This is a genomic window from Pseudomonas allii, from assembly GCF_055380095.1.
Genome location: NZ_AP039450.1, coordinates 5353586 through 5410379, shown reverse-complemented (window position 1 = coordinate 5410379; position 56794 = coordinate 5353586). Strand labels below are relative to the sequence as shown.

At 60.2% G+C, this 56794-nt stretch carries 51 protein-coding genes, 2 tRNA genes and 1 pseudogene (2 of these 54 cut by a window edge); 30 read left to right on the top strand and 24 right to left on the bottom strand.

The genetic code is table 11. From position 1 onward, the window contains the following. Together ptsP (ACZ445_RS24770) and ACZ445_RS24765 are read left to right on the top strand one after the other, a co-directional pair. Window positions 1–494 carry the end of a phosphoenolpyruvate--protein phosphotransferase gene (ptsP, locus tag ACZ445_RS24770; RefSeq protein WP_464707683.1) on the top strand. It extends 2023 nt beyond the left edge of the window, so only the last 494 of its 2517 coding nucleotides appear in the window; the start codon falls outside the window, past its left edge; the stop codon is at window positions 492–494. A 2-nt stretch (window positions 495–496) separates the two neighbouring features. Then, complete coding sequence (locus ACZ445_RS24765; protein ID WP_464704414.1) at window positions 497–775, top strand: PTS transporter subunit EIIB; 279 nt, start codon at window positions 497–499, stop codon at window positions 773–775. Between the two features lie 123 nt (window positions 776–898). Here ACZ445_RS24765 and mltF read toward each other — a convergent pair whose 3' ends face one another. Beyond that, the gene (gene mltF, locus ACZ445_RS24760; RefSeq protein ID WP_058423339.1) at window positions 899–2359 is read right to left on the bottom strand and encodes a membrane-bound lytic murein transglycosylase MltF; all 1461 of its coding nucleotides are present in this window, start codon (window positions 2357–2359) and stop codon (window positions 899–901) included. Window positions 2360–2646: 287 nt separating this feature from the next. Between mltF and purL the strand changes: the two genes are divergently transcribed. Together purL and ACZ445_RS24750 are read left to right on the top strand one after the other, a co-directional pair. Next, entirely contained in the window at window positions 2647–6543 is a 3897-nt protein-coding gene (purL, locus tag ACZ445_RS24755) for a phosphoribosylformylglycinamidine synthase (protein ID WP_464707682.1), read from the top strand. 4 nt (window positions 6544–6547) lie between these two features. Then, the gene (locus ACZ445_RS24750) at window positions 6548–6859 is read left to right on the top strand and encodes a YqfO family protein (protein WP_065874547.1); all 312 of its coding nucleotides are present in this window, start codon (window positions 6548–6550) and stop codon (window positions 6857–6859) included. 89 nt (window positions 6860–6948) lie between these two features. On the opposite strand, the gene ACZ445_RS24745 is transcribed toward ACZ445_RS24750, so the two are convergent. Continuing rightward, window positions 6949–9459 carry a S8 family peptidase gene (locus tag ACZ445_RS24745; RefSeq protein ID WP_083207109.1) on the bottom strand — a complete coding sequence of 837 codons (2511 nt, stop codon included), beginning with the start codon at window positions 9457–9459 and terminating at the stop codon, window positions 6949–6951. Window positions 9460–9502: 43 nt separating this feature from the next. After that, window positions 9503–10525, bottom strand: coding sequence for an AAA family ATPase (locus tag ACZ445_RS24740; RefSeq protein WP_464707681.1), 1023 nt, complete (start codon window positions 10523–10525; stop codon window positions 9503–9505). Between the two features lie 188 nt (window positions 10526–10713). Here ACZ445_RS24740 and ACZ445_RS24735 point away from each other — a divergent pair, with 188 nt between their 5' ends. Further along, window positions 10714–11163, top strand: coding sequence for a hypothetical protein (locus tag ACZ445_RS24735; RefSeq protein WP_464707679.1), 450 nt, complete (start codon window positions 10714–10716; stop codon window positions 11161–11163). A gap of 363 nt (window positions 11164–11526) precedes the next feature. Further along, window positions 11527–11790 (top strand): DUF6124 family protein, encoded by a 264-nt coding sequence (locus ACZ445_RS24730; protein ID WP_464707678.1) that lies wholly within the window; start codon window positions 11527–11529, stop codon window positions 11788–11790. Between the two features lie 151 nt (window positions 11791–11941). Here the strand turns inward: ACZ445_RS24730 and nagE are convergent, their stop codons facing one another. The 7 genes from nagE to ACZ445_RS24695 all read right to left on the bottom strand — a co-directional run bounded on the left by nagE (window position 11942) and on the right by ACZ445_RS24695 (window position 20418). Next, window positions 11942–13639: an N-acetylglucosamine-specific PTS transporter subunit IIBC gene (nagE, locus tag ACZ445_RS24725; RefSeq protein WP_464707677.1), complete on the bottom strand. Its 1698-nt coding sequence runs from the start codon at window positions 13637–13639 to the stop codon at window positions 11942–11944. 27 nt (window positions 13640–13666) lie between these two features. Beyond that, complete coding sequence (gene ptsP / locus ACZ445_RS24720; protein WP_464707676.1) at window positions 13667–16177, bottom strand: phosphoenolpyruvate--protein phosphotransferase; 2511 nt, start codon at window positions 16175–16177, stop codon at window positions 13667–13669. 29 nt (window positions 16178–16206) lie between these two features. Continuing rightward, on the bottom strand, window positions 16207–17229 hold the full coding sequence (locus ACZ445_RS24715; protein ID WP_179028729.1) for an SIS domain-containing protein: 1023 nt from the start codon (window positions 17227–17229) through the stop codon (window positions 16207–16209). Then, window positions 17210–18316, bottom strand: coding sequence for an N-acetylglucosamine-6-phosphate deacetylase (gene nagA, locus ACZ445_RS24710; RefSeq protein WP_058423333.1), 1107 nt, complete (start codon window positions 18314–18316; stop codon window positions 17210–17212). The genes ACZ445_RS24715 and nagA overlap by 20 nt, the downstream gene beginning before the upstream one ends. A gap of 10 nt (window positions 18317–18326) precedes the next feature. Continuing rightward, window positions 18327–19085 (bottom strand): GntR family transcriptional regulator, encoded by a 759-nt coding sequence (locus ACZ445_RS24705; RefSeq protein WP_310863633.1) that lies wholly within the window; start codon window positions 19083–19085, stop codon window positions 18327–18329. Between the two features lie 263 nt (window positions 19086–19348). After that, entirely contained in the window at window positions 19349–19852 is a 504-nt protein-coding gene (locus ACZ445_RS24700; protein ID WP_179028730.1) for a L,D-transpeptidase family protein, read from the bottom strand. 17 nt (window positions 19853–19869) lie between these two features. Further along, a complete protein-coding gene (locus tag ACZ445_RS24695) occupies window positions 19870–20418 on the bottom strand; it encodes an NUDIX hydrolase (RefSeq protein ID WP_058423330.1) in 549 nt (182 codons plus the stop codon). 146 nt (window positions 20419–20564) lie between these two features. Here ACZ445_RS24695 and ACZ445_RS24690 point away from each other — a divergent pair, with 146 nt between their 5' ends. The 5 genes from ACZ445_RS24690 to purT all read left to right on the top strand — a co-directional run bounded on the left by ACZ445_RS24690 (window position 20565) and on the right by purT (window position 23820). Continuing rightward, the gene (locus ACZ445_RS24690; RefSeq protein ID WP_058423329.1) at window positions 20565–21167 is read left to right on the top strand and encodes a CoA pyrophosphatase; all 603 of its coding nucleotides are present in this window, start codon (window positions 20565–20567) and stop codon (window positions 21165–21167) included. 35 nt (window positions 21168–21202) lie between these two features. Further along, on the top strand, window positions 21203–21727 hold the full coding sequence (locus tag ACZ445_RS24685; protein WP_010207972.1) for a gamma carbonic anhydrase family protein: 525 nt from the start codon (window positions 21203–21205) through the stop codon (window positions 21725–21727). Next, window positions 21724–21939 (top strand): DUF1289 domain-containing protein, encoded by a 216-nt coding sequence (locus ACZ445_RS24680; RefSeq protein WP_179028731.1) that lies wholly within the window; start codon window positions 21724–21726, stop codon window positions 21937–21939. Before ACZ445_RS24685 ends, ACZ445_RS24680 begins: the two co-directional genes overlap by 4 nt. 162 nt (window positions 21940–22101) lie before the next feature. Then, complete coding sequence (locus tag ACZ445_RS24675; protein WP_015885703.1) at window positions 22102–22569, top strand: VUT family protein; 468 nt, start codon at window positions 22102–22104, stop codon at window positions 22567–22569. A 69-nt stretch (window positions 22570–22638) separates the two neighbouring features. Continuing rightward, window positions 22639–23820, top strand: coding sequence for a formate-dependent phosphoribosylglycinamide formyltransferase (gene purT / locus ACZ445_RS24670; RefSeq protein WP_019817237.1), 1182 nt, complete (start codon window positions 22639–22641; stop codon window positions 23818–23820). Between the two features lie 104 nt (window positions 23821–23924). On the opposite strand, the gene ACZ445_RS24665 is transcribed toward purT, so the two are convergent. The 3 genes from ACZ445_RS24665 to ACZ445_RS24655 all read right to left on the bottom strand — a co-directional run bounded on the left by ACZ445_RS24665 (window position 23925) and on the right by ACZ445_RS24655 (window position 27631). Further along, complete coding sequence (locus ACZ445_RS24665) at window positions 23925–25238, bottom strand: MFS transporter (protein ID WP_179030436.1); 1314 nt, start codon at window positions 25236–25238, stop codon at window positions 23925–23927. A 329-nt stretch (window positions 25239–25567) separates the two neighbouring features. Further along, a complete protein-coding gene (locus tag ACZ445_RS24660) occupies window positions 25568–26806 on the bottom strand; it encodes a transporter associated domain-containing protein (protein WP_179040731.1) in 1239 nt (412 codons plus the stop codon). A 12-nt stretch (window positions 26807–26818) separates the two neighbouring features. Then, complete coding sequence (locus ACZ445_RS24655) at window positions 26819–27631, bottom strand: cytochrome C assembly family protein (RefSeq protein WP_071489286.1); 813 nt, start codon at window positions 27629–27631, stop codon at window positions 26819–26821. Between the two features lie 220 nt (window positions 27632–27851). Here ACZ445_RS24655 and ffh point away from each other — a divergent pair, with 220 nt between their 5' ends. The 10 genes from ffh (at window position 27852) to thrC (ending at window position 36723) form a co-directional block, all read left to right on the top strand. Further along, window positions 27852–29228: a signal recognition particle protein gene (gene ffh, locus ACZ445_RS24650; RefSeq protein WP_003193965.1), complete on the top strand. Its 1377-nt coding sequence runs from the start codon at window positions 27852–27854 to the stop codon at window positions 29226–29228. 251 nt (window positions 29229–29479) lie between these two features. Continuing rightward, window positions 29480–29731 (top strand): 30S ribosomal protein S16, encoded by a 252-nt coding sequence (rpsP, locus tag ACZ445_RS24645; protein ID WP_003175899.1) that lies wholly within the window; start codon window positions 29480–29482, stop codon window positions 29729–29731. A 5-nt stretch (window positions 29732–29736) separates the two neighbouring features. Continuing rightward, on the top strand, window positions 29737–30273 hold the full coding sequence (gene rimM / locus ACZ445_RS24640; RefSeq protein WP_053135622.1) for a ribosome maturation factor RimM: 537 nt from the start codon (window positions 29737–29739) through the stop codon (window positions 30271–30273). Continuing rightward, a complete protein-coding gene (gene trmD / locus ACZ445_RS24635) occupies window positions 30255–31028 on the top strand; it encodes a tRNA (guanosine(37)-N1)-methyltransferase TrmD (RefSeq protein ID WP_016977714.1) in 774 nt (257 codons plus the stop codon). Before rimM ends, trmD begins: the two co-directional genes overlap by 19 nt. A gap of 45 nt (window positions 31029–31073) precedes the next feature. Beyond that, window positions 31074–31424, top strand: coding sequence for a 50S ribosomal protein L19 (gene rplS, locus ACZ445_RS24630; RefSeq protein ID WP_003175895.1), 351 nt, complete (start codon window positions 31074–31076; stop codon window positions 31422–31424). A gap of 82 nt (window positions 31425–31506) precedes the next feature. Next, window positions 31507–31920 (top strand): acyl-CoA thioesterase, encoded by a 414-nt coding sequence (locus tag ACZ445_RS24625; protein WP_058423324.1) that lies wholly within the window; start codon window positions 31507–31509, stop codon window positions 31918–31920. A 124-nt stretch (window positions 31921–32044) separates the two neighbouring features. After that, window positions 32045–32941 carry a site-specific tyrosine recombinase XerD gene (gene xerD / locus ACZ445_RS24620; protein WP_058423323.1) on the top strand — a complete coding sequence of 299 codons (897 nt, stop codon included), beginning with the start codon at window positions 32045–32047 and terminating at the stop codon, window positions 32939–32941. Window positions 32942–33080: 139 nt separating this feature from the next. After that, window positions 33081–33812, top strand: a complete 732-nt coding sequence (locus ACZ445_RS24615; protein WP_010207987.1) for a thioredoxin fold domain-containing protein — start codon at window positions 33081–33083, stop codon at window positions 33810–33812. Between the two features lie 129 nt (window positions 33813–33941). Then, window positions 33942–35246: a homoserine dehydrogenase gene (locus ACZ445_RS24610; protein ID WP_010207988.1), complete on the top strand. Its 1305-nt coding sequence runs from the start codon at window positions 33942–33944 to the stop codon at window positions 35244–35246. A gap of 67 nt (window positions 35247–35313) precedes the next feature. Next, complete coding sequence (gene thrC, locus ACZ445_RS24605; protein ID WP_058423322.1) at window positions 35314–36723, top strand: threonine synthase; 1410 nt, start codon at window positions 35314–35316, stop codon at window positions 36721–36723. A gap of 87 nt (window positions 36724–36810) precedes the next feature. Here the strand turns inward: thrC and ACZ445_RS24600 are convergent, their stop codons facing one another. Continuing rightward, window positions 36811–37011, bottom strand: coding sequence for a hypothetical protein (locus ACZ445_RS24600; RefSeq protein ID WP_043205840.1), 201 nt, complete (start codon window positions 37009–37011; stop codon window positions 36811–36813). A 313-nt stretch (window positions 37012–37324) separates the two neighbouring features. Here ACZ445_RS24600 and ACZ445_RS24595 point away from each other — a divergent pair, with 313 nt between their 5' ends. Continuing rightward, on the top strand, window positions 37325–37609 hold the full coding sequence (locus ACZ445_RS24595; RefSeq protein WP_058423321.1) for a DUF3509 domain-containing protein: 285 nt from the start codon (window positions 37325–37327) through the stop codon (window positions 37607–37609). A gap of 170 nt (window positions 37610–37779) precedes the next feature. On the opposite strand, the gene ACZ445_RS24590 is transcribed toward ACZ445_RS24595, so the two are convergent. Both ACZ445_RS24590 and ACZ445_RS24585 read right to left on the bottom strand, forming a co-directional pair. After that, entirely contained in the window at window positions 37780–38652 is an 873-nt protein-coding gene (locus ACZ445_RS24590; protein WP_464707675.1) for a TIGR02285 family protein, read from the bottom strand. Then, a complete protein-coding gene (locus tag ACZ445_RS24585) occupies window positions 38652–39851 on the bottom strand; it encodes a CaiB/BaiF CoA transferase family protein (protein ID WP_464707674.1) in 1200 nt (399 codons plus the stop codon). Before ACZ445_RS24585 ends, ACZ445_RS24590 begins: the two co-directional genes overlap by 1 nt. 136 nt (window positions 39852–39987) lie before the next feature. Here ACZ445_RS24585 and ACZ445_RS24580 point away from each other — a divergent pair, with 136 nt between their 5' ends. Next, window positions 39988–40530, top strand: coding sequence for a YaeQ family protein (locus ACZ445_RS24580; RefSeq protein ID WP_032858231.1), 543 nt, complete (start codon window positions 39988–39990; stop codon window positions 40528–40530). Between the two features lie 157 nt (window positions 40531–40687). After that, the gene (gene recJ, locus ACZ445_RS24575) at window positions 40688–42397 is read left to right on the top strand and encodes a single-stranded-DNA-specific exonuclease RecJ (RefSeq protein WP_058423318.1); all 1710 of its coding nucleotides are present in this window, start codon (window positions 40688–40690) and stop codon (window positions 42395–42397) included. Window positions 42398–42534: 137 nt separating this feature from the next. Here the strand turns inward: recJ and ACZ445_RS24570 are convergent, their stop codons facing one another. The 4 genes and pseudogenes from ACZ445_RS24570 to ACZ445_RS24555 all read right to left on the bottom strand — a co-directional run bounded on the left by ACZ445_RS24570 (window position 42535) and on the right by ACZ445_RS24555 (window position 47094). Next, on the bottom strand, window positions 42535–43815 hold the full coding sequence (locus tag ACZ445_RS24570; protein WP_058423317.1) for a virulence factor family protein: 1281 nt from the start codon (window positions 43813–43815) through the stop codon (window positions 42535–42537). Further along, a pseudogene (gene mprF, locus ACZ445_RS24565) lies at window positions 43815–46455 on the bottom strand (bifunctional lysylphosphatidylglycerol flippase/synthetase MprF). The gene ACZ445_RS24570 and the pseudogene mprF overlap by 1 nt, the downstream one beginning before the upstream one ends. Window positions 46456–46734: 279 nt before the next feature. Next, window positions 46735–46811 (bottom strand) — tRNA-Met (locus ACZ445_RS24560). 206 nt (window positions 46812–47017) lie between these two features. Further along, a tRNA-Met gene (locus ACZ445_RS24555) sits at window positions 47018–47094 on the bottom strand. Window positions 47095–47372: 278 nt separating this feature from the next. On the opposite strand from ACZ445_RS24555, the gene dinB reads away from it, so the two are divergent. After that, window positions 47373–48431 (top strand): DNA polymerase IV, encoded by a 1059-nt coding sequence (gene dinB / locus ACZ445_RS24550; protein WP_058423315.1) that lies wholly within the window; start codon window positions 47373–47375, stop codon window positions 48429–48431. Between the two features lie 129 nt (window positions 48432–48560). Here dinB and ACZ445_RS24545 read toward each other — a convergent pair whose 3' ends face one another. The 4 genes from ACZ445_RS24545 to ACZ445_RS24530 all read right to left on the bottom strand — a co-directional run bounded on the left by ACZ445_RS24545 (window position 48561) and on the right by ACZ445_RS24530 (window position 53361). Beyond that, window positions 48561–49514: a hypothetical protein gene (locus ACZ445_RS24545; protein ID WP_058423314.1), complete on the bottom strand. Its 954-nt coding sequence runs from the start codon at window positions 49512–49514 to the stop codon at window positions 48561–48563. A 20-nt stretch (window positions 49515–49534) separates the two neighbouring features. Beyond that, entirely contained in the window at window positions 49535–51250 is a 1716-nt protein-coding gene (locus ACZ445_RS24540) for a proline--tRNA ligase (RefSeq protein ID WP_058423313.1), read from the bottom strand. Window positions 51251–51431: 181 nt separating this feature from the next. Further along, window positions 51432–52964 carry an AmpG family muropeptide MFS transporter gene (locus ACZ445_RS24535; protein WP_058423312.1) on the bottom strand — a complete coding sequence of 511 codons (1533 nt, stop codon included), beginning with the start codon at window positions 52962–52964 and terminating at the stop codon, window positions 51432–51434. A 43-nt stretch (window positions 52965–53007) separates the two neighbouring features. Beyond that, entirely contained in the window at window positions 53008–53361 is a 354-nt protein-coding gene (locus ACZ445_RS24530; RefSeq protein ID WP_058423311.1) for an MGMT family protein, read from the bottom strand. 154 nt (window positions 53362–53515) lie between these two features. Here ACZ445_RS24530 and ACZ445_RS24525 point away from each other — a divergent pair, with 154 nt between their 5' ends. The 5 genes from ACZ445_RS24525 to groL form a co-directional block, all read left to right on the top strand. Continuing rightward, window positions 53516–54523 (top strand): DUF481 domain-containing protein, encoded by a 1008-nt coding sequence (locus ACZ445_RS24525; RefSeq protein WP_464707673.1) that lies wholly within the window; start codon window positions 53516–53518, stop codon window positions 54521–54523. Between the two features lie 105 nt (window positions 54524–54628). Then, window positions 54629–55360, top strand: coding sequence for a HugZ family pyridoxamine 5'-phosphate oxidase (locus ACZ445_RS24520; protein WP_464707672.1), 732 nt, complete (start codon window positions 54629–54631; stop codon window positions 55358–55360). 66 nt (window positions 55361–55426) lie between these two features. Beyond that, window positions 55427–55903, top strand: a complete 477-nt coding sequence (locus ACZ445_RS24515) for an FxsA family protein (RefSeq protein WP_179028693.1) — start codon at window positions 55427–55429, stop codon at window positions 55901–55903. A 247-nt stretch (window positions 55904–56150) separates the two neighbouring features. After that, window positions 56151–56444 carry a co-chaperone GroES gene (locus ACZ445_RS24510; RefSeq protein ID WP_003193940.1) on the top strand — a complete coding sequence of 98 codons (294 nt, stop codon included), beginning with the start codon at window positions 56151–56153 and terminating at the stop codon, window positions 56442–56444. A gap of 50 nt (window positions 56445–56494) precedes the next feature. Further along, on the top strand, window positions 56495–56794 hold the 5' end (the start) of the coding sequence (groL, locus tag ACZ445_RS24505; RefSeq protein ID WP_179028694.1) for a chaperonin GroEL. 1347 nt of this gene lie beyond the right edge of the window; the window shows 300 of its 1647 coding nt (coding positions 1–300); the start codon lies at window positions 56495–56497; its stop codon lies off the right edge, out of view.

Below are 56794 nucleotides of genomic sequence, written 5' to 3'. Positions count from 1 at the left end.
TGGGGCTTACCGAGCTGCCGAAGCTGGGCATCATGATTGAAGTACCGTCCGCCGCGCTGATGGCGGATGTGTTCGCGCCCCACGTGGACTTTTTCTCCATCGGCACCAACGACCTGACTCAATACACCCTGGCCATGGACCGCGACCACCCGCGCCTGGCCAGCCAGGCCGACAGCTTCCACCCGGCGGTGCTGCGCCTGATTGCCACCACCGTCAAGGCCGCCCATGCCCATGGCAAGTGGGTAGGGGTGTGCGGTGCGCTGGCCTCCGAAGCGCTGGCCGTGCCGGTACTGATCGGGCTGGGCGTGGACGAGTTGTCAGTCAGCGTGCCGTTGATCCCCACCATCAAGGCCACCGTGCGCGAACTGGACCTGGCCGACTGCCAGATCATCGCCCGCCAAGTGTTGGGCCTGGAAGAAGCCGCCCAAGTGCGTGAGGCCCTGCACCAATATCACGCAGCTACCGTTGAAACCTCACCTGTCATGGAGCTTTGAGCATGTTCGAGAAATTGCAGCGGGCGTTCTGGAAGGCCCTGACGCCGGATTTGATTGCCGAGACCGTAGCAACACCGACGCAGAGTCTATTGCCGGCCGAAGTAATCAGCGCGTTGGGCGGCGCGGACAACCTCAAGTCGCAGCAGCGTGTGGCGCTGACGCGGGTGCGGGTGCAGTTGCAGGATGTGGCGAAGGTGGATGCTACGGCCTTAAAGGCAGCGGGGGTGCCAGGTGTGATGGTGCTGACGGGCGCAGTGGTGCATCTACTCACCGGCCTTTGAGCCAGCTCGAGATCCAAATGTGGGAGGGGGCTTGCCCCCGATTGCAATGTATCTGTCAGCTTAGTTGTAACTGACACACCGCTATCGGGGGCAAGCCCCCTCCCACAGGGTTTTGCTGTGTTCTTACAACTGTGGGTTATCTTCCGGCGGCTTGGTCTTGTCGATACCCGGCACATGCAAGTTGCCTTCGACCACCTGGTTGCCCTCCAACTGCGGCTGGGTCACCCAGGTGAGGATGTCGTAGTAACGCCGGATGTTCGCCACAAAGTGCACCGGCTCACCGCCTCGCGCATAGCCGTAGCGGGTCTTGCTGTACCACTGCTTCTGCGACAGGCGCGGCAGCATCTTCTTCACATCCAGCCACTTGTTCGGGTTCAAACCTTCGCGCTTGGCCAGCGTACGCGCATCTTCCAGGTGACCGGTGCCGACGTTGTAGGCGGCGAGCGCGAACCAGGTGCGATCCGGTTCGGCGATGCTGTCGTCCAGTTCATCCTTGATCTTGGCCAGGTATTTGGCGCCGCCCATGATGCTTTGCTTGGGGTCCAGTCGGTTGGACACGCCCATGGCCTGGGCAGTGTTCTGGGTCAGCATCATCAGGCCGCGCACGCCGGTCTTGGAGGTGACGGCTGGCTGCCACAGCGATTCCTGATAGCCGATGGCCGCCAGCAGGCGCCAATCGACCTTTTCTTCCTTGGCATAGGCGCGGAAGTGTTTCTCGTACTTGGGTAAACGCTGCTGCAGATGCTGGGCAAAGGTGTAGGCGCCCACATAGCCGAGCACGTCGACGTGCCCGTAGTAGCGGTCTTTCAGGCGCTGCAACGTGCCGTTCTTCTCGACTTTATCCAGGTAACTGTTGATCTCGTTGAGCAAGCTGTTGTCGTCGCCCGGCGCCACGGCCCAGCTCTGGTTGCTGGCATCGCCGAGGTCGAACGCCACGCGCACGTTGGGGAAGTACACCTGGTTCATCGCCACTTCGTTGGAGTCCACCAGAGTCAGGTCGATTTGCCCCTCGTCCACCATGCGCAGCAGGTCGACCACCTCAACGGCGTCGGATTCTTCGTATTCAATCGCAGGATTCTGCTTTTTAAGCGCCGCCAATTGTTCGGCGTGGGTGCTGCCCTTGAGCACCATGATCTTCTTGCCCACCAGGTCCGCCGCGTTCGTGGGGCGGGACTGACCATTGCGGTAGATGATTTGTGGGGTGACTTCCAGGTAAGGGTGGGAGAAACGCACCTGCGCCTGGCGCTGTTCGCTGCTGACCAGGCCGGCGGCGGCAAGGACCGGGCCGTTGGGTTTGCCCAACTGGCCGAACAGGTCGTCGAGGTTGTCGGCGGTCTCGATCTCCAGCTTCACGCCCAGGTCGTCGGCGAAGCGCTTGACCAGTTCGTACTCGAAACCGGTTTCACCGTTGCGGTCCTGGAAATAAGTCGCGGGACTGTTCCGGGTGATCACCCGCAATACGCCATCCTCCTTGATTCGCTCGAGCGTGCTGGGTTTATCAACACAGGCGCTGAGCATCAGGAAGAGTCCGGTGGCGATGAGCCATTTGGCGCATCGCGGTCGCAAAGCCGTTGGGGAGAACATCTGCGCAGTATACGCAAACGGCCCACGGCGCCATATCTCGACAGCGTGGGCGTTGTCTGCTAGCGCCGGAAAAACTGTGCTGCAACCCGCAGAAACGCGGCTTGGCGAGGGATTGTGACGGTTAAAATAACTGCGCCGAATGCCCCCTATGACCCCGCGAAAGGGGTGTAATCCGGCCAACTGACGTTCGGCGGCAGCCACCGGTAGCGTTTCGGGTGCCGTTGGCGGCGGTTTACGCTAGAATGCACGGCCTCAAAGCACACCCCCTTCCCGAGGCTGTCCCGAAGATGTTGATCCTGCGCGGCGCTCCTGCCCTTTCTGCCTTTCGCCACAGCAAACTCCTTGAGCAACTGAGCCAGAAGGTTCCAGCTGTTACAGGCCTGTACGCTGAATTTGCTCACTTCGCCGACGTTACCGGCGTATTGACCGCCGACGAACAGCAAGTGCTCGCACGCCTTCTGAAGTACGGCCCAAGCGTTCCGGTCCAAGAGCCTGATGGCCGCTTGTTCCTGGTGCTGCCACGGTTCGGCACCATCTCGCCCTGGTCGAGCAAGGCCAGCGATATCGCCCGCAACTGCGGCCTGGAGAAAATCCAGCGCCTGGAGCGTGGTATCGCTTTCTATGTCGCCGGCCAGTTCAGCGATGCCGAGGCCGAGCTGATCGCCAGCAGCCTGCACGACCGCATGACCCAGATCATCGTCAGCCAGCTGGAACAGGCTGCCGGCCTGTTCAGCCACGCCGAGCCCAAGCCGCTGACCGCGATTGACGTGCTCGGCGGTGGCCGCGCCGCCCTCGAGAAGGCCAACACCGAGCTGGGCCTGGCCCTGGCCGAAGACGAGATCGACTACCTGGTCAACGCCTTCAATGGCCTCAAGCGCAACCCGCACGACATCGAACTGATGATGTTTGCCCAGGCCAACTCCGAGCACTGCCGTCACAAGATCTTCAACGCCAGTTGGGACATCGACGGCGAAAGCCAGGAAAAAAGCCTGTTCGGCATGATCAAGAACACCTACGTGATGCACAGCGAAGGGGTTCTTTCTGCTTATAAGGACAACGCCTCGGTGATCGCCGGCTCCGTCGCCGGCCGTTTCTTCCCGGACCCTGAGACCCGCCAGTACGGCGCGGTGCAGGAGCCGGTGCACATCCTGATGAAGGTCGAGACCCACAACCACCCGACTGCAATTGCCCCGTTCCCGGGCGCAGCCACCGGTTCCGGCGGCGAAATCCGCGACGAAGGTGCCACCGGCCGTGGCGCCAAGCCCAAGGCGGGCCTCACCGGTTTCACCGTGTCCAACCTGCAGATCCCGGGCTTCGAACAGCCGTGGGAAGTGCCGTACGGCAAGCCTGAGCGCATCGTCACCGCGCTGGACATCATGATCGAAGGCCCGCTGGGCGGCGCTGCGTTCAACAACGAATTCGGGCGTCCGGCCCTGACCGGTTACTTCCGTACGTTCGAGCAGTCCATCACCACCCCGCGTGGCGATGAAGTGCGCGGTTACCACAAGCCGATCATGTTGGCCGGCGGCATGGGTAACATCCGTGAAGAACACGTCAAGAAGGGCGAGATCCTGGTCGGCTCCAAGCTGATCGTGCTCGGCGGCCCGGCGATGCTGATCGGCCTGGGCGGCGGCGCAGCTTCCTCCATGGCCACCGGCACCAGCTCGGCAGACCTGGACTTCGCGTCCGTACAGCGCGAAAACCCAGAGATGGAACGCCGCTGCCAGGAAGTCATCGACCGTTGCTGGCAGTTGGGTGACAAGAACCCGATCAGCTTCATCCATGACGTCGGCGCGGGCGGCTTGTCCAACGCCTTCCCGGAACTGGTCAACGATGGCGACCGGGGTGGCCGCTTCGAATTGCGCAATATTCCAAACGACGAGCCGGGCATGGCCCCGCACGAAATCTGGAGCAACGAATCCCAGGAACGCTACGTACTGGCGGTTGGCGCAGAAGACTTCGCACGCTTCCAAGCCATCTGCGAGCGTGAGCGCTGCCCGTTCGCCGTAGTCGGCGAAGCCACTGCCGAGCCGCAACTGACGGTCACCGACAGCCACTTCGGCAACAGCCCGGTGGACATGCCGCTGGAAGTGCTGCTGGGCAAAGCCCCGCGCATGCACCGTTCGGCTGTGCGTGAAGCCGAGCTGGGCGATGGTTTCGACCCAAGCCAACTGGAACTGGCCGACAGCATCGAACGTGTGCTGCACCACCCGGCCGTGGCGAGCAAAAGCTTCCTGATTACCATCGGCGACCGCACCATCACCGGCCTGGTGGCCCGTGACCAAATGGTCGGCCCGTGGCAGGTTCCGGTGGCCGACGTTGCCGTCACCGCCACCAGCTTCGACGTCTACACCGGTGAAGCCATGGCCATGGGCGAACGTACGCCGCTGGCCCTGCTCGACGCACCGGCGTCAGGCCGCATGGCCATTGGTGAAACCCTCACCAACATCGCTGCGTCGCGCATCGGCAAGCTGTCCGACATCAAGCTGTCGGCCAACTGGATGTCCGCTGCCGGCCACCCGGGTGAAGATGCGCGCCTGTACGACACCGTCAAGGCGGTCGGCATGGAGCTGTGCCCTGAGCTGGGCATCACCATTCCGGTGGGCAAGGACTCCATGTCCATGGCCACCCGCTGGAACGAAGACGGCACTGACAAGAGCGTCACCTCGCCGCTGTCGCTGATCGTCACCGGTTTCGCGCCGGTCACCGACATCCGCCAGACCCTGACCCCACAACTGCGCATGGACAAGGGCACCACCGACCTGATCCTGATCGACCTGGGCCGTGGCCAGAACCGCATGGGCGCCTCGATCCTGGCGCAGACCCATGGCAAGCTCGGCAAGCAGGCACCGGACGTCGACGACGCCGAAGACCTCAAAGCGTTCTTCGCCGTGATCCAGGGTCTCAATGCCGACGGCCACCTGCTGGCTTACCACGACCGTTCCGATGGTGGTCTGCTGACCAGCGTCGTCGAAATGGCCTTCGCCGGTCACTGCGGCCTGAACATTGTGCTCGACAGCGTTGCCGAGGATGCGGCCGAGATCAACGGCATCCTGTTCAACGAAGAGCTGGGTGCGGTGATCCAGGTGCGCCAGGACGCTACCCCGGACGTACTTGCACAGTTCAGCGCCGCCGGCCTGGACGACTGCGTGGCGGTGATCGGCCAGCCGATCAACAACGGCGAGATCAATATCTCGTTCAACGGCGACACCGTGTTTGCCGGTCAGCGCCGTTTGCTGCAACGCCAGTGGGCCGAGACCAGCTACCAGATCCAACGCCTGCGTGACAACGCCGACTGCGCCGAGCAGGAATTCGACGTGATCCTGGAAGAAGACAATCCGGGCCTGAGCACCAAGCTCAGCTTCGACGTCAACCAGGACATCGCCGCGCCTTACATCAAGAAAGGCATTCGCCCACAGGTTGCCGTGCTGCGTGAGCAGGGCGTCAACGGCCAGGTGGAAATGGCGGCCGCGTTCGACCGTGCCGGTTTCAATGCGATCGACGTGCACATGAGCGACATCCTCGCCGGTCGCGTTGACCTCAACGAGTTCAAGGGCCTGGTGGCCTGCGGCGGTTTCTCCTACGGCGACGTGCTGGGTGCCGGTGAAGGCTGGGCCAAGTCGGCCCTGTTCAACAGCCGTGCGCGTGATGCGTTCCAGGGCTTCTTTGAGCGCAACGACAGCTTCACCCTGGGCGTGTGCAACGGTTGCCAGATGATGTCCAACCTCAGCGAGCTGATCCCGGGCAGCGAGTTCTGGCCGCACTTTGTGCGCAACCGTTCCGAGCAGTTCGAAGCCCGCGTTGCCATGGTGCAGGTGCAGGAGTCCAACTCGATCTTCCTGCAAGGCATGGCCGGTTCGCGCATGCCAATCGCCATCGCCCACGGTGAAGGCCATGCAGAGTTCGCCAGCGAAGAAGCCTTGCTGGAAGCCGACTTGTCCGGTTGCGTGGCCATGCGTTTCGTCGACAACCACGGCAAGGTCACCGAGACCTACCCGGCCAACCCGAACGGCTCGCCGCGCGGGATCACCGGCCTCACCAGCCGCGACGGTCGCGTGACCATCATGATGCCGCACCCGGAGCGTGTATTCCGCGCCGTGCAGAACTCGTGGCGTCCGGAAGAGTGGAACGAAGACGGCGCCTGGATGCGCATGTTCCGCAACGCGCGCGTGTGGGTGAACTAAGACGGTGTACAAGCTCGCCTTCTTCGTGCCCGACAGCCATGTGGAGACGGTGAAAACCGCCGTCTTCGCCGCCGGCGGCGGACGCATCGGCAGCTACGATAGCTGCGCCTGGCAAGTGCTGGGCCAGGGCCAATTCCGCGCGATGGACGGCAGCCAGCCGTTTATTGGGCAGGTGGGCCAGGTTGAAGTGGTTGAGGAATGGAAGGTTGAGTTGGTGGTGGCGGATGAGTTGATTGTGGCTGTTGTGGCTGCACTCAAGCTTAGCCATCCGTATGAGACACCGGCGTATGAGGTGTGGCAGTTGGCGGATTTTTAACTCGCACGCTGCAAAAACAAGAAACCCGCTGGGCCAGTTTGGTCAGCGGGTTTTTTTTTGCTTCTAAATGCCTCATTTTGGGAGGATTTTTAATGGTCCGTACTAATAGATACTTCTGGTTCGACGGAGAGGGATATTAGATTGGCAATCTCTGTATATAGTTGTACGTCTTCTTCAGTTGATGAAATCGAAACTACAAGGCTATAGCGACTACGACTGTTACACCTCCCTAAATGAGGTCTATAACGCCACCAGCCAGCCACGGGATATATAGCAATTTTGTCTCGTGCGGCTAAATCAATAGCTGGGCCAGTCCAAACGTCGCTATGTATCGATCCAGCAGCGACATGTTTTGAACCAAAGGTCCAATTATTGTCTGATTCGGCAGGCGGAGGATTTTTCTCTAGGCGCTCCAGCTTATTTATACGGTGCCTGAAGGCTGCCTCAGTCTCAGATTTTCTTTTTAGGTCGAATCGTAGACCGAATGATTGATATCTGGCGGGAACAACTTGCGCCATCTCTCCTGGGCTCGGCTCTACAAAGTAAGATAACGTGATTTTAAGCTGAACTTCACTATTCTCTAAACGCTCCAGTTCAGCCTTTGGCCAAGGAAGATCGTAATAATGGACTTCGTTGAAATGTGGCTCACCCTTTTCTCGACCGTTATCATCACAATCCCTGATAAAAGGTTGTATATATGTTTCGGAAATTAGTGCTAGATCATTTTGCGCAGAGGCAAGGGCGCGTTGCAATTGTGGAACGCCGTATCCAAAGTGCCTGGCGAGTAACACACGATCCTTTTTGCTCTTTCCCTTCAGTCGGCTAAGCATTACAGGAGTCCATTGAGCACTATGAATAATTAGCGCTCGTATAGTCTCCGGCCAGAGTTTTGGATGATGGGCCATTATAGCAGCAGCCAGACCCGCTGCTTGGGCAGTAGCTGAGCTAGTCGCCCAAAACTCTTCCACAGGATTATTAGTAAAATCCTTTCCTGTAGTAAGGATAGATAGGGAAGGTATGCCTGAAATTATTTGTCGTCCATCAGGACTTATAGCTTTGTTCCCCGCTTCAAAAACTACTTCCGGTTTGATTGGCGTTTTGGAGTGCTCCCAGTCAATTGAGGCACGGCTATATGGGCTGTGATCGCCAACGTTAGCTACTGGGTGCCAATCTTCATATCCGGGTTGGCTTTGCAAATCTACTTTGTCTGTGAATCCGCCTACAGCTAAAGCATTCCAGGCTTGCGCGGGATCTTCAATTGGAAATTCGTATAGATCTGATACATCCTCAGGATTTGAAGAGTCAGGAATGTTTCCTGCCGAGAGAATGAACAGGCGCCTAGGTCCCAATTCTCCATCATCATCAAAATCGCCAACCATAGAACCGGAGCAAATTTGGTCGATTGAAGAGCTCCACGTCGTAGGTCTTATACCTGAAACATGCTCGTTGGATACTGCCATACAGTAAACGCGATTTCGTGTCGGTGCTCTTGTTTCAGCAAGGCTTACTGCGGACTGGGTAATCACTCCGTAGCTTGAGGGACTGTTTCGCTCCCATCCTCGTGGAGGTAGAAACTTAACAGACTCGATCTTCGCGTTTAGGTTAACGCTTCTCTGGTCCGCAAGCGAGTAAGTCAGATCCCCAAATAGCACCGCTCCTGCCATGTTGGTCCCATGACCATGGTGATCATCGCTGCCCCAGTCAAGATTAACAGACTGACAATCCTCAAGTGAGATCGCTGGTTGTAAAAGAGGATGTGCGTGATTTACTCCGTTATCGAGAATGCAGACCGAAGGGCTGTCAGCTGCTGGAGGTTTAATGCGTCCTGAGAGATCGGAGGTCCAATGAAATTTATCTTTGGGAGGTAACCGAGTAAAAAAATATGGGTTGTCAGTAGCTCCTCTAAGCTCCTCAACTCCATCAGAGTTATTTGTAAGAAGTGATATTTCCAATGTATTTGCGTAAATAAGTAGTACTTCTGTGTCTGGAAAGCTGAGATGGTTTTCACTTACTCGTAATTTGAGAGTTTGACAGATGCGACGTAGCTGGTCGACTCTTGTAGGAATGCACCAGCACTCCCACCACAATTGTTTAGAAAGCCCGGCTGGAAAGGGGCGCGAGTCTGTCCATAAAGTTTCAAGATTTCCAAGGGTAAATTCGTTTACTGATGAGAATTTGCTATCGTTTTTTGCGTTTCCTTTAGGTGTCTTTTCCTCCGCATATTCTCTTAGTTTTTCACCTAGGAAATCAACTGCATCTATTGGGACGTATAAGGCACCTATGGCGCCGCCATCCTCGGAAACTCTTAGCGCGGAAAGTCTAATGTTTTGAGTTTTCCAGTTAAGGTCTGAAGGTACGCTACCCGACTCAAAGATAACTTCAAGGTACAACCCAGGCGAGCCCTCACAAATATCGGAACTGAAATACCCGTTCTGCCCAGAAAACGCAGTTATTGCTAATTCGAATTTTTCCCTGAGACGGCTCCCATGACCCTCTCCGCGCTCTGAAGATAGGCCACTCATGTCCTTCTGTGGGCGTTGATAAGGACGACCACTTTGGAATTTTTCAAATCGGAAATGCGGAAGCTCGTACGACGCCATTTGGAATTTTCCATAAATCCATGGCTCTGCTCGCTTACTTCTGCTAGCTAGAGCTCAAGCCTGACAAAGTATTCTTAAGTGTGTGGCGTTGTTGTAGTGCGTTCGATATTTGTTCGGTAGACGCATTTTTAGCGTCATGAAGAACCAAGTCTTTAATGACTTCTGCTGCCGCTTGGCTTAACTCAGCCTGACTAAGCCCCGCTGCAGCGGATGCGATTTTTGCCCATGATATTCTTTTGGGTAGAAAAGCGTGCATACGCATTTCGAGAACTGCTTTAATACCATCTGAGTTGGGTAGCGCATATTCGATAATGTCATCAAATCTACGAAATAGCGCTTTGTCGAGTAGCTCTGGGTGATTGGTTGTTGCTAGTACTAAACTATCAGTGCTATTTGACTCTTCTAGAAACTGTAGAAAAGAGTTTAGTACTCTGCGCATCTCTCCGACGTCGTTATCAGCATTTCGACGACCGCCGATGGCATCAAATTCGTCAAATAAGTAAACGGCACGCACTGTTGCAATATGATCGAAGATTAACCGAAGCTTTGACGCGGTTTCACCCATGAATCGGGTGATTACCGACTCTAATCTGATAGTGAACAATGGTAACCGTAACTCTCCCGCTAAAACGGATGCAGTAAGCGTTTTACCTGAACCCGGAGGCCCAACTAGCAGTAGTTTTGAACTGGGGACTAAGCCGTGACTTCGAAGTTTGTCCCGTTGACGCTGCTGGTGTATAAGCCGGTCGAGGCGTGCTCGTTTCGGATCATCCAGAATCAAATCCTGAATTTGTGTTTTGGGATAAGCTACTGACAGTAAGTTTTCCAGATCTCCTCTCGGTTTGGAGATAGGAATCGCTACCTTCTGGTTTTGCAATGACTGAGCAGCCTTAGCGGGGCTGCGCTTTCGAGCCGTATCAACAAGTGTTTTCAACTCGTCCGCGACGTCTTTTCGTCCACGGCGCGCCTCTGCAGCAGCAACCTGTAGAGCGATAGATAGGAATTGCTCCTCGTCACCTTGATTATGGCTGCTTAGCAGAGCAATGATTTGTTGGGCCGTAGCCATTGGAGCGCCTTCCCTGTCTGGACGATGGGCTACTGGTTCTGGTTGGCATTCTAGTCCATCAATCAAATCTGGCCTACCCACGGTCGTCCGATTGCGATCGTTCCAGAGTCTTCCGACAAAATGGCGGGATTGCGGTTAGGAAACCAGTTCAATAGTCTCTTTACCTCATCTTAAAGTCGAGAAAGGCAATGGCGAATTTTCTCAATAGCTCTCCCTGCCTTCACTCCGCCTTGAGGATTTTGGTCAAAAAGCCCCTGGACCATGCTGACGACGTTGCCCTGATCAGTGCGGCGAAAGCGGTGTGGTACTCCGACGAGGATCTTGTGGGTGAAGTGAAAATATTTCTGAAAGGGTGCTCCAGTGAATTGGAAGTGCGTCGCGCAGGCTATTTGCTTGAGCGCTTCACACGCTTTTCTTGTGCGACAGATAGTCGGGTAAAGGAAGCGTTGAAAGCGCTTGAACTGTTTTCAGCGTCCAAGCAATACGTGAAACCACAAGGTGCTGTTGCGTTGCGTAGTCGTCGTGACGAACTGGCAATGTCCTGGGGGGTGAGTGAGGGACTGGGTTTGAAGGTTCAGACCTTAATGCCGTTTCAGACCCGCCACTACGCAGCCGAACAGCGGGTGGCGTCTGCCTAGGTATCGACAGCTATCAAAGAACCCGGCTTAGCCGGTTTTTTGCTGTCTGCGATGTCTTCAGCTCTAGGAGATTTCCGACAAGCCTTTCAGGTTGTCCGTCGGAACTCGCACAACTAACCTTCGTCAGTCGCTGCCAATTCAGTGACCGGGACTGCAAGCCCGCCGAAACCTCACCAGTTAGTTACAAGCGCCTTTATAATTGCGGCGCTTTTTCATGGTCGCCATTTATGGCGGCTGTGTGCGGGAGACCTTCGGGTCTACCGAGACTTGCTGGTGACTCTCGGTCTTGCAGGCCCGCACACAGCTGCCACCCATCATCTGCAAGTGATGCTGGTAGTCCTTACTTCACACCAGAGGTTTACCATGATCAAAGACAGCCCAAACCCCCCGTCAGATTCCCAACCCACCGACCAAATTTTCACCGTCCTAACCAACCTGAACAGCGAAACCCTGCTCGCCAATGCTTCCCAAGACCTGGCATCCGTGCAGGCACTGGCGGGCAATCTGGCTTTTGACGTCGACGGCCCGCAGCGAGATGCAGTGCTGGGGATTCATCGGATGGTGGAAGGTATCCAGTTGATGGTCGATCGGGTGTTGGACCTACAGGAAGTGCCGATCGGCAACTGACCACACCCACTCTGTGGCGAGGGAGCTTGCTCCCGTTGGGGGGCGAAGCGCCCCCAAAACCTGCCACAGAGTTCTTTCGGAAAGAATGGGTGTTCTGAGCGAAGGGCTGCTGCGCAGCCCAGCGGGAGCAAGCTCCCTTGCCACAGGGTGATCAGGCGTTGATTGGGCGGGTAACCAACCGCTCCAACGCCTCACCCAATCCTGACGCCTTGTCACCAATCAACAGGTGCCAAACACCGCTTTCCAATTGGCTTACGCCCTGGCAACCGAGTGCAGTAAGTTGAGCTTCGGACAATACAGAATCATCCCCCAGCTCTACCCGCAACCGCGTCATCGCCACGGCTTCCAACTGCCGCACATTCCCCCGGCCGCCCAAGGCACTCAACCACTTCTCGGCTTCCTGCACATTCACCGCCACCGGCTTATCCACAGGCGCAACCGTCGCCGGCGCATTGGCAACAAACGAAGGCATCGCCAAGCGAATCTCATCAGCAATGCTATCCGCCATCGGCCCGACCACCACCTGCAAACTCCCGCCGTTCCCCGGCCGAACCACAGCCATGGCGCCCAGCGCTTTCAACTCCGCATCCACCGCCTTGTTGCGATCCACCATGTCCAACCGCAGGCGCGTGGTGCAGGCGCCAACGCTCAGCAAATTCTGCGCACCGCCCAAGGCCTGGATGTAGGCCGTAGCGCGCTGGTTATCCGTCATCACCTCAGCCTGCACCACCTGGATATCTTCCCGCCCCGGCGTTTTCAGGTTGAAGCGGCGAATGCAGTAGTTGAACACGCTGTAATAGATCAGCGCATAGGCCAAACCAACCGGGAATACCAACCAGCCGTTGGTGGACTTGCCCCAGCCCAGCACCATGTCGATAAACCCACCGGAGAAGGTAAAGCCCAGGTGGATATTCAGCATATTGGTGACCGCCATCGACAGGCCGGTCAGCACCGCATGGATCAGGTACAGGAACGGCGCGAGGAACATGAACGCGAACTCAATCGGCTCGGTCACCCCCGTCAGAAACGAGGTCAACGCCATGGACAGGAAAATCCCGCCCATCACTTTACGGCGCTCCGGCAGCGCATTGCGGTACATCGCCAGGCACGCGGCAGGCAGACCAAACAGCATCACCGGGAACATGCCGGTCATGAACTGGCCGCCTTTGGGGTCGCCGGCGAAGTAGCGGGTCAGGTCGCCGGTCACCACGGCACCGGTCACCGGGTCGGTAAAGGTGCCAAACACAAACCACGCCATGTTGTTGAGGATATGGTGCAGGCCGGTGACGATCAGCAGGCGGTTGAACACGCCAAACACGAAGGCGCCGAGGCTGCCGCTTTCCATCAGCAGCACGCCGAAGCTGTTGATGCCGTGCTGGATCGGCGGCCAGATCAGGCCAAAGATCACGCCCAGCGCGACCGCCGAGAAACCCGTAACAATCGGCACGAACCGTCGCCCACCAAAGAACGCCAGGTACTCCGGCAGCTTGATGTCCTTGAAGCGGTTATACAGCCCGCCCGCCATGAGGCCGCTGGCGATACCGGCGAGCATGCCCATGTTGATGGTGGTGTCCATTACCTTGAGCGTGGAAACCATCACCAGGTAACCAATCGCCCCGGCGAGACCCGCCGTGCCGTTGTTGTCGCGAGCGAAACCCACGGCGATGCCGATGGCAAAGATCAGCGCCAGGTTGGCGAAGATCGCCTGCCCGGCGTCGTGCATCACCGCGATGTTCAGCAGGTCGGTGTCACCCAGGCGCAGCAACAGGCCGGCGATCGGCAGGATCGCAATCGGCAGCATGAGTGCGCGGCCCAGGCGTTGCAGGCCTTCGATGAAATGTTGGTACATGGCGAGTCTCCTTTTTTCTTGTTGTTGTCAGCTCAGCGGCCAGTGGTGTTGACAGGCTTGGCGAACGGCCTTGGCGCTGCTCAGGTCGAGCAGGCCCTGGCTCAGTTGCCGGCATTGCGCCGCGTCCAGGTGGCGGACGCGGTCCTTGATTTCTCCGATCTGCGGCGGGCTCACCGACAGCTCGCTGACCCCCAGCCCGACCAGTACCGGCGTGGCCAGCGGGTCGGAAGCGAGGGCACCGCACACGCCGACCCAGCGCCCGTGTTTGGCTGCCCCGGCGCAGGTCTGGGCGATCAGCCGCAGCAGCGCCGGGTGCAGCGCATCGACGCGGGCGGCGAGGCCGGCGTGGTCGCGGTCCATGGCCAGGGTGTACTGGGACAGGTCATTAGTGCCGATGGACAAAAAGTCCGCGTGCCTGGCCAGTTGCTCGGCCATCAGTGCGGCGGCAGGCACTTCGATCATCACGCCCAGTTCGGGGCGCTGGGTCAGTTCCAGCTCGGCGCACAACTCGTCCAGGCGTTGGCGGATCTGCAGCAGTTCATCCACTTCGCTGACCATCGGCAGCAGGATGCGGCAGCGTTCCAGCGGGCTGACTTGCAGTAGCGCCCGCAGTTGCTGGTCGAGCAGTTCCGGGCGCACCTGGGCCATGCGGATACCGCGCAGGCCCAGCACCGGGTTGGCCTCGACCGGCAGTGGCAGGTAGTCGAGTTGCTTGTCGCCACCTACGTCGATGGTGCGGATGATCACCGACTTGTCGCCCATGGCATCCAGCACGGCCTGGTAGGCCTGGCGTTGTTCCTGTTCGTCCGGTGCGGTGCGCCGGTCGACAAAGAGAAATTCGGTGCGCAGCAGGCCGACGCCATCGGCACCGTTTTCAAATGCCACCTGGGCTTCGGCACTGGAGGCGACATTCGCCGCGACTTCGATGCCCACGCCATCGGTGGTACGCGCCGGTTGTTGGGCCTGCGCTTGTTGCTGCTGGCGTCGCAGTTTTTGCGCGTCGCGAATCTGGTGTACTTCGGCGTGGCGTGCGTCGCTGGGTGCCAGTTCCAGGCGGCCGTTGGCGGCGTCGAGGACCACCCGTTGGCCTTGGGGCACGTCGAGTACTTCGGCGCCCAGCGCGACTACACAGGGCAAGCCTTTACCGCGGGCCAAAATAGCCACATGGGAAGTGGCGCCGCCTTCGGCCATGCAAATGCCGGCGGCGTTTTGCGTGCTCAGTTGCAGCAGATCGGACGGGGTCAGTTCATGGGCGCTGACAATCGCACCTGCGGGCAATTCGAAGTGCCAGGCTTCGCCCAGCAATGCACGCAGTACCCGTTGTTGCAGGTCGCGCAGGTCGTTGGCGCGTTCGGCAAACAAAGGTTTGCCCAACGCCAGCAACACGGCACATTGCGCCTGGATCGTGTCGCGCCAGGCATGAGTGGCGGCGCTGCCGTGCTCGATGGCGCCGGTGGCGGCGTCCAGCAGGGTCGGGTCTTCCAGCAGGGCGAGGTGGGCGGCGAAGATGTCTTCTTCTTCAACGTTCTTGCGCTGGCGGGCGTGCTCCAGGGTGCTGCGGATTTCGCTGCGCACCTGCTCCAGTGCGGCGTCCAGGCGTTGCAGTTGCTCATCGGCAGCATGCTTGCCGGTGTCTACCGGCAGTTCGATACCGGTCAGGCGAAACAGCGGCCCGCAGACCAGGCCCGGTGCGGCACACACGCCTTGCAATACACCGACTTCGGTATTGAGCCGACGGGGCGCGGCGACGACTGGGGTGTGGTGCTCTTCCTTGACGACGGCTGACAAGGCCGCAACCACCGCCTGCATCGCCGCCTCGGCATCCTTGCCGCGACAGCTCACGCGCACCTCATCCCCTTCGCCAATACCCAGGCCCAGCAAACCGATCAGGCTGTCACACGAGGCGGTTTTATCGCCGAAGTGCAGCGAGGCCTGGCTGCTGAAACCCTGCGCAGCCTTGCGCACCAACGCCGCCGGGCGGGCATGCAGCCCACCGCGATGGGTGATACGTACGTTGGCGCTGGCTTCACCCGTCGAGTTATCCACAGACGCCGAAACCGACGCGGCCAAACGCGCCACGATCTGCAACAACGGCTCGCCGACCTTGACCGTTTTAGCCGCCAGCGAGCGCAACTCGAAGCGCTCGCCATTGGTCAGGATGATCAGGCTGACCAGGCTCTTGCACTGGCGCGCAATGCGGTCCAGATCAAATTGCACCAATGCCTGGCCCTTGCTTACCCGCGCGCCGTCCTTGACCAGCAAGGCAAAGCCTTCTCCGTTCAGTTCCACTGTATCGATGCCCACATGCATCAACACTTCGGCACCGTTATCGGCACGGATCGTCAGCGCATGCCCGGTGCGGGCGACGTGGATGATCACGCCGTCACATGGCGCATGCAGGCAATCATTCAGTGGGTCGATGGCAATGCCGTCGCCCATGGCGCCGCTGGCGAACACTTCGTCGGGAACGTTGCCCAGGGCCAGCACCGGTCCGCTGAGGGGGGCGCTGAGGGTCAGGTCATTATTGTTGTTGGACATGGGCACGGTACTCATCAGGAAAACGCCACTCAGTGAGTGCGGGTAACTTTGCTCAGGTGACGCGGCTGGTCCGGGTCCATGCCCCGGGCTTCAGCCAGGCCAGCGGCCATGACGTAAAAGCTTTGGATGGCCAGGATCGGGTCCAAACTCGGGTGTTCGGCGCGGGTCAGGGTCAGGTCGCGCTCGGCGATGTCGTCCGGCGCGGCCAGCAACACGCGGGCACCGCGTTGGCGCATATCGGCGGCCAGGCTCAACAGGCCCGCCTGCTCGGCGCCACGCGGGGCGAACACCAGCAGGGGGTAGTTATCGCCAATCAAGGCCATCGGGCCGTGGCGCACTTCGGCGCTGCTGAAGGCTTCGGCCTGGATCGCCGAGGTTTCCTTGAGCTTGAGCGCGGCTTCCTGAGCGATGGCAAAACCGGCGCCTCGACCAATCACCATCAGTTGATGGCAGTCGCGCAGGGCGTCGATGGCGACCGTCCAGTCCTGCTTGGCGGCGGCACGCAGTTCGTCCGGCAAGGCGCGACAGGCTTGGAGCAAATCGGCTTCCTGGTTCCAGTGGCCGATCAACTGCGCGCTGGCACTCAGGGTGGCGATAAAACTTTTGGTGGCGGCGACGCTTTGCTCCGGCCCGGCGCACAGCGGCACATGGAATTCACAGGCGGCTTCCAGCGGCGAGTCTTCGGCGTTGACCAGCGAAATGCTCAGGGCGCCGCGTTTGCGCAGCAGGCGCAGGCTGTTGACCAAGTCCGGGCTCTGGCCCGACTGAGAGAAACCGAACGCCACTTGGCCGCTGACTTTCATCGGCGCTTGCAGCAGGGTCACCACCGACATCGGCAGCGACGCCACCGGAATGCCCACGTGTTGCATGGCCAGGTAGGCGAAGTAGCTGGCCGCGTGGTCGGAGCTACCCCGGGCGATGGTCATCGCCACTTGCGGCGGCTGGCGGCGCAGGCGGCCGGCGACTTCTTCCAGCGTCGGGTCCAGGCGTTGCAGTTGGGCGGCGACGGCGTCGCAGGAGGCCAGGGCCTCTTCAAGCATTTTTGAAGTCAATGGTTTCTCCTTCGACCATTACGTCGGTGAGTGTCAGGGTGCGGTCCAGGCGTACGCAGTCGGCGAAGCTGCCGGGTTGCAGGCGGCCGCGTTCTTCCAGGCCCAGGTAGTCCGCAGGAAATTGCGACAGGCGTTGTGAGGCTTCGCTGATGGGCAGGCCGATCTTCACCAGGTTGCGCAGCGCCTGGTCCATGGTCAGCGTGCTGCCGGCCAGGGTGCCGTCGGCCAGGCGCACGCCGCCCAGGCATTTGGTCACGGTGTGGCTGCCCAGCTTGTATTCACCGTCGGGCATGCCGGCGGCGGCGGTGGAGTCGGTGACGCAGTACAGGCACGGGATCGAGCGCAAAGCCACGCGCATGGCGCCGGGGTGCACGTGCAGCAAATCCGGGATCAATTCGGCGTACTTGGCGTGGGCCAGTGCGGCGCCGACGATGCCTGGCTCGCGGTGATGCAGCGGGCTCATGGCGTTGTACAAATGGGTGAAGCTGGTGGCGCCGGCAGCAAGGGCGGCGACGCCTTCTTCATAGCTGCCCAGGGTGTGGCCGATCTGCATGCGCACGCCGCGTTCGCTGAGGGCGCGGATCAAGCCGTCATGCCCGGCGATCTCCGGAGCGATGGTGATCACGCGGATCGGTGCCAGGCGCAGGTAGGCTTCCACCTCGGCCATCAACGCGGTGTGAGCGAAGTTGGGTTGGGCGCCGAGTTTTCCCGGATTGATGTAGGGACCTTCCAGGTGTACACCCAGTACACGGGCGCTGCCCGTCGGACGCTGTTCGCAGAAGGTGCCGAGTTGGCCGAGTACGCTGGAAATTTCATCCACCGGTGCAGTCATGGTCGTGGCCAATAGCGATGTCGTGCCAAAACGCACATGGGTGCGGGTGATGGTCTCGAAGGCTTCAGCGCCTTGCATGATGTCTTTGCCACCACCGCCGTGGACGTGCAGGTCGATAAAACCTGGCAGCAGGTAGGGCCGGTCGTTGTCAGCCGGGTCGCAGGGGGCGCCTTCGATGGCGATCACTTTGCCGTGCTCGTGCACCAGGCGGCCGCGAATCCAGCCGTTGGGCGTGAGGATGTTGTCTTCGGACATGGGCAGTTCTCTAGAGTCGCAGTTCAGCGGAGTAGTCATGGCGGCGCAGTTCTGCGACGAAGTCGTAGTAGTCGTTGCGGCAGTAGGTGTCGGTGATTTCAATGGGGGTGTTGTCGGCGGTGTAGCCGACCCGAGTCATCAGCAGCATGGCGGTGCTGGGGGCAATGCCGACCAGCTTGGCGAACTCGTCGGAGGCGTTGATCGCCTGGATATGCTGCAGGGCACGCACCACCGGTTTGCCGATACCTTCCAGGTATTCGTACAGCGAATGACCGATGGCTTGGGGCTGCGGCAGCACCGAGGCGGGCAGGGTGGTCATTTCAATCGCCATCACCGTGTCATCCGCCTTACGCAAGCGCTTGAGGCGTGCCACTTTGTCGGCGGGCGACAGGCCCAGGCGGATCATCTCTTCGTGGGTCGGCTGGGTCAGTTCACGCTCGAGCCACTGGGAGCTGGGCACAAAGCCCTTGAGCCGCAGCATTTCGCTGAACCCCGACAGGCGCGACAGCGGCTGTTCCAAACGTGGCGAAATGTAGGTGCCTGAGCCCTGGTTGCGGCGGATCAGCCCTTGGGCAAACAACACTTCCAGCGCCTTGCGAGCGGTGACTCGCGAAATGCTCAGTTGTTCGCTGAGTACGCGTTCCGAGGGCAGGGCCTGTTCGGAGGTCCACTGGCCGGCATGGATCGCTGCTTCCAGTTTGCGTGCCAGTTGCAGGTACAGCGGCGTGGATTGTTTGTCGTCGGGGCGCAGGGCCAGGATGGGATTCATCTGTCAGGTTTCCGATGCGGTTATTGGAGTGTTGTCGCCCGGTATTGGCCGGAAATTAATACCACTTAAATACCATGTCAATGCAGTCAAAACAGTGCGTTCACTGGTTTAAGGGGCCTGCAATGGGGCGTGGTATCAAGTGGTATTAGAGAGGTCTTTATCGCGCGCAGAACGGCGCAGCCCGCGGGGATGAACTGGTATTCACCGGCGGGCGCAGGGTGGGGTGGGAATTTTTTTCGAATTATTTTACGAACGGTACGAGATTACGGACGAATCTCGATCAGTGTGCCGTCCTTGACCAGGTTCCAGACTTCACGCATATCCACGTTGCGCATGCCGATGCAGCCGTCGGTCCAGTCCAGGGTGTGGAACCACTGCTCCGGGTATTCCTCGGTATCGGGGGTGCCGTGGATCATGATCATGCTGCCGGGTTTCACGCCTTCGCGGCGCGCGCGTGCGGCGTCGCTGATATTCGGGTAGGAGATGTGCATGGCCAGGTTGAAGCGGTCGCTGGTCTTGCGCCAGTCGATCCAGTACAGGCCCTCTGGCGTGCGGCGGTCACCCTCGATCAGCTTGTGGCCCTTGGGGTTTTTGCCCAGGGAAATGCGGTAGGTCTTGAGCGGCTTGCCGTCGTTGATCAACTGCAACTGATGAGCGGACTTGAGCACCAGGACCTTTTCGACGGTCTTGCCGCCCAGGGTTTCCACGGTCGAGGCGGATGAAAGGGTCGCGAACGACAGGCAGATAAGCGCAAGCAACCAACGCATTAAAACGGTATCCCTGGTCATGGAGCGGGCAACACCCGCGGCTCTACAGCCTCGCTGCGCACCGGGAAGGCCTGCTGCCGACGGTCAGCGAAAAAGTATTCGAGGGTACGCCCGACCGTGCGGAACGCCAGCTCGGACCAAGGGATGTCGGCTTCGTCGAACAGCTGCACTTCCAGGCTTTCGGGGCCTGCGGCGTAGTCCAGGTCCACCAGGTCGGCACGGTAAAAGATATGCACCTGATTGATATGCGGCACGTCGATCAGCGTGTAGATGCTCAGGTTGTGCACGCGGGCGCAGGCTTCTTCCAGGGTTTCGCGCATGGCGGCCTGTTCCACGGTCTCGCCGTTTTCCATGAAGCCGGCGGGCAGGGTCCAGTAGCCCAGGCGCGGCTCGATGGCGCGGCGGCACAGCAGCACTTTATCGCCCCATACCGGCACGGTGCCGGCGACGATATTGGGGTTCTGGTAGTGGATGGTCGAGCAGTGATCACACACAAAGCGCAGGCGGCCGTCGCCTTCGGGGATGCGTTGGGTAACCGGTTTGCCGCACTGGCTGCAGAAATTCATGCTGGGGTTCCTGGAAAGTGCGTCTATCTTGGCGTGACGGGCAGGGCGCTGCAAGTTGTCGTTTAGCGACACCGGGCGGGTTTTGGGGTTGGGCACCCGCGAGCTTTGGTGCATGATGCAAGGTAGCCAACAGACCGAGATGACTCATGCTGGACGAGCTACTTCGCCGGGTAAGCAACCACACCCCCCACACGCTTGAATCCGACGGGCGTTTCCCCGAGGCCGCGGTGTTGGTGCCGATTACCCGCAGTGACGAACCTGAGCTGATCCTGACCCTGCGCGCCAGCGGCCTGTCGACCCATGGTGGCGAAGTGGCCTTTCCCGGTGGACGCCGTGACCCCGAAGACCCGGACCTGATCTTCACCGCGCTGCGCGAGGCCGAAGAAGAAATCGGCCTGCCGCCCGGGCTGGTTGAAGTGATCGGCCCATTGAGCCCCTTGATCTCCCTGCATGGCATTCGGGTTACGCCGTATGTCGGCGTCATACCCGATTACGTCGAATACCTGGCCAACGATGCCGAGATTGCTGCAGTTTTCAGCGTGCCGCTGGACTTCTTCCGACAGGACCCGCGCGAACATACCCACCGGATCGATTACCAGGGCCGCAGTTGGTACGTGCCCAGCTATCGGTTTGGCGAATACAAGATCTGGGGGCTGACGGCGATCATGATTGTCGAGCTGATCAATCTGCTCTATGACGACGCCAAGATCAGCCTGCATCAACCGCCCAAGAGCTTCATCAATATCTAGCCATCGTTTGAATGGCAACGCCGTGAGGAAAAACCATGAAATACCGCCTGGGCGACGCCCGCGTCGAGACTCATCCACAGAGCTGGGTAGCGCCGAATGCCACGCTGGTGGGCAAGGTCAAGCTGGAGGAGGGCGCCAACGTGTGGTTCAACGCGGTGTTGCGTGGCGACAACGAACTGATCCTGATCGGCAAGAACAGCAACGTGCAGGACGGCAGCGTGATGCACACCGACATGGGCTACCCGCTGACCCTCGGCACCGGCGTGACCATCGGCCATAACGCCATGTTGCACGGTTGCACGGTGGACGATTACAGCCTGATCGGCATCAACGCGGTGATCCTCAACGGCGCCAAGATCGGCAAACACTGCATCATCGGCGCCAACTCGCTGATCGGTGAAGGCAAGGAAATCCCCGATGGTTCGCTGGTGATGGGCTCGCCGGGCAAGGTGGTGCGTGAACTGACCGACGCGCAGAAACGCATGCTCGAAGCCAGCGCCGCGCACTATGTGCATAACTCGCAGCGTTATGCGCGGGATCTGGTCGAGCAGGAAGAATGAACCCGATTGAACGTCCTGTTGCGTCGCCGTGCGTGAGTATCTGTGCGCTGGACGATGACGACATTTGCACCGGCTGCCAGCGGACCGTGGATGAGATTACGCGCTGGAGCCGCATGGATAATGCCGAGCGCCGGGTGGTGCTGGGGCTGTGTCATGAGCGGGCGGTGGCGAGTGGGTTGGTGTGGATGATGCCTGAGAACTCGGGCAACTGATCGATCGCTATCGGGGGCAAGCCCCCTCCCACATTTTGACCGCATTCCTGCAGATTAAACGCGGTCACCTGTGGGAGGGGGCTACACCCCGATAGGGTCCACCCAGACGACATATTTCAAAATGTGAAGTACCCTGTGCACCTTGTTCACAGGTCCACTCCCATGCTCTTCCTGATCGCCTACATCAGCAGCGTCGTGCTGATCAACTTCGCCTTCTCCACTGCCCCGCACCTGGATGTCATCTGGTCCGCCTGGGGTGGCCTGGTCTTTATCCTGCGCGACATGGTGCAAACCCGCTTCGGCCATGGCGCAATCATCGCCATGCTGGCGGCGCTGGTGCTGTCGTATGTCACCTCGGACCCCGCCATTGCCCTGGCCAGCGCCACGGCCTTCGCAGTGTCCGAGTGTATCGACTGGCTGGTGTTCAGCATCACCAAGCGTCCGCTGCACGACCGCCTGTGGATCAGTTCGGCGCTGAGCATTCCCCTCGACACCTTTATCTTCTTCGGCCTGATCGGCGCGCTTACCCCGGCGGTGGCGGGAACTGCGCTCGTGTCGAAGTTCGCCGGGGTCACGGTGGTGTGGCTGATCATGGCCTGGCGTATCCGCAAGCGGGCCGTCGCCAACTGAGGCCAATTCCTGCAGTTCATGTAAAATGCCGGCCTTTCTCCCAATGATCCGCTCCCCTGAGGACCTGAGATGACCCGAATCGGAACTCCATTGTCGCCAACCGCGACCCGCGTTTTGCTGTGTGGCTGCGGTGAGCTGGGCAAGGAAGTGGTAATCGAACTGCAGCGCCTGGGCGTTGAAGTGATTGCCGTGGATCGCTACGCCAACGCGCCGGCCATGCAGGTGGCGCACCGTAGCCACGTGATCAACATGCTCGACGGCGCCGCCCTGCGTGCGGTGATCGAGGCGGAAAAACCGCACTTCATCGTGCCGGAAATCGAAGCCATCGCCACCGCCACCTTGGTGGAACTGGAAGCCGAAGGCTTCACCGTAATCCCGACCGCGCGCGCCACCTCGCTGACCATGAACCGCGAAGGCATCCGCCGCCTGGCCGCCGAAGAGCTTGACCTGCCGACCTCGCCGTACCACTTCGCCGATACCTTCGAAGACTACAGCAAGGCCGTGCAGGACCTGGGCTTCCCGTGCGTGGTCAAGCCGGTGATGAGTTCCTCGGGCAAGGGCCAGAGCCTGCTGCGCAGCACCGACGACGTGCAAAAAGCCTGGGACTACGCCCAGGAAGGCGGCCGTGCGGGTAAAGGTCGTGTGATCATCGAGGGCTTTATCGACTTCGACTACGAAATCACCCTGCTGACTGTGCGCCACATCGGCGGCACCACCTTCTGCGCGCCAGTCGGCCATCGCCAGGAGAAGGGCGACTACCAGGAATCCTGGCAGCCACAGGCCATGAGCCCGATTGCCCTGGCCGAATCCGAGCGCGTTGCCAAGGCAGTGACCGAGGCCCTGGGCGGCCGTGGCCTGTTTGGCGTGGAGTTGTTCATCAAGGGCGATCAGGTGTGGTTCAGCGAAGTGTCGCCACGCCCGCATGACACCGGTTTGGTGACCCTGATTTCCCAGGACCTGTCGCAGTTCGCGCTGCACGCTCGTGCGATCCTGGGTCTGCCGATCCCGTTGATCCGTCAGTTCGGGCCTTCGGCTTCGGCGGTGATCCTGGTGGAAGGGCAGTCGACCCAGACGGCGTTCGCCAACCTGGGCGCCGCGTTGAGCGAGCCTGATACCGCGCTGCGCCTGTTCGGCAAGCCGGAAGTGAATGGCCAGCGCCGCATGGGCGTGGCGTTGGCGCGGGATGAGTCGATTGAAGCGGCCCGGGCCAAGGCGACCCGTGCTTCCCAGGCAGTGGTGGTAGAGCTCTAAAAGCATCGGGGGCAAGCCCCCTCCCACACTTGATCCAGTTCACAGAGTTAGATTTGTGAATACATTCAAATGTGGGAGGGGGGCTTGCCCCCGATAGCGGTCTATCAGCCCACGCGATTCAAATCATTATCCCGCGTCTCTTTCAGGCACAGCACAGCAATCAAGCTGAGCAACGCCGCCGCCGACACATACCCACCGACATAACTCAGCCCACCCATCGCCACCAGCTTGGTCGCGAAGAATGGTGCGGCGGATGCCCCCACAATTCCCCCCAGGTTATACGCCGCTGAAGCGCCGGTATAACGCACGCGTGTCGGAAACAGTTCCGGCAACAGCGCGCCCATCGGTGCGAACGTCACGCCCATCAGGAACAGCTCCAGCGCCAGGAACAGCGCCACGGCCCAGGTCGAACCGTGGGTGAGCAATGGCTCCATGGTAAAGCCCGACAGAATCGCCAGAATCGCACCGACGATCAGCACCGGCTTGCGTCCGTAACGATCACTGGCCAGGGCTGCCAGCGGAGTCGCCAGGCCCATGAACAGCACCGCAAAGCACAGCAGGCCGAGGAAGGTCTCGCGGCTGTAACCCAGGGTTGAAACGCCATAACTCAGGGAAAATGCAGTGGTGATGTAAAACAACGCATAGCACACCACCATTGACGCAGCGCCCAGCAACACCGGCAGCCAATGCTGGCTGAACAGTTCCACCAACGGCACTTTGACCGGCGCTTCCTTGGCGACGGCGTTGGCGAACACCGGCGTTTCGTGCAGCTTCAGCCGCGCGTACAGGCCCACCATCACCAGCGCCGCGCTGAGGATGAACGGGATGCGCCAGCCCCAGCTGCGGAATTGCTCATCGCTGAGGCTCATGGCCAGGATCAGGAACAAGCCGTTGGCTGCCAGGAACCCGATCGAAGGGCCGAGTTGCGGGAACATGCCGAACCAGGCGCGTCTGCCCTTGGGCGCATTCTCGGTCGCCAACAGCGCCGCGCCGCCCCATTCGCCGCCCAGGCCCAGGCCCTGGCCGAAACGCAGTACGCACAACAGGATCGGCGCCCAGGCGCCGATGCTGTCATAACCGGGCAGCAAGCCGATCAGCGTGGTGCACACGCCCATCAGCAGCAGCGAGGCCACCAGCGTCGATTTGCGCCCGATACGGTCGCCAAAGTGGCCGAATAGCGCCGAGCCTAGTGGGCGGGCGATGAAGGCGATACCAAAGGTCAGGAATGACGCCAGCATCTGCGCGGTGCCGGAGGTCTGCGGGAAGAACACCGGGCCGATCACCAGCGCAGCAGCCGTGGCGTAGATATAGAAGTCGTAGAACTCGATGGCGGTGCCGACGATGCTCGCCGTGGCGACCCGTGCGGTCGAGTTGGTCGGGGCAGCGGCGGGCGCGGCCGCGTTGTAGGTGGTGCTCATGGTGGTATCCCTGACGGTCATTGCGCGTTTGGACGCGGATTATTATTGGTCGAACACCCATGGATCAGGGTTGTGCGCGGGGCGGCTCGGGATGGGAGCGAACACCGGTCAGACGCGGTATGGCGGTGCCTGGACGCGTTCAGTGCGGGTAGCACGCGGTCGGGCGGGGCTCTGGTAAGCCGTCCCGATTATAGGAAGGGGTTTGAACATACAACAAGTCAAAATGTGGGAGGGGGCTTGCCCCCGATAGCTGTGTATCAGCCACTTGATGCGGTGACTGACACTCGGCCATCGGGGGCAAGCCCCCTCCCACATTATTTGATTATGAATTAAGCGGCGACCGGCATCCGGCTGGTATGCCAGATCAGCACCTTGCTCACCCGGTTGTCCTCGGTCTCGAGGATTTCCAGGCGGTAGCGGCCGATCTTCAGGCACACCGCGCAATCGGGAATGGTTTCCAGCGCTTCGGTCACCAGGCCATTGAGGGTCTTGGGGCCGTCGCTGGGCAGGTGCCAGTTGAGGCTCTTGTTCAATTCGCGGATCGAGGCGGCGCCGTCGATGATGTAGCGGCCATCCGGTTGCGCTTCGATATGCGGATTGTCCGCACTCTGTTCGCTTTCGAATTCACCGACGATTTCTTCGAGTATGTCTTCCAGGGTCACGATGCCGAGTACTTCGCCGTACTCGTCCACCACCATGCCCAGGCGACGCTGCTGTTTGTGGAAGTTCAGCAGTTGCAGTTGCAGCGGGGTGCTTTCCGGGACGAAGTAGGGCTCGTGGCAGGCGGCGAGCAATGCCTCTTTGGTCAGGCTGGCGTCGGGCAGCAGGTGTTGGATCTGCCGCGTGTTGAGCACGGCTTCGACCTGGTTGATGTCGCTGTGGAACACCGGCAGCCGCGTACGCTGGGAGGTGCGCAGTTGCTCGATGATTTCCTCGATGTCGTCATCCAGGTTGATGCCGTCCACCTCGCTGCGGGGCACCAGGATGTCGTTGACGGTGATGTTGTCCAGGGCATGTATGCCAGGCATGCCGGGGGTACGGCCTTCGGCAATCTCGGGTTCGGGTTCGTCATCATGGTCAGGCAGCGGTTCGTCGCTCTTCTTCACCACGCCGGTCTTGCGCGCAAGCGGGCGCAGCAGCAACAGGCTGATAGCGTTGAGCAGCCAGGCCAGGGGGTAGACGATTTTCAGTGGCACACCCAGCAGCGTATTGCCAAAGCCCAGTACCGTTTGCGGGTAGCGGGTGGCCAGGGCGCGGGGCAGGTAGTCAGCCAGAATCAGCAGGATCGCGCAGGAGATCAGCCAGCCGAGCCACGGCCCGTTCTGCGCCCAGGCGTAAATGGCCAGCAGCGTGCACAGGATGACCACGGCGGCGCGACACAGGCCGTTGCACAGGATCAGGCTGTTGCGCGGAAAGCTCAGGCGAGTGGCCGCCTTGTCGCCCTGGCGAGTACCGGGGCGCAGGGCCAGCAAATGTTGCTGGGCGGCTTCGATGGCGGTAAACAGCGCGGCCCATAACACCAGCAGGGCGATTACCGCGAGCATCGGCTCCAGGGGCAAGTTGTCCATGATCGCCGCCCGTCAGATATGCAGGATGTATTCGCGAACCAGCTTGCTGCCGAAATAGGCCAGCATCAGCAGGCAGAAGCCGGCCAGGGTCCAGCGGATCGCCTTGTGCCCACGCCAGCCGAGGCGGTTGCGGCCCCACAGCAGGACGCTGAACACGATCCAGGCCAGGCACGCCAGCAGGGTCTTGTGCACCAGGTGCTGAGCGAACAGGTTTTCGAAGAACAGCCAGCCGGAGATCAGCGACAGCGAGAGCAGGGTCCAGCCGGCCCACAGGAAGCCGAACAGCAGGCTTTCCATGGTTTGCAGCGGCGGGAAGTTCTTGATCAGCCCGGACGGATGCTTGTGCTTGAGCTGGTGGTCCTGCAGCAGCAGGAGCAGGGCCTGGAACACCGCGATGGTGAACATGCCGTAGGCCAGGATCGACAGCAGGATATGCGCGAGAATGCCCGGTTCTTCATCGATCACCGGCACTGTGCCGGTGGGCGCGAATTGCGCCAGCAGCACCGTCAGCATGCCCAGCGGGAAGAGCAGCACCAGCAGGTTTTCGACCGGGATCCGGTAGCAGGCCATCAGGGTCAGCGCGATAACGGCTGCGGCGATCAGGCTGGCGGCGCTGAAAAAGTCCAGGGCCAGGCCGACCGGCGTCATCAAGTGCGTGAACAGGCTCGCCGCATGGGCGAGCAAGGCGAGGACACCAAGGCCTACCAACAGGCGTTTGTCCGCCTTGGTGCCCTGGGCCAGACGAGTGCCCTGATAGACGGTCGCAGCGGCGTACAAGATGGCGGCGGCGAGGCTGGGTAGCAAACTGGGTGACAAAGGGAGCATAAATCCTGTTAGGCAAGCCCGAAAGGCGCTGAGTTTGGCATACCCCCGCGCAACACGAAAGACTCCCGGGCCAGACAGCGGGTGTGCATGGACGCAGTCTTCGCTATAATCCGCGACCTGCCCACGCCGCAGGCTCGCCGAGCGCTGTTTTTAATAGCGATTTACCACAGCCTGGGCCGCCATTACCTCGGTCTATGAATAGGGCCTGAAAGGATCGCGCATGTTTGAAAATCTGACTGACCGTCTCTCGCAGACGCTGCGCCACGTAACCGGCAAGGCCAAGCTGACCGAGGACAATATTAAAGACACCCTGCGTGAAGTGCGCATGGCGTTGCTGGAAGCCGACGTGGCCTTGCCGGTGGTGAAGGACTTCGTCAACTCGGTCAAAGAGCGCGCGGTGGGCACCGAAGTGTCCCGCAGCCTGACCCCGGGCCAGGCGTTCGTGAAGATCGTCCAGGCCGAACTCGAAAGCCTGATGGGCGCGGCCAACGAAGACTTGAACCTCAGCGCCGTGCCGCCGGCCGTTGTCTTGATGGCGGGTCTGCAAGGCGCGGGTAAGACCACCACCGCCGGCAAGCTGGCGCGCTTCCTTAAAGAGCGCAAGAAAAAGTCCGTGATGGTGGTGTCGGCCGACGTGTACCGTCCGGCGGCTATCAAGCAGTTGGAAATGCTCGCGGGCGAAGTGGGGGTGACCTTCTTCCCGTCCGACCTGAGCCAGAAGCCGGTCGACATCGCCAACGCCGCCATTAAAGAAGCCAAGCTCAAGTTCATCGACGTGGTCATCGTCGATACCGCCGGTCGCCTGCACATCGACGAAGAGATGATGGGCGAGATCAAGGCGCTGCATGCCGCGATCAACCCGGTCGAGACGCTGTTCGTGGTCGACGCCATGACCGGCCAGGATGCGGCCAACACCGCCAAGGCCTTCGGCGACGCATTGCCGCTGACCGGCGTGATCCTGACCAAGGTCGACGGTGATGCCCGTGGCGGTGCCGCGCTGTCGGTACGTGCCATCACCGGCAAGCCAATCAAGTTCATCGGTATGGGCGAGAAGAGCGAAGCGCTCGAACCGTTCCATCCTGAGCGTATCGCCTCGCGTATCCTCGGCATGGGGGACGTGCTCAGCCTGATCGAACAGGCCGAAGCCACCCTCGACAAGGACAAGGCCGACAAGCTGGCCAAGAAGCTGAAGAAGGGCAAGGGCTTCGACCTCGAAGACTTCCGCGACCAGCTGCAACAGATGAAGAACATGGGCGGCCTCGGCGGCCTGATGGACAAGCTGCCGAACATCGGTGGTGTGAACCTGGCGCAGATGGGCAATGCCCAGGGCGCGGCAGAGAAGCAGTTCAAGCAGATGGAAGCCATCATCAACTCCATGACCCCGGCCGAGCGCCGCGACCCTGAGCTGATCAGCGGTTCGCGCAAGCGTCGGATCGCCATGGGCTCCGGCACCCAGGTGCAGGATATCGGTCGCTTGATCAAGCAGCACAAGCAGATGCAGAAGATGATGAAGAAATTCTCCGCCAAGGGCGGTATGGCCAAGATGATGCGCGGCATGGGCGGTATGTTGCCCGGCGGTGGCATGCCGAAAATGTAAAGTATTCGAGCGGGAGCCCAGCTCCTGCTCCGACCCACAGGGATGTGGGATCTCCAGCAAACCCGCCGTTGGCGGGCGCTGACTCGCCGTTTTAACCGACGGCTCTATAGCAGATCTGAATGGCACGCTGATAGGCGCCGGAAAAAGACATTTGCAAAAGTCCGGATATTCCTTAGAATATGCGGCCTTTCGGGCACCTATGCCCGCTGTGCATTTAGATTTGCAGCACCGACTACAGGAACGATGTTCACATGCTAACAATCCGTCTTGCCCTTGGCGGCTCCAAAAAGCGCCCGTTTTACCACTTGACCGTAACCGACAGCCGCAACCCGCGCGACGGTTCGCACAAGGAACAGGTTGGTTTCTTCAACCCTGTTGCTCGTGGTCAAGAAGTTCGTCTGTCCGTGAACCAAGAGCGCGTAGCCTACTGGCTGAGCGTGGGTGCACAGCCATCCGAGCGCGTTGCAAAACTGTTGAAGGACTCGGCTAAGGCCGCAGCCTGAGCAATATGAACGCGACGCCAGCTGTTGCTGATGATTTGATCGTTATCGGCAAGATTTATTCGGTTCATGGCGTTCGCGGCGAAGTGAAGGTGTATTCCTTTACTGATCCGACTGAAAACCTGTTGCAGTACAAAACCTGGACGCTCAAGCGCGAGGGTAGTGTGAAACAGGTCGAGCTGGTCAGTGGACGCGGGAGCGACAAGTTCCTGGTCGCAAAGCTCAAGGGTCTTGATGATCGTGAAGAAGCTCGTCTTCTGGCCGGTTATGAGATCTGCGTGCCGCGCAACCTGTTCCCTGAATTGACCGACGGCGAGTACTACTGGTACCAGCTGGAAGGTCTGAAGGTTATTGATCAACTCGGGCAACTGTTCGGGAAAATCGATCATCTTCTGGAAACCGGCGCCAATGATGTAATGGTGGTCAAGCCTTGCGCTGGCAGCCTGGATGATCGCGAACGCCTGTTGCCGTATACCGAGCAATGCGTGTTGGCCGTCGACCTGGCAGCGGGCGAGATGAAGGTGGAATGGGACGCGGACTTCTAAGCGTGGCTAATTTGCGCATTGAAGTGATCAGTTTGTTTCCCGAGATGTTTTCCGCCATCAGCGAGTACGGCATCACCAGTCGGGCGGTGAAACAGGGGCTGTTGCAGCTTACCTGTTGGAACCCGCGAGACTACACGACGGATCGACATCACACTGTGGACGATCGCCCATTTGGCGGTGGCCCGGGCATGGTGATGAAGATCAAGCCCCTGGAAGACGCGTTGGTTCAGGCCAAGGCCGCAGCCGGGGAGAAGGCGAAGGTGATTTACCTGTCCCCTCAAGGCCGTCAGCTGAAACAGGCTGGGGTCCGCGAACTGGCGAATGAGGAAGCACTGATCCTGATTGCCGGTCGCTATGAAGGCATTGACGAGCGTTTTATTGAAGCTCATGTCGATGAAGAGTGGTCGATTGGGGACTATGTCCTGTCTGGCGGCGAGCTGCCGGCGATGGTCCTGATAGATGCGGTTACACGACTGCTGCCTGGAGCTTTAGGGCATGCGGACTCCGCGGAGGAAGATTCCTTCACGGATGGTTTGCTGGATTGCCCGCACTACACCCGACCGGAGGTGTATGCGGATCAGCGTGTTCCCGACGTATTGCTAAGTGGCAATCACGCACACATCCGGCGTTGGCGTTTACAGCAGTCCCTTGGTCGGACCTATGAACGACGCGCCGATCTTCTGGAAAGCCGCTCGCTTTCTGGAGAAGAGAAGAAGCTGCTCGAGGAATACATCCTCGCGCGGGACGATAGTTAACAACGTATCGATGGTAGGTCCATTGACTTACCTTAGGAGCACAGCATGACTAACAAAATCATCCTTGCACTCGAAGCAGAGCAGATGACCAAAGAGATCCCTACCTTTGCCCCGGGCGACACCATTGTCGTTCAGGTGAAAGTGAAGGAAGGCGACCGTTCGCGTCTGCAAGCGTTCGAAGGCGTGGTAATCGCCAAGCGTAACCGTGGTGTGAACAGTGCTTTCACTGTTCGTAAAATCTCCAACGGTGTTGGCGTAGAGCGTACTTTCCAGACCTACAGCCCGCAAATCGACAGCATGGCCGTCAAGCGTCGCGGTGACGTACGTAAAGCCAAGCTGTACTACCTGCGTGACCTGTCCGGTAAAGCAGCTCGCATCAAGGAAAAACTGGCTTAAGTCCAGCTTTCCGATGCAGAAAAAAGCAGCCTACGGGCTGCTTTTTTGTGCCTGAAATTTGTCCACTCCCCGGTATTTGTCCATGACTACCCGCCTTGAAGAAATCCAGCGCCGCACCCACCTGTCCGTCACCCACGTGACCAAGGCTGTGTTTCCGCCGACCACCAACCACCACAACACCTTGTTCGGTGGCACCGCCTTGGCGTGGATGGATGAAGTGTCGTTCATCACGGCCACTCGTTTCTGCCGTCTTCCACTGGTCACGGTTTCCACCGACCGTATCGATTTCAATCACGCCATCCCGGCGGGCTCCATCGTCGAGCTGATCGGCCGTGTGATCAAGGTCGGCAACACCAGCCTCAAGGTCGAGGTGGAAGTGTTCGTCGAAAGCATGAGTGCCGATGGTCGCGAGAAGGCGATCCAGGGCGTGTTCAGTTTTGTGGCCATTGACGCAGACAAGCGTCCGGTGCCGGTGTTGCCTGGGTTTGTAGACTGATTCAGATCGAGTCGCGGCCATCGGGGGCAAGCCCTCTCCCACATTTGGAACGCATTCCTCTGTGGGAGGAGGCTTGCCCGCGATAGGATGTCGCTGACAACACCTTTTCCAAGTGCGAACCCCCATGCCTGCCATTGACCATCCATTGATCGACCGTTTCCTCGACGCCCTGTGGCTGGAAAAAGGCCTCTCTGACAACACCCGCCAGGCCTACCGCAGCGACCTTGCGCTGTTCAATGGTTGGTTGCAGGAGAAAAACCTCGAGCTGATCAACGCCGGCCGCGAGCTGATTCTCGACCACTTGGCCTGGCGCCTGGAGCAGAACTACAAGCCACGCTCCACAGCGCGATTCCTCTCCGGCGTGCGTGGTTTTTATCGCTATCTGCTGCGGGAAAAGCTGATCGCCCTCGACCCCACCCTGCAAGTCGATATGCCACAACTTGGTAGGCCGTTGCCCAAATCCCTGTCGGAAGCCGACGTGGAGGCCTTGCTCGCCGCCCCCGACCTCAGCGAAGCCATCGGTCAGCGCGACCGCGCCATGCTCGAAGTGCTCTACGCCTGTGGCCTGCGGGTGACCGAGCTGATCAGCCTGACCCTGGAGCAAGTCAACCTGCGCCAGGGCGTGTTGCGGGTGATGGGCAAAGGCAGCAAGGAGCGACTGGTGCCGATGGGCGAGGAGGCGATTGTGTGGGTCGAGCGCTATATGCGCGATGCCCGTAGCGAACTGCTCGGTGGACGGCCCAGCGATGTGCTGTTCCCCAGCTTGCGTGGCGAACAGATGACTCGCCAGACCTTCTGGCACCGCATCAAGCACCAGGCCAAGGTCGCCGGGATCGGCAAGGCGCTGTCGCCGCACACGCTGCGCCATGCATTCGCCACGCATTTGCTCAACCACGGTGCGGATTTGCGTGTGGTGCAGATGCTGCTCGGCCACAGCGATTTGTCCACCACCCAGATCTACACCCACGTGGCGCGCGCGCGTTTGCAGGATATGCACGCCAAGCACCACCCGCGAGGCTGAAAACGTCCAATTTATCCGGCCACGGGCTGCCCTGCGGCCCAACTGTGGTAGGCTTTGCCGGTTAGCAAAGGGGACGACCCAGACCCGTGTTTCCAAGCAGTGTTACTGCCCGTCCCTGCATCTGCCTTCAGGAGTTCCCATGCGCTTGACCCAGATTATTGCCGCCGCAGCCATTGCGTTGGTTTCCACCTTTGCCTTCGCCGATGACGCCGCCGAGCAGACCATCCGCAAGAGCTTGGCCAACCTGCAGCTCGACACCCCGATCGAGAGCATCAGCGCCAGCCCGATGGCCGGCCTGTACGAAGTCAAGCTCAAGGGCAGCCGCGTGCTGTATGCCAGTGCCGATGGCCAGTACATCGTCCAGGGCTACCTGTTCCAGTTGAAGGACGGCAAGCCGGTCAACCTGACTGAAAAAGCCGAACGCCTGGGTGTTTCCAAGCTGATCAATGGCATTCCAGTGGCCGAGACCGTGGTGTACCCAGCCATCGGCGAGACCAAGACCCACATCACCGTGTTCACCGACACCACCTGCCCGTACTGCCACAAGCTGCACGCCGAAGTGCCTGCGCTGAACAAACTGGGCGTGGAAGTTCGCTACGTGGCGTTCCCGCGCCAGGGCCTGGGTTCGCCGGGTGACGAACAGCTGCAAGCCGTATGGTGCTCGGCCGACAAAAAAGCGGCCATGGACAAGATGGTCGACGGCAAGGAAATCAAGGCTGCCAAATGCGCCAACCCGGTCTCCAAGCAGTTCGCCTTGGGCCAGTCCATCGGCGTCAACGGCACACCGGCCATCGTTTTGGCTGACGGCCAAGTGATTCCGGGCTATCAGCCGGCACCACAAGTTGCGAAACTGGCGCTGAGTGCCAAATAAACCAGCATCGTCGAACCTTTGGCGATCATGGCCTGTGGATAAGTCGACAGGTCATTAATTGAAAGCCGCAGTCGTGCGGCTGTTTTCCACGGCCGACCTCGCGTCGGCCGTTTCATGGGGAGTTCTTCAGTGAAACCGGTCAAAGTAGGCATCTGTGGGTTAGGGACCGTCGGTGGCGGCACCTTCAACGTACTTCAGCGTAACGCTGAAGAAATTTCCCGCCGTGCAGGGCGTGGGATTGAAGTGGCACAAATTGCCACGCGTTCGCCAAAGCCTCAGTTCGAAACGACCGGTATTGCGATTACCAACGATGTCTTCGCCGTGGCCACCAACCCTGAAATCGATATCGTGATCGAACTGGTGGGCGGCTACACCGTTGCCCGCGAGCTGGTGCTCAAGGCCATCGAGAACGGCAAGCACGTGGTCACTGCCAACAAGGCGCTGATCGCCGTGCACGGCAACGAGATCTTCGCCAAGGCGCGTGAGAAGGGCGTGATCGTGGCGTTCGAGGCTGCGGTGGCTGGTGGCATTCCGGTGATCAAGGCGATCCGTGAAGGCCTGTCCGCCAACCGCATCAACTGGGTGGCCGGCATCATCAACGGCACCGGCAACTTCATCCTCACCGAAATGCGCGAGAAGGGCCGCACCTTCGAAGACGTTCTCGCCGAGGCCCAGGCCCTGGGTTACGCCGAAGCCGACCCGACCTTCGACGTTGAAGGTATCGACGCCGCGCACAAGCTGACCATCCTGGCATCCATCGCCTTTGGTATCCCGCTGCAGTTCGACAAGGCGTACACCGAAGGCATCACCAAGCTGACCACCGCCGATGTGAACTACGCCGAAGCCCTGGGCTACCGCATCAAGCACCTGGGCGTGGCGCGCAGCACGCCGGCCGGTATCGAACTGCGAGTGCACCCGACGCTGATCCCGGCCGACCGCCTGATCGCCAACGTCAATGGCGTGATGAACGCGGTGATGGTCAACGGTGACGCCGCCGGTTCCACGTTGTTCTACGGCGCCGGTGCCGGCATGGAGCCAACCGCTTCGTCGGTGATCGCCGACCTGGTGGACGTGGTGCGTGCGATGACCAGCGACCCGGAAAACCGCGTGCCACACCTGGCGTTCCAGCCGGACTCGCTGTCGGCCCACCCGATCCTGCCGATCGAAGCCTGCGAAAGCGCCTACTACCTGCGCATCCAGGCCCAGGATCACCCGGGCGTATTGGCCCAGGTGGCGAGCATCCTGTCCGAGCGCGGTATCAACATCGAGTCGATCATGCAGAAGGAAGTCGAGGAGCAAAACGGCCAGGTGCCGATGATCCTGCTGACCCACCGCGTGCTCGAGCAGCACATCAACGATGCCATCGCTGCCCTGGAAGCCCTGCAAGGCGTGGTTGGCCCGGTGGTACGGATTCGCGTCGAACACCTGAACTAATGGTTTTGCGGCAAGAGCCCCGCAAGTTCGGCGGCCCTTGTTCAAGAATGCTCTAGAGGAGCCAGTCATGCGTTATATCAGTACCCGCGGCCAGGCACCGGCCCTGAATTTCGAAGACGTCCTGCTGGCAGGCCTTGCCACGGACGGCGGCCTGTACGTGCCGGAAAACCTGCCACGCTTCACCCAGGAAGAGATCGCTTCCTGGGCCGGCCTGCCGTACCACGAACTGGCCTTCCGGGTGATGCGCCCGTTCGTCACCGGCAGCATTCCGGATGCGGACTTTAAAAAGATTCTGGAAGAAACCTACGGCGTGTTTTCCCACAACGCCATCGCACCGCTGCGCCAACTGAACGGCAACGAATGGGTGCTGGAGCTGTTCCACGGCCCGACCCTGGCGTTCAAGGACTTCGCCCTGCAACTGCTGGGTCGCCTGCTGGATTATGTGCTGGAGAAGCGCGGCGAGCGCGTGGTGATCATCGGTGCCACCTCCGGTGATACCGGTTCGGCGGCCATCGAAGGTTGCAAGCACTGCGAAAACGTCGACATCTTCATCCTGCACCCGCACAAGCGTGTGTCGGAAGTGCAGCGCCGCCAGATGACCACCATCTTTGGCGAGAACATCCATAACATTGCCATCGAAGGCAACTTCGATGACTGCCAGGAAATGGTCAAGAACAGCTTCGCTGACCAGAGTTTCCTCAAAGGCACGCGCCTTGTGGCGGTGAACTCGATCAACTGGGCGCGGATCATGGCCCAGATCGTCTACTACTTCCACGCTTCCCTGCAGTTGGGCGGCCCGGCGCGTTCGGTGTCGTTCTCGGTGCCGACCGGTAACTTCGGCGATATCTTCGCCGGTTACCTGGCGCGCAACATGGGCCTGCCGATCAACCAATTGATCGTCGCCACCAACCGCAACGACATCCTGCACCGCTTCATGAGCGGCAACCAGTACGTCAAGGAAACCCTGCACGCGACCCTGTCGCCGTCCATGGACATCATGGTCTCGTCGAACTTCGAACGCCTGCTGTTCGACATGCACGGTCGCAACGGTGCGGCGATTGCCGGCTTGATGGACTCCTTCAAGAGCGGCGGCGGTTTCAGCGTGGATGAAGAGCGCTGGACCGAAACCCGCAAGCTGTTCGACTCCCTGGCCGTGGACGACGCGCAGACCTGCGAAACCATCGCTGAAGTCTATGCCCAGACCGGCGAGCTGCTCGACCCTCACACCGCCATCGGCGTGAAGGCCGCCCGCGACTGCCGTCGCAGCCTGGATATCCCGATGGTCATCCTGGGCACCGCCCATCCGGTGAAATTCCCGGAAGCGGTGGAGAAGGCCGGTGTTGGCAAGGCGCTGGAGTTGCCGGTGCACCTGGCTGACCTGTTCGAGCGTGAAGAGCGTTGCACCGTGCTGGCCAATGACCTGAAGGCTGTGCAAGCGTTTGTGAGCCAGCATGGCAACCGGGGTAAGCCGTTGTAAGGCTCACCGCGTAGACAAAAACGCCGCTTTCCCTTCCTGGGGCAGCGGCGTTTTTCGTTTCTGGCAGGCCCCGCTTGGTATACGCGGCTATGTGAGTAGTTTCTGTACGATAGCCAAGACAGTGCTGAACGCCGTAAACATGGCCATGACGACACCCAATGGATACCAGAAATTCTCACGGGTTATCTTGTGGGTCTCGGCAGTGAGTTTGCGTTGCTCCGCATAAATGCGTGATATGTCGGCGTGAATCTTCTCTAGCGCAGCTTGCTCTTTATCGTGTTCCAGCATCGTATTTATCCTTCGCAATAAGGGCCTTTTGACATGCGCTCCTGCCTGCAAGACAAAGTGATCAGCGCCCACCGAGTATAGGATTCACCTTGGGCCTCAACGCCCGGAAACCCCAAAACAGCCGCCCATTGCGTAAGCACTTATGTGCGACCGTTTTTTCGTTGTCATGTTGCAAGCGCATGCTGGAATCCGTCACCCCCTGACGGCCCCATAAAGACGATAAAGCGAACTTTCCTACGTCACAAACAGTCACTTAGGATAGATGCAGCTCCCGTTGAAACGATTGTTCCCGAACTATTGAGTGGTGATCGAGATGGAAAGTATCAGCCTATTGCTCGAAGAAGCACTGAGCCCTTATCAGGTTACGCTGACCACCTCTGGTGTGCAGGACGAGTGCCTGGTAACCGTTAAGAATCCTGCTGGCGCCATCGTGGTCGAGCGTGACGTCGACCGCGCCCAATTGATGGACAAGCGCGTGCTGGTGGATGTGGTGGATTGCCTGCTGCGTGACATCAAAATTGCCGAAGGACGTCTGGAGCCCTCGGTCATCGCGGCCTTGCGCAACGCAGCCCAGACTCGCAACGCCACCGCCGCATGAAGAATTGTTTAACTGTGGAAACTTCCTACAGCGCGGCCGGTCAGATTTTGTAACAGCAAGAGCAAACATTGTGCTCCGGTGTTTGTGCCTTGCTGTACTGGTCATTGTAGGCCACGTTTAACCCCAAAGTGTCTCCCCACGCTTTGGGGTTTCTTTTTGCCTGCGATTTGTCACGGCTCTGGCGAGTCCTGGAAAAAACTCGGGTTATCCCGCAGGTAATGTTCGCGCATGATCGGGTCCAGCCATGAGGCATACGACTGCTGCACCTCTTGCAGCGGGATCTCGCGCAGTACCTGGTCGATTCGTTTGATGGCCTGGCGCCCCTGGGGCGTATCCGAGCAGCCGATGTGCGTACGCTGATACGGCGCCGAGCCTTTGATCGGGTAGAAGCTCAGGTCATCCGAGGCGATGCCTTGCTGCATCGCGTGGTAGCGGATCTCCGGCCAGTAACCCAACACGGCTTCCAAGCGCCCCAGGCGCTGCATTTGTAACAGGCTGCCCAGTGCATCGTTGCCGTAATGCAGCGCGAGTGAGTGCGTGTCGGCCTGCTTGAGCTGTGCATCGATGACAGGCCCGTAGCTGCGCTCCGCAGTGGCCCCCACCCGTGCCTCGTGCGCATCGAGCAAGGCCTGTAGGTCAAACTGGCCCTGCGAGATATAGGCGGCCATGGCTTGCTGCTGGCTGCGCCGGATCGTGATCCCATTGCTGGCGACCACAAAGGCCTGGTTGGAAAACACCACGTACCTGGCCCGCTCGGCGGTCCACAGCAATGAAGGGTCACAGGTGAATGTGCGCTCGCGCAGCATTTGTGTGCCCCGTGCGCGATTGACGTGCAATACCTGGTGCCGATATTCAGGCAGGTGCTCGATCAGTCTCGGCAACAGTTGGTCCAGCGCGCCCTGGCCTTTGCGCGGGCCTTCGAAAATGGTCAGTGGCGGTAAATCACGCAAAAGCCAGATCAGCGTATCCTCGGCATTGGCCGGCAGAGGCCAAGCGCTCGCCATCATGACGGCGAGGCACAACTGAGCAACCCGACGGGCCATCAGATCGCGCCTTCCTCGCGCAGACGCACAATGGCAGCAGCGTCATAACCCAGCCCGCCGAGCACTACGCTGTTATGTTCACCCAGTTGCGGCCCCACCCATTCACAGCTGCCCGGTGTGTCCGACAGCTTGGGCACGATGCCCGGCATCTTGAATTCCTTGCCGCCGGGAAGCTGGGCCTTGAGGAACATTTCCCTGGCGAGGAATTGTGGGTCGCCGAGCATATCTTCGGCACTGTAGATCCGGCTGGCAGGCACCTCGGCTTTGTTCAGCACGTCTATCACCTGATCCAGCGGCAGCGAATTCACCCAGCGATCTATCACCCCATACAGCTCGTCACGGCGGCTGTCGCGCCCGTCATTGCTGGCCAGTACCGGATCGTTGGCCAAGTCTTCACGGCCAATGGCCGACATGAAACGCTTGAAGATCGCATCGCCATTGGCGCCGATCTGCACATGCTTGCCGTCGGCGCTGGTGTGGATGGAGGAGGGCGTGATGCCGGGCATGATGTTGCCGGTGCGTTCGCGAATAAAGCCAAACACGTCGAACTCGGGAATCATGCTTTCCATCATGGCGAAGATGGCTTCGTACAGCGCCACATCCACCACCTGGCCCAGGCCACCGTTGACCTCGCGATGACGCAGCGCCATCAGTGCGCCGATCACTGCCCACAACGCGGCAATCGAGTCGCCGATGGAAATGCCGGTGCGCACCGGCGGGCGGTCTTCGAAACCGGTGATATAGCGCAGGCCGCCCATGGACTCGCCCACTGCGCCAAACCCGGGTTGGTCTTTCATCGGCCCGGTCTGGCCGAAGCCGGAGAGACGTACCATCACCAGCTTGGGGTTCAGCGCGTGCAGGGTTTCCCAGCTCAGGCCGAGCTTTTCCAGCACGCCGGGGCGGAAGTTTTCGATCAGGATGTCGGCGTCCGCCAACAGTTGTTTGAGGATGGCCAGGCCGTCCGGGTGCTTGAGGTTCAGCGTCAGCGACTGCTTGTTGCGCGCCTGCACGAACCACCACAGCGAAGTGCCCTCGTACAACTTGCGCCATTTTCGCAGCGGGTCGCCGCCGTCCGGTGATTCGACCTTGATCACCTCGGCGCCGAACTCCGCGCAGATACGTGAGGCGAACGGGCCGGCGATCAGAGTGCCGAGTTCGATGACTTTCAGGCCGGCAAGTGGTTTGGCATTGAACGACATGAGGATCCTTGTCTGCGCAGGGCGGTGGTGTGATGCCTTTTAACATAGGCGAGCAGCCCAGGGCAGCGCAGGATTCGTTGATTGGCCTCGTCATCGGTTAGACTGGCCGCCTTTCCCTGTCTCTAGAAGCCCGTTCATGGCCCAGCCGTCCACGACCTACAAATTCGAACTCAACCTCACCGACCTCGACCGCTCGGTGTACGAGAGCGTCAAACAGACCATCGCCCGCCACCCGTCGGAAACCGAAGAGCGCATGACCGTGCGTCTGCTCGCCTACGCCCTCTGGTACAACGAGCAGTTGTCGTTCGGGCGTGGCCTGTCAGACGTAGACGAACCAGCCTTGTGGGAAAAAAGCCTGGATGACCGGGTGTTGCACTGGATCGAAGTCGGCCAGCCCGATGCAGACCGCCTTACGTGGTGCTCGCGCCGCACCGAACGTACCAGCCTGCTGGCCTATGGCAGCCTGCGTGTGTGGGAAGGCAAGGTGGTGCCGGTGGCAAACAACCTGAAGAACGTACACATCGCTGCCGTGCCGCAGGAAGTCCTTGAGACCCTGGCCAAGGACATGCCGCGTGTTATCAAGTGGGACGTGATGATCAGCGAAGGCACGATCTTCGTCACCGACGACCGTGGCCAGCATGAAGTGCAGTTGCAGTGGTTGGTTGGCGAACGCGGTTGAAACGGTGGGAGGGGGCTTGCTCCTGATCGCGGCGGTTCAGTCAGCACCACATTGACTGATACACCGTAATCGGGAGCAAGCCCCCTCCCACAATGACCTGTGTCGTTTGTAGCCTTGTTGTTTAACCGTTTTATCAAAGAGAAGCTCCCGTCACCCCATGCGTATCGATCCTCGCCCGTTGCCTGCCGTCCTGCCGTTTCTCGGTGACTTGCCACCGCTGTTGACCCGTCTCTACGCCGCGCGCGGGGTGCAGTCCGAAGCCGAGCTGGACAAAAGCCTGGCGCGGTTGATTCCCTACCAGCAGCTCAAGGGCATCGACGCGGCGGTCGACCTGCTGGTGACGGCGTTGGAGCAACGCCAACGCATCCTCATCGTCGGTGACTTCGACGCCGACGGCGCCACCGCCAGCACCGTGGGCACCTTGGGCCTGCGCTTGCTCGGCGCGGCCCATGTCGATTACCTGGTGCCCAACCGTTTCGAGTACGGCTACGGCCTGACCCCGGAAATCGTCGCCGTCGCCCTGCAGCGCGAGCCGCAGTTGCTGATCACCGTCGACAACGGCATCTCCAGCGTCGAGGGCGTGGCAGCGGCGAAAGCGGCGGGGCTGCAAGTGCTGGTAACCGACCACCACTTGCCCGGCGACGAGTTGCCGGCGGCGGATGCCATCGTCAACCCGAACCAGCCCGGCTGTGAATTCCCGAGCAAGGCGCTGGCCGGCGTGGGGGTGATCTTCTACGTGCTGATGGCCTTGCGTGCGCGCCTGCGCAGTTTGGGCTGGTATGACAACAAACCACAGCCAAACATCGGCGAATTGCTCGACCTGGTCGCCCTGGGCAGCGTCGCTGACGTGGTGCCCCTGGACGCCAACAACCGCATCCTGGTGCATCAGGGGCTGGAACGTATCCGCGCCGGTCGTGCACGGCCGGGGATCAAGGCGATCCTCGAGGTGGCCAAGCGCGACGCCGCGCGTATTACCTCCACCGACCTGGGCTTTATCCTTGGGCCGCGCCTGAACGCCGCTGGACGCCTGGATGACATGAGCCTGGGCATCGAATGCCTGCTCACCACCGATGTGGTCGCTGCCCGTGAAATGGCCGCGCAACTGGACGGCATGAACCAGGACCGCAAATCCATCGAGCAAGGCATGCAGCGCGAGGCCCTGGCCCAGCTCAAGGACTTGCCGGTGGAGTCGATGCCCTACGGTTTGTGCCTGTTCGACCCGGAGTGGCACCAAGGTGTGATCGGAATTCTGGCGTCGCGCATGAAAGAGCGCTACTTCCGCCCGACCATTGCCTTCGCCGACGCTGGCGACGGTTTGCTCAAGGGCTCTGGGCGCTCTGTGCAGGGTTTTCATATCCGTGATGCCCTGGCGGTGGTCGCCAGCCAGCATCCGAACCTGATCAGCAAATACGGCGGTCACGCGATGGCGGCCGGGCTGACATTGCCCGAGGAAAACTTCCCGCTGTTTGCCGAAGCCTTCGATGCCGAAGTGCGTCGGCAACTGCGCGAAGAAGACCTGACCGGGCGTCTGCTGTCTGATGGCACCCTGGCAGTGGAAGAGTTTCACCTGGAACTGGCCCGTGCGCTACGGCATGCAGGGCCGTGGGGGCAGCACTTTCCGGAGCCGTTGTTCCACGGCGTGTTTCAGTTGGTGGAGCAGCGCGTCGTGGGCGAGCGGCACTTGAAGGTCGTGCTCAAGAGCGAATGCGGGTCGGTGAAGCTCGATGGCATTGCGTTTGGGGTGGACCGGGAGGTCTGGCCGAACCCGACGGTGCGTTGGGTGGAATTGGCCTACAAGCTGGATGTGAACGAGTTTCGCGGTAATGAAACCGTGCAGTTGATGATTGCGCACATCGAGCCGCGTTAGATCTCACCAACACCACAAAACCAATGTGGGAGGGGGCTTGCCCCCGATGCCGGTGGGTCAGCTACAGATAAGCTGACTGAAGCACTGCTATCGGGGGCAAGCCCCCTCCCACATTTTGATTGGTGTAAGGCTCGGGCTTATTCGGCTTTGGTTTGGTGTTTCACGATGATATCCACCAACCGCTTGGCCAGCGCCGGGTAGTTCTCATCGAAGTGATGCCCACCTGGCAGCTTGATTGCTTCACCTACAGCCGTCTTGTCCGTGCAGCCACTCTCGTCGACTTCTTCGGCGCCGTAGATGCATACCACTTTGTCAGCCGGCAGCTTGGCCATTTCCGGGCCGGTGGCGGCTTCTTTGCCGGCATTGCCCAGCCAACCTTCCACTTCAATCTCGAAGCTGCCCGTACGCGCAAACGCCAGCAGGATGATTGCGTCGACACGCTGCTGCTCGTTCTCCGGCAGGCGGTTGTAGATGGCCGGCAGTACATCGGCACCGAACGAATAGCCGGTCAGTACGAAGCGCTTGGTGCCCCATTTCTGACGGTAGTGCTGCATCAGCTCGGTAAGGTCCTTGGCGCTTTGTTCCGGGGTCTTGTGCTGCCAGTAGTAGCGCAGCGTGTCGATGCCCACCACCGGGTAGCCGATCTTGGCCATCTCGCCAGCCACATCACGGTCGAGGTCGCGCCAGCCGCCGTCGCCGGACAGGAACAGGGTGACAGTGTCCTTGGCCTGGCCGGCCGGTACTTCAACCACCGGAATCGCCAGGCCGCCGTTGTCCGAGCCCACCAGTTGCTTGCGCAACTCGTTGTTCAGCACTTGCGGGTAGTGGATGTCGTAGTCGCTGATGCTGGTGGTGGCACGCGGTGTGTCACGTACGAAACTGGCACTTTCATCGTCAGGGTTGTCGTTCCAGGCCACCAGCCAGTTGCCGTGGGCGGCGGTCTTCGGCAGTGGGTCCTTGCAGCCTTCCTGCACCAGCGCGAAGCCGACGGAGATGGCATTGGCCTTGTCGTCGTTCTGGGTGGCCAGCCAGCGCCAGGCCAGGCTTGCACCGGGGCCGATGCCACTAACCAGCGTCGCTGGGCCCTTGAGCTGGCCCAGGGCGCTTTGCAGCGCTTGTTCCTGCAGTTTGCAGTCATCCTTGGGCAGGATCACCTGGACAATCTGCGCCTTGCCGCCTTGGCTCAAGGCAATCAGTTGACTGTCGGTCAGGGTTTCATCGGCCATCACGGCCACGGCCACGCGGGCTTTTGGCGTGCCGTTGGGGGTCACGCGGGTCATGACCGAACCGTCGGCCTGGGGCAGTTGCTCCAGCACCGGTTGTGGGGCAGGGCGGTTCCAGTACCAATAGCCGCCACCCAGGATCAGGGCGAGCAGCACTACAAAGGCCAATACATACCGCCAGGAGCGTCGAATCATCAGCGTTTCACCAATCCAGTCAAGCCGCCCGCGATCAGGGCGGCGGTATCGGCCAGTGCCACCAGCGGATCAAGTCCTGCGGGCACGGCCATGTAACGGGGTTCCCAGTCAGGCTGGAACTTGTCTTTGAAGCGGCGCAAACCTTGGAAGTTATACAGTTGCTCGCCACGGCGGAACACCATCGAGCCCAGGCGTTGGGTCAGCGGTGCGCCGCGTCGTGGTTGCAGGCCCGACAAAGGCACCATGCCGAGGCTGAAGCGGGCGTAGCCGTGACTCTTATAATGTTGAATCAGGCCGACCATCATGAATTCCATGGTCAACTTGGGCGCGTCCGGGTGGGCGCGCATCAGGTCGAGACTGGCCAGGTCATGGTTGTAGGTCTCGAGCAGGTTGGCGAAGGCCACCGGGCGCCCTTCGAAGCGAATGATCGCTATGCGAAAGTGCTTGAGGTAGTCGTCGCTGAAGCGTCCCAGGGAAAAGCCCTTTTCCCGCACGTTCTTGCCGGTCAGCCAGGCATCGGAGATCACCTTGAGTTCGTCCATCGGCGCCGTGCCCGGTTCGCAGATCTCCAGGGACAGGCCGTCCCGCGAGCCACGGTTCCAGGTGTAACGCAGGTCCTTCATCTCTTTGCCCTTGGCTTCCAGGTCAAAGCGTTTGAGGTCGACACGGGCTTCTTCGCCCAGTTTGATCGCGGTGAGGCCGATGTCCATGTAGTACGGCAGGTTCTCCGCACGCACCTGGTAGAACACCGGGCGGGCGTGGTGGATGTCGCACAGGTCACGGAACTGCCAGATCATCTCGGCGCGCGGTTGGGTCGGGCCGATCGGGTCGTACAAGGCCACCAGGCTGCGGCCGCGACGGGCGTACATCAGGAACGCTTCGTCGTTGGGGTGGAACAGCAGCGCCTTGTCGCCAGTGAGCGCCAGGCCGCCATCAGGCTGGGAAGAGGCCATCAGGATCTTGCTGGCGCGCTCCAGTTCATCGGGTGTCGGCAAATGGATCACCGGGCGCGCGGTACGCAGCAGCCAGGTCAGGGACACGATCACCAGCAACACGGCGGCGCCGAGCAGCGAGCGCAGGCCACGGGGGGCGTTGGCGTCCAGGGTGAACTGCCACCACAGCTGGTGGCTGTACGGTACGTCCTGATAGGCGAATAGCAACAGCCAGATCGACGCCCCGAGCACACACACTGGCCACCAGGTAAAGCGGCGAGAACGGCAGTTCGGTGAGGCGGCTGGCGCGATAGAAAGAGCGTCGGAAGATCGCCAGCAGGATCGCGGTCATGGTCATCAGGCTGGCTTCTTCCCAGTCGAAGCCTTTGAGCAGCGAGAGCAGGGCGCCCGCCAGCAAGAGCACCATGGTCAGCATCCAGGCGGCCGATAGGCGTCGACGCAGGCCTTGGGCCAACAGCAGGCACAACACGCCGATCAGGCTGGCGCCAAAGTGCGAGGCGTCAATCAGGCGGTGGGGGATCAGGAAGCCGATGTTTTCCAGGCGCGAGTCGATTTCGGGCGTGGCGCCAGAGAACAGCAGGACCACGCCGGACAGAAAAACCAGGACGGCCAGTACTGGCGCTGCCAGCCCCGAGGCGACCCGCAGGCTTTGCTGGGTCTGGAACAGGCGCTGTGCCTCGTTGACCAGCAGGAACACGCAGGCGATCAGCAGGGGCAGCACCACGTAGATCATGCGATACAGCAGCAAGGCGGCGGCCAATGGCGCGGCGCCCAGTTTGTCGGCGAAGGCCGCCAGCAGGATCGCCTCGAATACACCCACACCGCCTGGTACATGGCTGAGCACACCAGCGGCCAGCGCCAGCAAGTAGACGAGCAGGAAGGGGCCGAAGGGCGGCGCCTCCGGCAGCAGCATATAAAGGACGGTCGCGGCAGCGGCAACGTCCAGTGCGGTAATGATCAGTTGCAGGAAGGTCAGGCGACGGCCCGGCAGGCGCAAGGTGCGGCGGCCGGCTTTGACCAACAGGTTGTCCGGGTAGGGTTGCTCTGGCAGGCGACGGCGATAAATGCCGATGCACAATACGGCCGACAACAGCAGCACCGCGCCGGCAATACCGCCCAGCACCGCCTGCGGCAAATGCAGGTAGGTCGATGCGGCGGGCAGGTTGCTCAGTGTTGCCAATGCAGCCAGTGGCGGCAGGGCAGTACCCAGCGCCAGGCTGGCGAACACGGTCATATGGGCGACTTCGGATGCACCGATGCCATGGCGTGCATATAAGCGGTAACGCACCGATCCGCCGGAAAGCATCGACAGGCCAATGGCATTGCCGATGGCGAACGCGGTAAAGCCGCCGAGGGCCAGGGTCTTGGCGGGCAGGTTTACGCCGGCATAGCGGGCGCCGGAGAATTCATAGCCTAATAGAATGACAAAGCCGGCAACGGCTGCTGCAAACGCACCGAGCAGGGCCGGCTTGGGCACTTCCAGGATCGAGTCGTGGAGGGCGTAGAGGTCCAGCTCCAGCAGCAGGTGGCGGCAGGCGATCAGGGCGATGGCAAACAGCAATAACGTGACGGCCAGCCCGATAGGTTGCCGGTACTTGCTCACCAGATCCAGCCAACGCAAGCGGGTGGGTGTGATCGGTTGTTCTGCTGTGACGGTGTCTTGTGGTTCAGACGAGTTGGCGCGCATCAATCACCTCGTGGATTGTGCGCGACAGGATGGAGGTATCCAGCCAAGTTACCAATCCCTATGGACAAAATAATTACAAATATTAACGCGTATCGCCGGGGGCGGCGACTGCGGCCATTGGTCGTAGAGGGCAGTGCTTGAGCATTGAGCATAGCTTGCAATGAGATGGACTCTACAAACCGTGTACGGTTTCATGAAAGATGCCATGCCATTGTTTCAGAAGAACTTTTTCACCGGATACAAAAAAGGCCACTCTTTCGAGTAGCCTTTTTTGATGTTTGGTTGCGGGAGCCGGATTTGAACCGACGACCTTCGGGTTATGAGCCCGACGAGCTACCAGACTGCTCCATCCCGCGTCTGTGGGCGGCATTCTACAGTCCAGCGCCGAGGTGTCAACCGTTAATGAGCCGATGGGTCAAATAAGTGTGAATTAGCCGTTGAATCTCGGCCATGCACCGTAAGTGCTCGAGGGGTAAAGATTTTTTTGTCTTACAATTTTCGTACAGGACAAAACAGGCAGGCACAAAAAAGGCCACTCTTTCGAGTAGCCTTTTTTGATGTTTGGTTGCGGGAGCCGGATTTGAACCGACGACCTTCGGGTTATGAGCCCGACGAGCTACCAGACTGCTCCATCCCGCGTCTGTGTGTCGGCATTCTACAGAGGAACGCCGGTCTGTCAACCTGTGAATTAAAGAAAAGCGCTTGTTGTTCAATCGCTTAGCTCTCCATGAAGGCCTCTTGATACCCGCGGGCCCAGTCTGGCCGAGGCTTTCAGCTCTATCGGAAGGCAAAATTCGATTGAGAAAATAAATTCATCCTGGAATTTTCCTACCGCTCAAGCGGAAGATTCAAACTACTGGTGCTATATACAGGTGTGAGTGCGATACTGGCCACCCGTAGGTACACACCCCGTTTATATGACGCAGCGCAAAATCATCCACGTCGACTGTGATTGCTTCTACGCCGCCATCGAGATGCGCGATGACCCGAGCCTGGCGCAAAAACCGCTGGCGGTGGGCGGCTCGGCGGACCGGCGCGGGGTAATCGCTACGTGCAATTACGAGGCGCGCGCCTATGGCGTGCGCTCGGCCATGTCGTCGCGACATGCCTTGAAGCTCTGCCCGGACCTGACCATCGTCAAGCCACGCATGGATGCCTATAAAGAAGCATCCAAGGAAATCCAGACGATCTTTCGCGACTACACCGACCTGATCGAGCCGCTGTCGCTGGATGAGGCTTACCTAGACGTGTCCGACAGCCCGCACTTTGGCGGTAGCGCCACGCGCATCGCCCAGGACATTCGTCGCCGTGTCTCCAACCAACTGCACATCACCGTGTCCGCAGGCGTGGCGCCGAACAAGTTCCTGGCCAAGATCGCCAGCGACTGGAAGAAACCCAACGGCCTGTTTGTGATTACCCCGGACCAGGTCGAAGACTTTGTCTCGCAGTTACGGGTCAGCAAGTTGCACGGTGTGGGCAAGGTCACGGCCGATAAACTGGCGCGCCTGGGCATCGAGGACTGCCTGCAACTGCGCGAGTGGAACAAGCTGGCGCTGGTGCGTGAATTCGGCAGTTTTGGCGAGCGGTTGTGGAGCCTGGCGCGTGGGATCGATGACCGTGTGGTGCAGAACGACAGTCGTCGGCAATCGATCAGTGTGGAAAATACCTATGACGTGGACCTGCCGGACCTCTCAAGCTGCCTGGCCAAACTTCCCGAACTGATGGAGACCCTGGCCGGGCGCATGGCGCGCATCGATAGCAGTTACCGGGCAGGCAAGCCGTTCGTGAAGGTGAAGTTTCATGACTTTACCCAGACCACGCTGGAACAGGCCGGGGCAGGGCGGGATCTGGAGAGTTATCAACAGCTGATGACGCAGGCATTCAATCGTGGAGGCAAGCCGGTGCGCTTGTTAGGGATTGGGGTGCGGTTGCTGGATCTGAGTAACGGCAACGAGCAGCTCGAATTCTCGTGGTAAAAATGGGGAGCAAATTGTGGGAGGGGGCTTGCCCCCGATAGCGGTGGATCAGCCAGCCTATCTATAGCTGACCCGCTGCAATCGGGGGCAAGCCCCCTCCCACATTTGACCGCCAACAATTTGAGGGGCTCAGCGTGCTCCAGGATCTGCGACTAGCCGCCCCGCATCCTTGGTCAGCGCCTGCAGAAACTCTTGCTGCAACTCGGGATCATTGCGGGTCAGTTCGATCAGGCTTTGTTCCAGCTCACTGGCCTCTTCTTCCAGGCCCAGCTCCGACAATCGCTTGACCCGGTGCACCCACTGGCTGACTTCGTCGTCTTCCAAGTCGTCGTAGATCAGGCCGTGGGCTTCGAGCAACTTGCCGCGCAGGGTGTTGCTGATCGCCAGGGTCGAGTCCGAATGCACATCGTCCTGGCCATCTTCCACACTGATCTTCAAGGTGGTGACGCGGTTCAGGTCTTGCTCGGCAAACGGGCTGTCCAACAGGTTCAGGCGCAGGACGCCGTTACGGTCGGTGGTCAGCTCATGGGTCTGCTTGCCGGCGGTGACCTGCACCGGGCGTTCGCTCCAGGGCAGGCTCGAATACTCCACGCGCTTGTCGCGCTGGACTTCATCGATACCCGCCAGGTTCTGTTGCGCACGGCCGTGGGATTGCACGTTCATGAACGGGTTGAGGCCGTCCACGCCATAGATCAACCAGTCATGGGTCATGCTGGTCGGCAGGTGGCCGAGGGCGAAGATATTCGCCACGTTGGCACCCGCGCCCGCCACCAGGGCAACCGCACCCAATGGCATCTCGTAGAGCTTGCGCCAGGGCTGGTAGGGGGTATAGCGGTCGTAACGACGGGTGACTTCGAACTCGGTGACCTCGAAGGTCTTCTGCTCGTGAATGCGAACCCGGCGTTGCGGCAGCTCCAGCACTTTGGGCTCGCCTACATCGATCTGCAGGCTGTGGTCGAGCAACTTACGCTCGACCCGCTCCTCGTGCTCACTGCGTTGCGACATCTGGTTGGCGCAGCCGCTGACCAGCAGGGCGCCGCACAAGGCGGCGCCCCCCAGTGCTCTGGTGTTTCGCTTGAACATGACTTCTCTTGATCTGGTTTTCAGCGACGAATACGCGCCTGAAGGAAAGACAGCACGTCAGCCACCGGCAACGGTTGGGCTTCGGCTTCGGTCCGGCTCTTGTATTCCAGATTGCCATCAGCCAGGCCGCGGTCACTGACCACGATCCGGTGCGGGATGCCAATCAGTTCCATGTCGGCGAACTTGATGCCCGGGCTGGTTTTCTTGTCCCGGTCATCCAGCAGCACTTCAAAACCAGCAGCCGTCAATTCGGCATACAGCTTGTCGGTGGCTTCGCGTACTTGCTCGGTTTCATAACGCAGCGGCACCAGGGCGACCTGGAACGGCGCCAGGGCGTCGCTCCAGATGATGCCTTTCTCATCGTTGTTCTGCTCGATGGCAGCGGCAACCACGCGGGATACGCCAATGCCGTAGCAGCCCATGTCCAGGGTGATCGGCTTGCCGTTCTCGCCCAGCACTTCGCACTTCATCGCCTTGCTGTACTTGTTGCCCAGCTGGAAGATGTGCCCGACTTCGATGCCGCGCTTGATTTCCAGGGTGCCCTTGCCGTCCGGGCTTGGGTCGCCAGCTACCACGTTACGCAGGTCGGCCACGGTCGGCACCGGCAGGTCACGTTCCCAGTTCACGCCGAAGTAGTGCTTGTCGTCGATGTTCGCGCCAATACCGAAGTCGCTCATCAGCTCCACCGAACGGTCGATGATGATCGGCAGCGGCAGGTTCAGCGGGCCGAGCGAACCGGCACCGGCGCCAATGGCGTCGCGCAGTTCGGCGTCGGTGGCCATGACCAGCGGGCTGGCCACGCCAGGTTGGTTGGCGGCCTTGATTTCGTTGAGCTCGTGGTCGCCACGGATCACCAGGGCGATCAGCTTGCCTTCTTCCTCGGCGCGCACAATCAGGGTCTTGATGGTCTTTTCAATCGGCAGATTGAATTTTTCCACCAGGGCCGCGATGGTCTTGGTATCCGGCGTGTCCACCAGGCGCAGCTCTTCGGCCGGGGCTGGACGGGAAGTTTCCCGTGGCACGGCTTCGGCTTTCTCGATGTTCGCCGCATAGTCGGAACCGTTGCTGAACACGATGTCGTCTTCGCCGGACTCGGCCAGCACGTGGAATTCGTGGGAGCCGGCGCCGCCGATGGAGCCGTTGTCCGCCTCAACCGGGCGGAACTTCAGGCCCAGGCGCGTGAACACATTGCAGTAGGCCTGGTGCATGCGGTCGTAGGTGACCTGCAAGGACGCCTGGTCAGCGTGGAACGAATAGGCGTCCTTCATGATGAACTCGCGACCGCGCATCAAACCGAAGCGTGGGCGGATTTCGTCACGGAACTTGGTCTGGATCTGATACAGGTTCAGCGGCAGCTGCTTGTAGCTGCTCAGCTCGTTGCGCATCAGGTCGGTGATCACTTCTTCGTGGGTCGGGCCGGCGCAGAAATCGCGGCCATGGCGATCCTTGAAGCGCAGCAACTCAGGGCCGTACTCTTCCCAGCGCCCGGATTCCTGCCACAGTTCAGCCGGTTGGGTGCTCGGCATCAACACTTCCAGAGAGCCGGCGGCGTTCATTTCTTCACGAACGATGGCTTCGACCTTGCGCATCACCTTCAAGCCCATGGGCAGCCAGGTGTACAGGCCGGAGGCCAGTTTGCGGATCATGCCGGCGCGCAGCATCAGCTGGTGGCTGATCACAACCGCGTCGGAAGGCGTTTCTTTCTGTGTGGCGAGCAAATATTGACTGGTACGCATGGTAGGCCGTTGTCGGTTGCTTGGACTTGAAATGACTTGGGATTGTACGGGCGCCGGCTGCTGGAGTACAGGCATCAGAATGCAGAGGGGTATGTGGGAGGGGGCTTGCCCCGATAGCGGTGGATCAGTAACACATAGGCGCCTGACAACCTGCTATCGGGGGCAAGCCCCTCCCTCATTGTCAGTCTTCGGTCGGCGGACTCAACCGCGCCCGCCGATTTTCCTGGAACCAGTGCAACGCGATCAGGAACAGCGTCGGCACGCCCAGCAGGCAGGTGATCAGGAAGAAATTGTGATACCCGAACTTCTCCACCATTACCCCCGAATACCCGCCGATCAGGCGCGGCAGCAACAGCATGATCGAGCTGAGCAGGGCATATTGGGTGGCGGAGAACTTGAGGTTGGTCAGGCTCGACAGGTAGGCCACGAATGCCGAGGTCGCCAGCCCTGAGCTGAAGTTATCCAGGGAAATGGTGAAGATCAGCATCTGCAGGTCGGGACCCATATCGGCCAGCATCACGAACAGCAGGTTGGTGCCGGCCGACGCCACGCCGCCGATGAACAGGATCGGCAGGATACCGAAGCGCACAATCAGCAAGCCGCCCATGCCTGCACCCAGCAGGGTCATGATCAGGCCGAAGATCTTGCTGACGCCGGCGATCTGGTCCTTGGTGAAGCCCTGGTCGATGTAGAACACGTTGGCCATCACGCCCATCACGGTGTCGGACATGCGATAGGTGGCGATCAGCCCCAACAACAGCAACGCCTGCCAGCGGTAGCGCAGGATGAAGTCGTTGACCGGTGTCAGCACTGGCGCAAGGCCCCGGCGCCCCATGGCCGACAGGCATAGCGACGTGAGGGTTATATAGAGGATGGCGCGCAGGAAGGCACGGTCTTCCATCAGCAAGTCCCACAAGCTCATGCCGTGGAACAGCACGCTTTCGAAATCCGTGTTGAACAGTTGGGTGAACATTGCGGGCACCGACACCAGCAACACGATCAGCACAAACACGGACACAAGCTGGTGCACGAAGCTGTAGCGCCCGGCCTGCAACTGGGTGCGCAGCGGCACATTGGGTTCGCGCATGAACAGCGTGGTCAGCAGCGCCGGGATCATCAGCACGCCGAACAGCACGTAGGTGCCGGTCCAGGCCGAGTGCTTGTAGTTGAAACCGGTAGAGCCGAACCCTTCGGCAAAAAACAGTGCGCCTGCCGTGGCCAGCAGGGCGGCGATGCGATAACCGGACATGTAGCTGGCGGCCAGCGCGGCCTGGCGGCTGTCGTCGGCGATTTCCAGGCGGTAGGCGTCCACCGCGATGTCCTGGGTGGCGGAGGCGAAGGCGACGATGACGGCGATAGCGATCAGCCAGGACAAGTGTTTCTGCGGGTCGCAGAAACCCATGCCGATCAATCCGAGGATCACCAGCGACTGGGCCAGCACCAGCCAGGAACGGCGGCGTCCGAGTTTACCGAGCAGTGGCAGGCGCCATTGGTCGAGCAGCGGCGACCAGACCCATTTAAAGGCATACGCCAAACCGATCAGGCTCGCATAGCCGATGGTCTCGCGCGCCACACCGGCTTCGCGCAACCACACCGAAAGCGTCGAGAACACCAACATGTAAGGCAAGCCGGCGGCAAAGCCGAGCAACAACAGGACTAACGTCGAAGGGCTGGCATAGGCAGCGAGCGCGGCGCGCCAGGTTTTACGGGGCATGGGCTGGAGTCTGCCTCAGATTTGCGGAAACAAAGCGCGCACTCTAACCGCTGTGCTCTACCGGGCGCCAGCCATGGCGCTGAATATCCACGCGATTGTTACGGACCGTGACGCCTTCGTCGCGCAAACGCGCCCGTTGTTCGTCGCCCGAGGCACTGCCCACCGGCAGACTTATCCGACCACCGGCACCCAGCACACGGTGCCAGGGTAATCGGGTGTCCTCGGGCAGTTGGCTCAACGTGCGGCCCACCCATCGCGCTGCACGGCCGAGGCCCGCCAGGTGAGCCAGCTCGCCGTAACTCACCACGCAGCCTTCGGGCACTTGCGCCAGGGTCAGGTACAGCGCAGTACGGCGCATCTCGGCAGGGCTTTGCGGCGACTCGGCAGGTTGATTCATTGCGCGGCTATCCGTTGAAATCGTCGGCATTTTTGTAAGAAACGTCTGTAAACATGGTGATGAGCATTGAACTAGACCCCGATACTTGAGTCAGTCCTAGCTATCTAACACGATAATGCCTCCTTTTCGCCAACCTTGAGCCCCATACCCGCTTATGTTGTCCAGAACCCTGCTGTGCCTTGCTGTTTTCAGCGCCTCCACGCCCTTGCTGGCCGACACCGTCTGGTTGAAGAACGGTGACCGCCTGACCGGCAAGATCAAAGTCTTCGATGGCGGCAAATTGCTGATCCAGACCGACTACGCCGGCGCCATCCCCGTGGACTGGAAGCAGGTGAAAACACTGGAGAGCGACCAGGAATTATTGGTCAAACAGGACGCCTACACCGGCGAGAAGGCCAAGTCCCTGAAGGCAGCGGATGATGGCAAGGTGGTGCTGGCCAACGGTGAAGCGCCCAAGACGGTGGAGTTGGCGAGCATCCAGCAGATCATCAAGCCCAAGCCGGTGATCGAAGACCTGGTGTGGAAAGGCAATGTGGACATGGCGCTGGACTACAAGCGCGCCGACAAAGACACCAACGACTACGATATCGACTTCAAGACCACCGCCCGCCATGGCCAATGGCGCCACACCGGCCAGGGCGAGTACAACCGGGAATTCCAGGACGATGTCACCACCACCGACAACTGGGCGCTGGAATATGACCTGGACCGTTTCCTCACTGAGCATTGGTTCTGGCAGGGCCGCTTGACCTACAAGCGCGACAAGGTTGAAGACCTGTCGCGCCAGCGCACCGTCGGCACTGGCCCCGGCTACCAGTTCTGGGACGATGAACTGGGGGCGTTCTCCCTGGGCTCGCTGGTCAACCGCACCGACTATGAATACGCCGACGGCGGCAAGGACAACTTCTATTCCCTGGCCATGAAGTGGAACTACAACCGCTACCTGGTGGGCAAGACCGTCGAATTCTTCACCAATGGTGAGGTGGGCAAGCCTATCGACGGTCCTGCTGAGTACTCGCTGGATGCGGAAATGGGCCTGCGCTATAAAGTCACCGAGTGGGCCTCCCTCAACCTCAAGGCTGAGCGCGACGTGATCAGTGGCGACTCCGACAGCAGCCTGAGCAAGACCCGCTACACCGCAGGCTTCGGCGTGGCCTGGTAACACGGGCGCAGAAAACCTGCTTGGCAACCTTTGCGGATATGATTACCTTGCGTTGAGATCCATTCCCATAGGCCATGGGCGGCTGAATACCCGAGGAGTCATACGTTGAGCGCACAGGTTGCCAAGAACGCCCGAGAGCTGTTGCTCAAGGAATACCGTGGGGCTCTCTCCACTTTGTCCAAAGCCATGCCTGGCTTTCCCTTCGGCTCGGTCGTGCCTTACTGCCTCGACGAACAGGGTCGCCCGTTGATCCTGATCAGCCGCATCGCGCAACACACCCACAACCTGCAGAAAGACCCCAAGTGCTCGTTGCTGGTGGGGGAGCGTGAGGCCGATGACGTGCAGGCCGTCGGGCGCCTGACCTACCTGGCCGAAGCGGAAAAACTGGAGGAGGGCGACGCCATCGAGGCGGCGGCCGAGCGCTACTACCGCTACTTCCCGGATTCTGCCAACTACCACAAGGCCCACGACTTCGACTTCTGGGTACTCAGGCCCGTACGCCATCGCTACATCGGCGGTTTTGGCGCGATTCACTGGGTCGACCAGTTGACCCTGGCCAACCCGTTCGCCGGCAAGGCCGAGCGCAGCATGATCGAGCACATGAACAGCGATCACACCAAGGCCATTGCCCATTACGTCGACCTCAGCGGTTTGCCGACCTCCGAGCCGGCACAATTGGCCGGTATCGACAGCGAAGGCATGCACTTGCGTATCGGCCAATCCTTATATTGGTTGCCGTTTGCGGAGCCTTGCAACACGCCGACACAAGTACGCGAAGCCCTGGTTTCATTGGCCCACGCCGAGGCCTGGCCGAAAAAAGCCAGCGCTGACGCTTGAATTCACGAAACGGCGACGTCATCTAAGGTGGACTGGCAAGGCATTCTTGCGTTGAGGAACCATTTGATGCGCCCTTTTTTATTGCTCTTTCTGCTGTTCCCGGTGTTGGAGCTGTTCGTATTCGTTCAAGTCAGCAGTGCGATCGGGTTTTTCCCGGCCCTGTTGCTGATCATTCTCGGCTCGATGCTTGGCGTTCTGGTGCTGCGCGTCGCCGGCCTGGCCACGGCGCTACGTGCCCGTGAAAGCCTGAACCGTGGCGAGCTGCCCGCACAGACCATGCTTGAAGGCCTGATGATGGCCCTGGCCGGTGGCCTGTTGATCCTGCCGGGCTTCATCAGCGATGTGGTGGGCCTGGTGATGTTGCTGCCGTTCACCCGCAAGCTGCTGGCCGGCAAGATGCGCCAGCGCGCCGAAGATGCGGCGATTCGCCAGCGAGCTTTCGCCGACGACCTGCAACCCCGTGGCGGCCCGGCTCCGCGCCAGCCGCTGGGGCGTGAAGGGGATGTGATCGAAGGCGAGTTCGAACACCGCGACAGCAAATAACCGCTTCATTGGCACGGCACCTTCGGGTGCCGTGCTGCGTTTAACCGCAGGCAGACACAAAAATTTTCATCCCCGGCCCCTTGTAATAAGCATATGCGCCCTTATGTAACGGTCACCGCAAGGTTTCTGGTGGTGACACTGGACAGACTTCCGCGTTTCGCCCCGCGAACCGCGACCGGCACCGCCGGAATTTAACCCGCCGGAATTGATACCGGCCGATGAAAAACACAATTAGGAGAGATCGACAATGAAGCTTCGTCCTCTGCACGACCGCGTCGTAATCCGTCGCAGCGAAGAAGAAAAGAAAACCGCTGGCGGTATCGTTCTGCCAGGTTCGGCTGCTGAAAAAGCCAACCACGGTGTGATCGTCGCTGCGGGCCCAGGCAAGACCCTGGAGAACGGTGATGTACGCGCGCTGGCCGTGAAAGTGGGTGACAAGGTTGTTTTCGGCCCTTACTCCGGCAGCAACACAGTGAAAGTCGACGGCGAAGACCTGCTGGTTATGGCTGAGAACGAGATTCTCGCTGTTCTGGAAGACTGATTTCCCCGCTCATTTTCCCGTTACTCCAAAGTATTTAAGGAATATCGATCATGGCTGCTAAAGAAGTTAAATTCGGCGATTCCGCCCGCAAGAAAATGCTCACCGGTGTCAACATCCTGGCTGACGCAGTAAAAGCGACCCTGGGCCCGAAAGGCCGTAACGTGATCATCGAGAAGAGCTTCGGCGCTCCGACCATCACCAAGGACGGCGTTTCCGTCGCTAAAGAAATCGAACTGGAAGACCGTTTCGAAAACATGGGCGCGCAGCTGGTCAAAGACGTTGCCTCCCGTGCCAACGATGACGCAGGCGACGGCACCACCACCGCTACCGTTCTGGCCCAGGCGATCGTC

What these genes read in the sequence shown, in the direction of transcription:
- dinB (WP_058423315.1), top strand. Translation starts at nt 47,373, where the DNA reads ATGACGCAGCGCAAAATCATCCACGTCGACTGTGATTGCTTCTACGCC.
- rimM (WP_053135622.1), top strand. Translation starts at nt 29,737, where the DNA reads ATGAACGCGACGCCAGCTGTTGCTGATGATTTGATCGTTATCGGCAAG.
- ACZ445_RS24545 (WP_058423314.1), bottom strand. Translation starts at nt 49,514, where the DNA reads ATGTTCAAGCGAAACACCAGAGCACTGGGGGGCGCCGCCTTGTGCGGC.
- ffh (WP_003193965.1), top strand. Translation starts at nt 27,852, where the DNA reads ATGTTTGAAAATCTGACTGACCGTCTCTCGCAGACGCTGCGCCACGTA.
- ACZ445_RS24600 (WP_043205840.1), bottom strand. Translation starts at nt 37,011, where the DNA reads ATGCTGGAACACGATAAAGAGCAAGCTGCGCTAGAGAAGATTCACGCC.
- ACZ445_RS24525 (WP_464707673.1), top strand. Translation starts at nt 53,516, where the DNA reads ATGTTGTCCAGAACCCTGCTGTGCCTTGCTGTTTTCAGCGCCTCCACG.
- mltF (WP_058423339.1), bottom strand. Translation starts at nt 2,359, where the DNA reads ATGTTCTCCCCAACGGCTTTGCGACCGCGATGCGCCAAATGGCTCATC.
- ACZ445_RS24690 (WP_058423329.1), top strand. Translation starts at nt 20,565, where the DNA reads ATGCTGGACGAGCTACTTCGCCGGGTAAGCAACCACACCCCCCACACG.
- recJ (WP_058423318.1), top strand. Translation starts at nt 40,688, where the DNA reads ATGCGTATCGATCCTCGCCCGTTGCCTGCCGTCCTGCCGTTTCTCGGT.
- ACZ445_RS24705 (WP_310863633.1), bottom strand. Translation starts at nt 19,085, where the DNA reads ATGAATCCCATCCTGGCCCTGCGCCCCGACGACAAACAATCCACGCCG.
- ACZ445_RS24585 (WP_464707674.1), bottom strand. Translation starts at nt 39,851, where the DNA reads ATGTCGTTCAATGCCAAACCACTTGCCGGCCTGAAAGTCATCGAACTC.
- ACZ445_RS24535 (WP_058423312.1), bottom strand. Translation starts at nt 52,964, where the DNA reads ATGCCCCGTAAAACCTGGCGCGCCGCGCTCGCTGCCTATGCCAGCCCT.
- nagA (WP_058423333.1), bottom strand. Translation starts at nt 18,316, where the DNA reads ATGTCCGAAGACAACATCCTCACGCCCAACGGCTGGATTCGCGGCCGC.
- ACZ445_RS24745 (WP_083207109.1), bottom strand. Translation starts at nt 9,459, where the DNA reads ATGGCGTCGTACGAGCTTCCGCATTTCCGATTTGAAAAATTCCAAAGT.
- ACZ445_RS24700 (WP_179028730.1), bottom strand. Translation starts at nt 19,852, where the DNA reads ATGCGTTGGTTGCTTGCGCTTATCTGCCTGTCGTTCGCGACCCTTTCA.
- ACZ445_RS24580 (WP_032858231.1), top strand. Translation starts at nt 39,988, where the DNA reads ATGGCCCAGCCGTCCACGACCTACAAATTCGAACTCAACCTCACCGAC.
- ACZ445_RS24655 (WP_071489286.1), bottom strand. Translation starts at nt 27,631, where the DNA reads ATGCTCCCTTTGTCACCCAGTTTGCTACCCAGCCTCGCCGCCGCCATC.
- ACZ445_RS24735 (WP_464707679.1), top strand. Translation starts at nt 10,714, where the DNA reads ATGGCGAATTTTCTCAATAGCTCTCCCTGCCTTCACTCCGCCTTGAGG.
- ACZ445_RS24510 (WP_003193940.1), top strand. Translation starts at nt 56,151, where the DNA reads ATGAAGCTTCGTCCTCTGCACGACCGCGTCGTAATCCGTCGCAGCGAA.
- ACZ445_RS24590 (WP_464707675.1), bottom strand. Translation starts at nt 38,652, where the DNA reads ATGGCCCGTCGGGTTGCTCAGTTGTGCCTCGCCGTCATGATGGCGAGC.
- nagE (WP_464707677.1), bottom strand. Translation starts at nt 13,639, where the DNA reads ATGTACCAACATTTCATCGAAGGCCTGCAACGCCTGGGCCGCGCACTC.
- ACZ445_RS24695 (WP_058423330.1), bottom strand. Translation starts at nt 20,418, where the DNA reads ATGAATTTCTGCAGCCAGTGCGGCAAACCGGTTACCCAACGCATCCCC.
- ACZ445_RS24515 (WP_179028693.1), top strand. Translation starts at nt 55,427, where the DNA reads ATGCGCCCTTTTTTATTGCTCTTTCTGCTGTTCCCGGTGTTGGAGCTG.
- ptsP (WP_464707676.1), bottom strand. Translation starts at nt 16,177, where the DNA reads ATGTCCAACAACAATAATGACCTGACCCTCAGCGCCCCCCTCAGCGGA.
- ACZ445_RS24730 (WP_464707678.1), top strand. Translation starts at nt 11,527, where the DNA reads ATGATCAAAGACAGCCCAAACCCCCCGTCAGATTCCCAACCCACCGAC.
- ACZ445_RS24540 (WP_058423313.1), bottom strand. Translation starts at nt 51,250, where the DNA reads ATGCGTACCAGTCAATATTTGCTCGCCACACAGAAAGAAACGCCTTCC.
- ACZ445_RS24765 (WP_464704414.1), top strand. Translation starts at nt 497, where the DNA reads ATGTTCGAGAAATTGCAGCGGGCGTTCTGGAAGGCCCTGACGCCGGAT.
- ACZ445_RS24625 (WP_058423324.1), top strand. Translation starts at nt 31,507, where the DNA reads ATGACTACCCGCCTTGAAGAAATCCAGCGCCGCACCCACCTGTCCGTC.
- ACZ445_RS24675 (WP_015885703.1), top strand. Translation starts at nt 22,102, where the DNA reads ATGCTCTTCCTGATCGCCTACATCAGCAGCGTCGTGCTGATCAACTTC.
- ACZ445_RS24660 (WP_179040731.1), bottom strand. Translation starts at nt 26,806, where the DNA reads ATGGACAACTTGCCCCTGGAGCCGATGCTCGCGGTAATCGCCCTGCTG.
- ACZ445_RS24615 (WP_010207987.1), top strand. Translation starts at nt 33,081, where the DNA reads ATGCGCTTGACCCAGATTATTGCCGCCGCAGCCATTGCGTTGGTTTCC.
- ACZ445_RS24595 (WP_058423321.1), top strand. Translation starts at nt 37,325, where the DNA reads ATGGAAAGTATCAGCCTATTGCTCGAAGAAGCACTGAGCCCTTATCAG.
- ACZ445_RS24740 (WP_464707681.1), bottom strand. Translation starts at nt 10,525, where the DNA reads ATGGCTACGGCCCAACAAATCATTGCTCTGCTAAGCAGCCATAATCAA.
- ACZ445_RS24570 (WP_058423317.1), bottom strand. Translation starts at nt 43,815, where the DNA reads ATGATTCGACGCTCCTGGCGGTATGTATTGGCCTTTGTAGTGCTGCTC.
- rpsP (WP_003175899.1), top strand. Translation starts at nt 29,480, where the DNA reads ATGCTAACAATCCGTCTTGCCCTTGGCGGCTCCAAAAAGCGCCCGTTT.
- ACZ445_RS24530 (WP_058423311.1), bottom strand. Translation starts at nt 53,361, where the DNA reads ATGAATCAACCTGCCGAGTCGCCGCAAAGCCCTGCCGAGATGCGCCGT.
- ACZ445_RS24685 (WP_010207972.1), top strand. Translation starts at nt 21,203, where the DNA reads ATGAAATACCGCCTGGGCGACGCCCGCGTCGAGACTCATCCACAGAGC.
- purT (WP_019817237.1), top strand. Translation starts at nt 22,639, where the DNA reads ATGACCCGAATCGGAACTCCATTGTCGCCAACCGCGACCCGCGTTTTG.
- trmD (WP_016977714.1), top strand. Translation starts at nt 30,255, where the DNA reads ATGGGACGCGGACTTCTAAGCGTGGCTAATTTGCGCATTGAAGTGATC.
- ACZ445_RS24665 (WP_179030436.1), bottom strand. Translation starts at nt 25,238, where the DNA reads ATGAGCACCACCTACAACGCGGCCGCGCCCGCCGCTGCCCCGACCAAC.
- xerD (WP_058423323.1), top strand. Translation starts at nt 32,045, where the DNA reads ATGCCTGCCATTGACCATCCATTGATCGACCGTTTCCTCGACGCCCTG.
- rplS (WP_003175895.1), top strand. Translation starts at nt 31,074, where the DNA reads ATGACTAACAAAATCATCCTTGCACTCGAAGCAGAGCAGATGACCAAA.
- thrC (WP_058423322.1), top strand. Translation starts at nt 35,314, where the DNA reads ATGCGTTATATCAGTACCCGCGGCCAGGCACCGGCCCTGAATTTCGAA.
- ACZ445_RS24680 (WP_179028731.1), top strand. Translation starts at nt 21,724, where the DNA reads ATGAACCCGATTGAACGTCCTGTTGCGTCGCCGTGCGTGAGTATCTGT.
- purL (WP_464707682.1), top strand. Translation starts at nt 2,647, where the DNA reads ATGTTGATCCTGCGCGGCGCTCCTGCCCTTTCTGCCTTTCGCCACAGC.